Origin of the sequence: Waltera acetigignens, assembly GCF_025567015.1 — a bacterium.
GTDB classification, from domain to species: Bacteria; Bacillota; Clostridia; order Lachnospirales; family Lachnospiraceae; genus Acetatifactor; species Acetatifactor acetigignens.
Genome location: NZ_JAOQJO010000011.1, coordinates 67,844 through 124,529 on the forward strand (window position 1 = coordinate 67,844; position 56,686 = coordinate 124,529).

At 47.6% G+C, this 56,686-nt stretch carries 66 protein-coding genes and 3 pseudogenes (1 of these 69 only partly in view); 65 read left to right on the forward strand and 4 right to left on the reverse strand.

All coding sequences use genetic code 11. From position 1 onward, the window contains the following. Window positions 1-183 precede the first annotated feature (183 nt). The 7 genes from OCV96_RS11305 to OCV96_RS11335 are packed head-to-tail and all read left to right on the forward strand — an operon-like array spanning window position 184 to window position 5,629. Entirely contained in the window at window positions 184-861 is a 678-nt protein-coding gene (locus OCV96_RS11305) for a flavodoxin (protein WP_262594564.1), read from the forward strand. Window positions 862-887: 26 nt separating this feature from the next. After that, window positions 888-1,994, forward strand: coding sequence for an alpha/beta hydrolase (locus OCV96_RS11310; protein ID WP_262594566.1), 1,107 nt, complete (start codon window positions 888-890; stop codon window positions 1,992-1,994). Window positions 1,995-1,999: 5 nt separating this feature from the next. Next, the gene (locus tag OCV96_RS11315) at window positions 2,000-2,749 is read left to right on the forward strand and encodes a carboxymuconolactone decarboxylase family protein (protein ID WP_262594567.1); all 750 of its coding nucleotides are present in this window, start codon (window positions 2,000-2,002) and stop codon (window positions 2,747-2,749) included. 11 nt (window positions 2,750-2,760) lie between these two features. Beyond that, window positions 2,761-3,210, forward strand: coding sequence for a flavodoxin family protein (locus tag OCV96_RS11320; protein WP_262594568.1), 450 nt, complete (start codon window positions 2,761-2,763; stop codon window positions 3,208-3,210). Between the two features lie 13 nt (window positions 3,211-3,223). Further along, window positions 3,224-4,069 (forward strand): aldo/keto reductase, encoded by an 846-nt coding sequence (locus OCV96_RS11325; protein WP_262594570.1) that lies wholly within the window; start codon window positions 3,224-3,226, stop codon window positions 4,067-4,069. Beyond that, complete coding sequence (locus OCV96_RS11330; protein WP_262594572.1) at window positions 4,066-4,947, forward strand: prolyl oligopeptidase family serine peptidase; 882 nt, start codon at window positions 4,066-4,068, stop codon at window positions 4,945-4,947. The genes OCV96_RS11325 and OCV96_RS11330 overlap by 4 nt, the downstream gene beginning before the upstream one ends. Before the next feature lie 4 nt (window positions 4,948-4,951). After that, window positions 4,952-5,629: a DUF4405 domain-containing protein gene (locus OCV96_RS11335; protein ID WP_262594573.1), complete on the forward strand. Its 678-nt coding sequence runs from the start codon at window positions 4,952-4,954 to the stop codon at window positions 5,627-5,629. A 431-nt stretch (window positions 5,630-6,060) separates the two neighbouring features. Here OCV96_RS11335 and OCV96_RS11340 read toward each other — a convergent pair whose 3' ends face one another. Continuing rightward, on the reverse strand, window positions 6,061-6,903 hold the full coding sequence (locus OCV96_RS11340) for a helix-turn-helix domain-containing protein (RefSeq protein WP_262594574.1): 843 nt from the start codon (window positions 6,901-6,903) through the stop codon (window positions 6,061-6,063). 315 nt (window positions 6,904-7,218) lie between these two features. Between OCV96_RS11340 and OCV96_RS11345 the strand changes: the two genes are divergently transcribed. The 29 genes and pseudogenes from OCV96_RS11345 to mobQ all read left to right on the forward strand — a co-directional run bounded on the left by OCV96_RS11345 (window position 7,219) and on the right by mobQ (window position 31,335). Further along, entirely contained in the window at window positions 7,219-7,839 is a 621-nt protein-coding gene (locus OCV96_RS11345; protein ID WP_156058217.1) for a CHC2 zinc finger domain-containing protein, read from the forward strand. Further along, complete coding sequence (locus tag OCV96_RS11350) at window positions 7,817-9,184, forward strand: DNA primase family protein (RefSeq protein ID WP_345780266.1); 1,368 nt, start codon at window positions 7,817-7,819, stop codon at window positions 9,182-9,184. Before OCV96_RS11345 ends, OCV96_RS11350 begins: the two co-directional genes overlap by 23 nt. Before the next feature lie 395 nt (window positions 9,185-9,579). Further along, a complete protein-coding gene (locus tag OCV96_RS11355) occupies window positions 9,580-9,798 on the forward strand; it encodes an LLM class flavin-dependent oxidoreductase (protein ID WP_156058219.1) in 219 nt (72 codons plus the stop codon). Continuing rightward, entirely contained in the window at window positions 9,795-10,751 is a 957-nt protein-coding gene (mobV, locus tag OCV96_RS11360; RefSeq protein WP_156058220.1) for a MobV family relaxase, read from the forward strand. The genes OCV96_RS11355 and mobV overlap by 4 nt, the downstream gene beginning before the upstream one ends. A 9-nt stretch (window positions 10,752-10,760) precedes the next feature. Continuing rightward, window positions 10,761-10,970 carry a hypothetical protein gene (locus tag OCV96_RS11365; protein ID WP_156058221.1) on the forward strand — a complete coding sequence of 70 codons (210 nt, stop codon included), beginning with the start codon at window positions 10,761-10,763 and terminating at the stop codon, window positions 10,968-10,970. 27 nt (window positions 10,971-10,997) lie between these two features. Next, on the forward strand, window positions 10,998-12,692 hold the full coding sequence (locus OCV96_RS11370) for a recombinase family protein (RefSeq protein WP_262594576.1): 1,695 nt from the start codon (window positions 10,998-11,000) through the stop codon (window positions 12,690-12,692). 272 nt (window positions 12,693-12,964) lie between these two features. After that, window positions 12,965-13,438, forward strand: a complete 474-nt coding sequence (locus tag OCV96_RS11375) for a DUF6075 family protein (protein WP_262575272.1) — start codon at window positions 12,965-12,967, stop codon at window positions 13,436-13,438. Next, window positions 13,438-13,617: a hypothetical protein gene (locus OCV96_RS11380; RefSeq protein ID WP_015516251.1), complete on the forward strand. Its 180-nt coding sequence runs from the start codon at window positions 13,438-13,440 to the stop codon at window positions 13,615-13,617. Before OCV96_RS11375 ends, OCV96_RS11380 begins: the two co-directional genes overlap by 1 nt. Before the next feature lie 32 nt (window positions 13,618-13,649). Beyond that, a complete protein-coding gene (locus OCV96_RS11385) occupies window positions 13,650-14,432 on the forward strand; it encodes a ParA family protein (protein WP_138345477.1) in 783 nt (260 codons plus the stop codon). Continuing rightward, window positions 14,425-15,312, forward strand: a complete 888-nt coding sequence (locus OCV96_RS11390) for a ParB/RepB/Spo0J family partition protein (RefSeq protein ID WP_138345479.1) — start codon at window positions 14,425-14,427, stop codon at window positions 15,310-15,312. Before OCV96_RS11385 ends, OCV96_RS11390 begins: the two co-directional genes overlap by 8 nt. A 22-nt stretch (window positions 15,313-15,334) precedes the next feature. After that, window positions 15,335-16,399, forward strand: coding sequence for a DUF6017 domain-containing protein (locus OCV96_RS11395; RefSeq protein WP_117831502.1), 1,065 nt, complete (start codon window positions 15,335-15,337; stop codon window positions 16,397-16,399). Next, window positions 16,380-16,712, forward strand: a complete 333-nt coding sequence (locus tag OCV96_RS11400) for a DUF6050 family protein (protein ID WP_138345481.1) — start codon at window positions 16,380-16,382, stop codon at window positions 16,710-16,712. The genes OCV96_RS11395 and OCV96_RS11400 overlap by 20 nt, the downstream gene beginning before the upstream one ends. Continuing rightward, window positions 16,709-16,981 (forward strand): hypothetical protein, encoded by a 273-nt coding sequence (locus tag OCV96_RS11405; protein ID WP_138345483.1) that lies wholly within the window; start codon window positions 16,709-16,711, stop codon window positions 16,979-16,981. Before OCV96_RS11400 ends, OCV96_RS11405 begins: the two co-directional genes overlap by 4 nt. A 25-nt stretch (window positions 16,982-17,006) precedes the next feature. Continuing rightward, the gene (locus tag OCV96_RS11410; RefSeq protein ID WP_117831500.1) at window positions 17,007-17,657 is read left to right on the forward strand and encodes a hypothetical protein; all 651 of its coding nucleotides are present in this window, start codon (window positions 17,007-17,009) and stop codon (window positions 17,655-17,657) included. A gap of 24 nt (window positions 17,658-17,681) precedes the next feature. Continuing rightward, window positions 17,682-18,836 carry a hypothetical protein gene (locus OCV96_RS11415; protein WP_138345485.1) on the forward strand — a complete coding sequence of 385 codons (1,155 nt, stop codon included), beginning with the start codon at window positions 17,682-17,684 and terminating at the stop codon, window positions 18,834-18,836. 296 nt (window positions 18,837-19,132) lie between these two features. After that, complete coding sequence (locus tag OCV96_RS11420) at window positions 19,133-19,606, forward strand: PcfB family protein (RefSeq protein ID WP_138345487.1); 474 nt, start codon at window positions 19,133-19,135, stop codon at window positions 19,604-19,606. Window positions 19,607-19,644: 38 nt separating this feature from the next. After that, window positions 19,645-20,625: pseudogene (locus OCV96_RS11425) on the forward strand (type IV secretory system conjugative DNA transfer family protein); the annotation flags it as partial. 92 nt (window positions 20,626-20,717) lie between these two features. After that, window positions 20,718-22,598 (forward strand): recombinase family protein, encoded by a 1,881-nt coding sequence (locus OCV96_RS11430; RefSeq protein ID WP_262594578.1) that lies wholly within the window; start codon window positions 20,718-20,720, stop codon window positions 22,596-22,598. Between the two features lie 26 nt (window positions 22,599-22,624). Next, on the forward strand, window positions 22,625-22,978 hold the full coding sequence (locus OCV96_RS11435; protein ID WP_262594579.1) for a TnpV protein: 354 nt from the start codon (window positions 22,625-22,627) through the stop codon (window positions 22,976-22,978). A gap of 175 nt (window positions 22,979-23,153) precedes the next feature. After that, entirely contained in the window at window positions 23,154-23,828 is a 675-nt protein-coding gene (locus OCV96_RS11440; RefSeq protein ID WP_262594580.1) for a response regulator transcription factor, read from the forward strand. Continuing rightward, a complete protein-coding gene (locus tag OCV96_RS11445) occupies window positions 23,816-24,994 on the forward strand; it encodes a HAMP domain-containing sensor histidine kinase (RefSeq protein WP_262594581.1) in 1,179 nt (392 codons plus the stop codon). The genes OCV96_RS11440 and OCV96_RS11445 overlap by 13 nt, the downstream gene beginning before the upstream one ends. 87 nt (window positions 24,995-25,081) lie before the next feature. Further along, window positions 25,082-25,957: an ABC transporter ATP-binding protein gene (locus OCV96_RS11450; protein WP_262594582.1), complete on the forward strand. Its 876-nt coding sequence runs from the start codon at window positions 25,082-25,084 to the stop codon at window positions 25,955-25,957. After that, window positions 25,954-27,030, forward strand: coding sequence for an ABC transporter permease subunit (locus tag OCV96_RS11455; RefSeq protein WP_262594583.1), 1,077 nt, complete (start codon window positions 25,954-25,956; stop codon window positions 27,028-27,030). The genes OCV96_RS11450 and OCV96_RS11455 overlap by 4 nt, the downstream gene beginning before the upstream one ends. 458 nt (window positions 27,031-27,488) lie before the next feature. Then, a complete protein-coding gene (locus tag OCV96_RS11460) occupies window positions 27,489-27,902 on the forward strand; it encodes an RNA polymerase sigma factor (RefSeq protein ID WP_262594584.1) in 414 nt (137 codons plus the stop codon). A 103-nt stretch (window positions 27,903-28,005) separates the two neighbouring features. After that, window positions 28,006-28,458, forward strand: coding sequence for an RNA polymerase subunit sigma-24 (locus tag OCV96_RS11465; protein ID WP_262594585.1), 453 nt, complete (start codon window positions 28,006-28,008; stop codon window positions 28,456-28,458). A gap of 10 nt (window positions 28,459-28,468) precedes the next feature. Beyond that, the gene (locus tag OCV96_RS11470; protein ID WP_148320090.1) at window positions 28,469-28,930 is read left to right on the forward strand and encodes an RNA polymerase sigma factor; all 462 of its coding nucleotides are present in this window, start codon (window positions 28,469-28,471) and stop codon (window positions 28,928-28,930) included. Beyond that, entirely contained in the window at window positions 28,927-29,466 is a 540-nt protein-coding gene (locus tag OCV96_RS11475) for an RNA polymerase sigma factor (RefSeq protein ID WP_148320091.1), read from the forward strand. Before OCV96_RS11470 ends, OCV96_RS11475 begins: the two co-directional genes overlap by 4 nt. Then, a complete protein-coding gene (locus OCV96_RS11480) occupies window positions 29,406-29,702 on the forward strand; it encodes a DUF3847 domain-containing protein (RefSeq protein WP_087268200.1) in 297 nt (98 codons plus the stop codon). The genes OCV96_RS11475 and OCV96_RS11480 overlap by 61 nt, the downstream gene beginning before the upstream one ends. Before the next feature lie 187 nt (window positions 29,703-29,889). Further along, window positions 29,890-31,335 carry a MobQ family relaxase gene (gene mobQ, locus OCV96_RS11485; protein WP_262594588.1) on the forward strand — a complete coding sequence of 482 codons (1,446 nt, stop codon included), beginning with the start codon at window positions 29,890-29,892 and terminating at the stop codon, window positions 31,333-31,335. A gap of 107 nt (window positions 31,336-31,442) precedes the next feature. Here mobQ and OCV96_RS11490 read toward each other — a convergent pair whose 3' ends face one another. After that, complete coding sequence (locus OCV96_RS11490; protein ID WP_002596328.1) at window positions 31,443-31,733, reverse strand: type II toxin-antitoxin system YafQ family toxin; 291 nt, start codon at window positions 31,731-31,733, stop codon at window positions 31,443-31,445. Further along, on the reverse strand, window positions 31,730-32,008 hold the full coding sequence (locus tag OCV96_RS11495) for a type II toxin-antitoxin system RelB/DinJ family antitoxin (protein WP_262594593.1): 279 nt from the start codon (window positions 32,006-32,008) through the stop codon (window positions 31,730-31,732). The genes OCV96_RS11490 and OCV96_RS11495 overlap by 4 nt, the downstream gene beginning before the upstream one ends. A gap of 126 nt (window positions 32,009-32,134) precedes the next feature. Between OCV96_RS11495 and OCV96_RS11500 the strand changes: the two genes are divergently transcribed. The 8 genes and pseudogenes from OCV96_RS11500 to OCV96_RS11535 all read left to right on the forward strand — a co-directional run bounded on the left by OCV96_RS11500 (window position 32,135) and on the right by OCV96_RS11535 (window position 37,092). Then, the gene (locus OCV96_RS11500) at window positions 32,135-32,533 is read left to right on the forward strand and encodes a cysteine-rich VLP domain-containing protein (RefSeq protein WP_262594594.1); all 399 of its coding nucleotides are present in this window, start codon (window positions 32,135-32,137) and stop codon (window positions 32,531-32,533) included. A gap of 113 nt (window positions 32,534-32,646) precedes the next feature. Then, entirely contained in the window at window positions 32,647-33,396 is a 750-nt protein-coding gene (locus OCV96_RS11505; RefSeq protein WP_262594595.1) for a phage replisome organizer N-terminal domain-containing protein, read from the forward strand. Then, window positions 33,393-34,256 (forward strand): ATP-binding protein, encoded by an 864-nt coding sequence (locus tag OCV96_RS11510; RefSeq protein WP_055214747.1) that lies wholly within the window; start codon window positions 33,393-33,395, stop codon window positions 34,254-34,256. The genes OCV96_RS11505 and OCV96_RS11510 overlap by 4 nt, the downstream gene beginning before the upstream one ends. Before the next feature lie 64 nt (window positions 34,257-34,320). Beyond that, on the forward strand, window positions 34,321-34,494 hold the full coding sequence (locus OCV96_RS11515; RefSeq protein ID WP_005924807.1) for a transposon-encoded TnpW family protein: 174 nt from the start codon (window positions 34,321-34,323) through the stop codon (window positions 34,492-34,494). Between the two features lie 77 nt (window positions 34,495-34,571). Continuing rightward, on the forward strand, window positions 34,572-34,937 hold the full coding sequence (locus OCV96_RS11520) for a hypothetical protein (RefSeq protein ID WP_055214749.1): 366 nt from the start codon (window positions 34,572-34,574) through the stop codon (window positions 34,935-34,937). A gap of 85 nt (window positions 34,938-35,022) precedes the next feature. Next, window positions 35,023-35,856: pseudogene (locus OCV96_RS11525) on the forward strand (VirD4-like conjugal transfer protein, CD1115 family); the annotation flags it as partial. Between the two features lie 124 nt (window positions 35,857-35,980). Beyond that, window positions 35,981-36,121, forward strand: coding sequence for a Maff2 family mobile element protein (locus tag OCV96_RS11530; protein WP_002594237.1), 141 nt, complete (start codon window positions 35,981-35,983; stop codon window positions 36,119-36,121). A gap of 119 nt (window positions 36,122-36,240) precedes the next feature. Beyond that, a complete protein-coding gene (locus tag OCV96_RS11535; RefSeq protein WP_055307242.1) occupies window positions 36,241-37,092 on the forward strand; it encodes a CPBP family intramembrane glutamic endopeptidase in 852 nt (283 codons plus the stop codon). Between the two features lie 145 nt (window positions 37,093-37,237). Here OCV96_RS11535 and OCV96_RS11540 read toward each other — a convergent pair whose 3' ends face one another. Next, window positions 37,238-37,474, reverse strand: a complete 237-nt coding sequence (locus tag OCV96_RS11540) for a hypothetical protein (protein WP_055307241.1) — start codon at window positions 37,472-37,474, stop codon at window positions 37,238-37,240. A 57-nt stretch (window positions 37,475-37,531) separates the two neighbouring features. On the opposite strand from OCV96_RS11540, the gene OCV96_RS11545 reads away from it, so the two are divergent. The 21 genes and pseudogenes from OCV96_RS11545 to OCV96_RS19635 all read left to right on the forward strand — a co-directional run. After that, entirely contained in the window at window positions 37,532-37,909 is a 378-nt protein-coding gene (locus tag OCV96_RS11545; RefSeq protein ID WP_055307240.1) for a hypothetical protein, read from the forward strand. Continuing rightward, window positions 37,896-38,291: a plasmid mobilization protein gene (locus OCV96_RS11550; protein WP_009255338.1), complete on the forward strand. Its 396-nt coding sequence runs from the start codon at window positions 37,896-37,898 to the stop codon at window positions 38,289-38,291. The genes OCV96_RS11545 and OCV96_RS11550 overlap by 14 nt, the downstream gene beginning before the upstream one ends. Continuing rightward, window positions 38,263-39,885 (forward strand): relaxase/mobilization nuclease domain-containing protein, encoded by a 1,623-nt coding sequence (locus tag OCV96_RS11555; RefSeq protein ID WP_044983951.1) that lies wholly within the window; start codon window positions 38,263-38,265, stop codon window positions 39,883-39,885. Before OCV96_RS11550 ends, OCV96_RS11555 begins: the two co-directional genes overlap by 29 nt. Before the next feature lie 188 nt (window positions 39,886-40,073). Beyond that, the gene (locus OCV96_RS11560) at window positions 40,074-40,280 is read left to right on the forward strand and encodes a hypothetical protein (RefSeq protein ID WP_009255336.1); all 207 of its coding nucleotides are present in this window, start codon (window positions 40,074-40,076) and stop codon (window positions 40,278-40,280) included. Beyond that, window positions 40,270-41,016 carry a phage replisome organizer N-terminal domain-containing protein gene (locus OCV96_RS11565; RefSeq protein WP_009255335.1) on the forward strand — a complete coding sequence of 249 codons (747 nt, stop codon included), beginning with the start codon at window positions 40,270-40,272 and terminating at the stop codon, window positions 41,014-41,016. Before OCV96_RS11560 ends, OCV96_RS11565 begins: the two co-directional genes overlap by 11 nt. Further along, complete coding sequence (locus tag OCV96_RS11570) at window positions 41,013-41,855, forward strand: ATP-binding protein (protein ID WP_009255334.1); 843 nt, start codon at window positions 41,013-41,015, stop codon at window positions 41,853-41,855. Before OCV96_RS11565 ends, OCV96_RS11570 begins: the two co-directional genes overlap by 4 nt. A gap of 46 nt (window positions 41,856-41,901) precedes the next feature. Next, window positions 41,902-42,063, forward strand: a complete 162-nt coding sequence (locus OCV96_RS11575; RefSeq protein ID WP_286161366.1) for a transposon-encoded TnpW family protein — start codon at window positions 41,902-41,904, stop codon at window positions 42,061-42,063. A gap of 110 nt (window positions 42,064-42,173) precedes the next feature. Beyond that, complete coding sequence (locus OCV96_RS11580; RefSeq protein ID WP_009255332.1) at window positions 42,174-43,787, forward strand: recombinase family protein; 1,614 nt, start codon at window positions 42,174-42,176, stop codon at window positions 43,785-43,787. A gap of 98 nt (window positions 43,788-43,885) precedes the next feature. Further along, window positions 43,886-43,969 (forward strand): annotated as a pseudogene (locus OCV96_RS11585) (Maff2 family mobile element protein); the annotation flags it as partial. Window positions 43,970-43,972: 3 nt separating this feature from the next. Then, window positions 43,973-44,845 (forward strand): VirB6/TrbL-like conjugal transfer protein, CD1112 family, encoded by an 873-nt coding sequence (locus OCV96_RS11590; RefSeq protein WP_055264206.1) that lies wholly within the window; start codon window positions 43,973-43,975, stop codon window positions 44,843-44,845. 12 nt (window positions 44,846-44,857) lie between these two features. Next, window positions 44,858-45,265 carry a PrgI family protein gene (locus OCV96_RS11595; RefSeq protein ID WP_055307226.1) on the forward strand — a complete coding sequence of 136 codons (408 nt, stop codon included), beginning with the start codon at window positions 44,858-44,860 and terminating at the stop codon, window positions 45,263-45,265. After that, a complete protein-coding gene (locus tag OCV96_RS11600) occupies window positions 45,213-47,666 on the forward strand; it encodes a VirB4-like conjugal transfer ATPase, CD1110 family (protein ID WP_055264210.1) in 2,454 nt (817 codons plus the stop codon). Before OCV96_RS11595 ends, OCV96_RS11600 begins: the two co-directional genes overlap by 53 nt. A gap of 18 nt (window positions 47,667-47,684) precedes the next feature. After that, window positions 47,685-50,393 carry a CD1108 family mobile element protein gene (locus OCV96_RS11605; RefSeq protein ID WP_055264212.1) on the forward strand — a complete coding sequence of 903 codons (2,709 nt, stop codon included), beginning with the start codon at window positions 47,685-47,687 and terminating at the stop codon, window positions 50,391-50,393. Between the two features lie 18 nt (window positions 50,394-50,411). After that, window positions 50,412-50,675, forward strand: coding sequence for a DUF4315 family protein (locus OCV96_RS11610; protein WP_055264214.1), 264 nt, complete (start codon window positions 50,412-50,414; stop codon window positions 50,673-50,675). Then, window positions 50,650-52,407, forward strand: coding sequence for a CD1107 family mobile element protein (locus OCV96_RS11615; protein ID WP_055307225.1), 1,758 nt, complete (start codon window positions 50,650-50,652; stop codon window positions 52,405-52,407). The genes OCV96_RS11610 and OCV96_RS11615 overlap by 26 nt, the downstream gene beginning before the upstream one ends. Window positions 52,408-52,409: 2 nt before the next feature. After that, window positions 52,410-54,527, forward strand: a complete 2,118-nt coding sequence (locus OCV96_RS11620) for a type IA DNA topoisomerase (RefSeq protein ID WP_262594596.1) — start codon at window positions 52,410-52,412, stop codon at window positions 54,525-54,527. Between the two features lie 16 nt (window positions 54,528-54,543). Further along, window positions 54,544-54,810: a hypothetical protein gene (locus tag OCV96_RS11625; protein ID WP_006859511.1), complete on the forward strand. Its 267-nt coding sequence runs from the start codon at window positions 54,544-54,546 to the stop codon at window positions 54,808-54,810. A gap of 14 nt (window positions 54,811-54,824) precedes the next feature. Beyond that, entirely contained in the window at window positions 54,825-54,959 is a 135-nt protein-coding gene (locus tag OCV96_RS11630; protein ID WP_006859512.1) for a hypothetical protein, read from the forward strand. Continuing rightward, the gene (locus OCV96_RS11635) at window positions 54,959-56,062 is read left to right on the forward strand and encodes a DUF5688 family protein (protein WP_055264221.1); all 1,104 of its coding nucleotides are present in this window, start codon (window positions 54,959-54,961) and stop codon (window positions 56,060-56,062) included. The genes OCV96_RS11630 and OCV96_RS11635 overlap by 1 nt, the downstream gene beginning before the upstream one ends. 12 nt (window positions 56,063-56,074) lie before the next feature. Continuing rightward, complete coding sequence (locus OCV96_RS11640; RefSeq protein ID WP_006859514.1) at window positions 56,075-56,410, forward strand: helix-turn-helix domain-containing protein; 336 nt, start codon at window positions 56,075-56,077, stop codon at window positions 56,408-56,410. 72 nt (window positions 56,411-56,482) lie between these two features. Then, a protein-coding gene (locus OCV96_RS19635) for a DEAD/DEAH box helicase family protein (RefSeq protein ID WP_334307852.1) crosses the window boundary here: on the forward strand, window positions 56,483-56,686 show its start. 6,339 nt of this gene lie beyond the right edge of the window; only the first 204 of its 6,543 coding nucleotides appear in the window; its start codon is at window positions 56,483-56,485; its stop codon lies off the right edge, out of view.

Genomic DNA, 56,686 nt, shown 5'->3' on the forward strand with positions numbered 1-56,686 from the left:
GGAAATTGGACTGCCGACCAGCTTTGCAGAGCTGGGTATCCCCGATGACACCGATTTTCGCGCCATTGCGGATTCTACCGTTCTCACCCCCGGCTGCTGCAAAAAGTTGACCCACGATGAAATATATGACATTCTCTGCGAATGTAAATAAAACTAAAATTGAATTGAAAGGATGATTTTATCATGAAAAGACTGACTGCACTACTGCTGAGTGTCGTGCTCGTACTTAGCCTTGCCGCCTGCGGCTCTGCCAACAAGCCTGCATCTTCCACCACGCAGCCCGAAACCTCTGCGCCGACCGAACAGCCCGCCACGGAACCGTCTGAAAGCTCCTCGACCGCTCCCGCAGAATCCGAGCCGGAGACCCAGCCCGAAACCGGCAAGACGCTGGTGGTCTACTACTCCGCTTCCGGTAACACCGAGCGGGTGGCCAAGGATATTGCAGAGGCAGCCGGTGCCGACCTCTTTGAGATTGTTCCCACTGAAGTCTACACCAGCGATGATCTGGATTGGACGAACCCCGACAGCCGCGTCAGCCGTGAACATGATGACGAGTCCCTGCGGGATGTGCCCCTGACCACCACTGAAGTTCCCGATTGGGATTCCTATGACACCGTGTTCATCGGTTATCCCATCTGGTGGGGTATCGCAGCGTGGCCCGTGGACACCTTTGTAAAAAACAATGATTTCACCGGCAAGACCGTCATCCCCTTTGCCACTTCTTCCTCCTCCGGCATGGGTCAGAGCGGCAGTTTGCTGGCCGACATGGCCGGTACCGGCGAGTGGCAGGAAGGCCAGCGGTTCTCCTCCGGCGTTTCCAGTGATGATGTGCAGTCCTGGGTCAATGGACTGGGTCTGTAATGCGTAGGAACGGAGTTTTCGCCGCAATGCTTGCAATTCTCATGGCCGTGTCGCTGACCGCCTGTGGCCGGGAGTCCGTCGGGACTCCCGGCGGTGAGCTGGAAAACGGCGTTGCGGCTATTGAGGATGCTATGACAACGAAACCAAACGAAAGCAGTTCTGCTTTCACCACCCCCATCGATGATCTGCGCGACGGATCTTCTACGGACACTGTAGCCACGCCGGGCGATTTTCCTGATGCATACAACTTCGGCAGCGGCAAGATTTCCGATTATTCCCGCACAGCCATGCTGCAAAAGATGCCGGAACCGGCAGGTAATAACACCGTGCTGAACACGGCAGCAGACCCTGCAAACATTCAAGTGCTCTATCTTTGGGAGGAGGGCAATGTCCCCGCCAGGACGAAATTTACGCAGGACATGACCGGATATTTCGATGACTGGAACTTCCGCCCCTATGTCACCGCTATCCCCGTCCGGGATGGCGTGAAGCCAAAAGGCGCGGTGGTGCTGATGGCGGGCGGCGCTTATCAGTTTCGGGGCAACTACACCGATTCGCTGCCCACCGCCGCAGCACTGCGAGAGCTGGGCTTTCAGACCTTCATCGTAGACTACCGCCTGTCTCCCTATACGCAGGAGGAAGGTGCGCTGGATGTGGCGAGAGCCGTCCGCTTTGTCCGCAAAAATGCGGAGATCTATGGTATTGACCCAGATGATATTGCCGTCATGGGCTTTTCGGCGGGCGGCATTCAGGCCGGTGAATTTCTGATGCACTATGACGAATATGTAACCGGCACGGCGCTGGACAGCACCTATGTGCCGGACGAGCTGGACACCGTTCTCGCCTATGCCTCCGCCGCAGGCATGATCTATTCCTTCTATGGACGCCTCAGCGTGGGAAATATGGATGCAAGCTGGTTGGCTGAGGGCAATTTGCCGCCGACCTTCTATGTCTACGGCACCGAGGACCCCTTCTATCGTCAGTTCCAGCAGCAATATGATGTAATCTCTGGAATGGGCATTTCCACCGGGCGCATCGTGCTGAACGGCTGGCCTCACGGCTTCGGCTCTGATGGTGGTTGGGTTAAGGACTACGCCGCATGGCTGGAAACAGTTTTCAGTGAAATGGAGTGACCGACATGAAGAAAATAACAGCGGGCAGGGATATTTTAGGTGAATTTGCGCCGAAGTTCGCACAGCTCAATGATGATGTTCTTTTCGGTGAGGTTTGGAGCCGGGAAAGTGAGCTTTCCGCACGCGACCGTTCCCTCATCACCGTGACAGCGCTGATGGCGCAGGGGCTGACGGATACTTCCTTCGGTCATCATCTGGCAATGGCAAAGGAAAATGGGATCACCCGCAGCGAAATTGCGGAGATCCTGACACACGCCGCATTTTATGCGGGTTGGCCGAAGGCATGGGCAGCATTCCGCATGGCAAAGGACATCTGGGCAGACGAGGAAAGCACCGACGAAAAGCAGCGTCATCAAAACAGTATGATATTTCCCATCGGCGCACCCAATGACGGCTTTGCACAGTATTTCAGCGGGCAGAGCTATCTTGCGCCAGTCTCCACAGCGCAGGTCAAAATATTCAATGTGACCTTTGAACCAGGCTGCCGCAACAACTGGCACATCCACGAGGCGGACAAAGGCGGCGGGCAGATCCTCGTCTGCGTGGCAGGCCGGGGCTACTATCAGGAATGGGGCAAAGAACCGCAGGAGCTGCACCCCGGCGATGTGGTCAACATCGCCCCCGGCATCAAGCACTGGCACGGCGCTGCGCCGGACAGCTGGTTTTCCCATCTGGCGGTGGAAGTACCTGGAGAAAACTGCCGCAGTCAGTGGTGTGAACCAGTGAGTGAAGAAGAATATCAAAAGCTGAAATAAGGAGCATCACTATGAGCATTTTATTTATCAACGGCAGTCCCAACAAAAACGGGAACACCGCCGCACTGGCGGCAGAACTGCTGAAAGATCACGAATATGAGACTTTGAACCTTACGGACTACACCATCGGTGCATACGGCCAGAACCTCCCCGGCGACGGGCTGGATGCTGTCATTGGTGCCATGAAGCAGGCGGACATCGTCGTCATCGGCTCACCCCTGTACTGGCACAACATCTGCGGCAGCGTGCGCAACGTGCTGGATCGTTTCTACGGCAAGGTGGAGGACGGCGAACTGTCCGGACGCAAACTGTATTTTGTGTTTCAGGGCGCAGCTCCGGAAAAATGGATGCTGGATGCGGGCGAGTATACCATGAAGCGCTTCGCCGGTCTCTACGGTATGACCTACAGCGGCATGGCGACCAATAAAAACGAAGCCACGAAACTTGGAAAGAACATTTAAGGAGGAATCTTTTATGGAATATGCAAATCTCAATAACGGCGTGAAAATGCCTATGGCCGGTATAGGCACATTTCTTTTGACTCCGGACGAGGCCGAGGCCTCCTGCGTCAGTGCCTTGCAGGACGGCTATCGCCTGATCGACACAGCCAACGCCTATGTGAACGAAAAGGCAGTTGGCCGCGCCATGAAGAAGTCCGGCTTGCAGCGGGAGGAAATTTTTCTCGAAACCAAGCTGTGGCCCAGCTTCTATGAGCAGCCCGATGCGGTGGACAAAACCCTTGCCCGGCTGGATACCCCCTACATCGACCTGCTGCTGATCCACCAGCCCGCAGGCAACTATGTGGATGGCTATCGCCAGATGGAAAAGGCGTACAAGGAGGGCAAGGTGCGCGCCATCGGTCTGTCCAACTTCAACAAAGCGCAGATCAAGGAGATTCTCTCCATCTGCGAGGTGCGCCCCACGGTATTACAGACCGAGCTGCACCCCTATCATCAGGAGCCTGAACTGAAAGTCTTCCTGAAGGAGAACGGCATCGTGCCGCAGGCATGGTATCCGCTGGGCCATGGCGATAAGGCGCTGCTTCAGGAACCGCTGCTTGCCCAGCTTGGCAAGAAGTACGGCAAGTCCGCACCGCAGGTCATTCTTCGCTGGCACATTCAGAGCGGCAACATCGTCATCCCCGGCTCCAAGAATCCCGACCATATCAAGTCCAACTTTGACCTGTTCGATTTTGCCCTGACGGATGAGGAAATGGCGCAGATCACCGCCCTTAACAAGAATGTGCGCTACTACACCAGCACCCCGGAAATGCTCAAAAAGTATGCGGAAATGGTTCCGCCGGTGGACGAGCAGAAGTGAATCGATTTTTTTCGCTTTCGGTGACTCTTGTGTTGATACTGACTCTCGCGGGGTGCGGAGCCGGTACAGCAGTGCCGACCCAGCCAGAGACAACGCCTGCACCGAGTGCCGAACTGACGGAAGAACCGTTGGAAAGCACAGCATCGGCTGTCACATCGGAGCCGGTTCAGACTGGCCTGTTTGCAGAGCAAATCTTCTCCGGCGCGGACGGCGACATCCATTACAGCTATTATCTGCCAGACAGCTACGACGGCAGCCGCAAGTTTCCGATGATGGTCGTTATGCCGGGCTATAACATGATGTGGTTCGGTGAAGACTCTTCCGGCAGCAATCTGAATTGGAATGGCTTTACCGCATGGACAAGGCTGGACACCGAGATGGTCGTGGTTTCTGCACAGCTCACTGACTGGGGCGAAAAATCCGCCCGGCAGGCCATTGAACTAACGGAATACTTTATCAATCGTTTTGCCGTGGATACCAGCCGGATCTATGCCGCCGGGTATTCCGCAGGCGGCGAGACCATGTCCCGTGCAGTGTCCATGCGACCCGACCTGTACGCCGCCTATCTCCATGGCGCTTCTCAGTGGGACGGCAGCTATGCACCCATTGCGGAGAATAGTGTGGCGATCTATATCTACATGGCCGACGGCGACGAGTATTACGGCAGCGCCAAGGCCCGCTCGGCCTACGAAAATCTTCACGATGCCTATGAAAACGCCGGTTGGAGCGGTGCCGACATCGACAAAGTTCTGCGTATCGAAACACCCGACAACGCCTTCTTCAACGAAAAGGGCATTTATAACTACCACGGCGGAGCCAATGTGGTCTTTGACGACCCTGACAATTTGAACTGGGTGATCTCTCACAGCAAAGGATGAGGACATGAAACCAATTCTCAAAATAAAAATCGCCGTGGATGCGGCCATGTCGGTGTCCATGCTGCTTCTGATGGCCTATGGCCTTGTGGGTGAGGCAGCCCACGAGTGGATCGGCATGGGAATGTTTGCCTTGTCCGTGGCGCACCATATTTTGAACCACCGATGGATCCAAGCTGTTCCGCGGGGGCGCTACACTCCCCTGCGCGTCGTGCAGACAGCACTGGCAGGGCTGATTTTCCTGTGCATGGTCGGCTCCATGATCAGCGGCATTGTGCTGTCCCGCCATGTGTTTGCGTTTCTCCCCAGGCATGGCGGCTATGAGCTTGCACAGCAGGTGCATATTCTCTGTGCCTACTGGGGCTTCGTCTGTATGAGCCTGCATCTGGGGTTTCACTGGAGCATGATGCTGGCGATGGCGCGCAAACACTTGCAGCCTTCATCCATGCGAATATGGAGCCTGCGACTGATCGGCTGGCTCTGGGCAGTGTATGGCGCGTTCGCTTTCCGACGCAGAGGCGTTAGTTTGTATCTGCTGCTCAGAAGCCACTTCGTATTCTACGATTATTCCGAGCCTGTAATCCTCTTCCTGATCAACTATCTCTCCGTAATGGTGATGTTTGTGCTGATTGGATATCTTATATCAATGCTGTTGAAACGGCTGCCCACTTTTTATTTACATTGAGTGTGATAAAAACGCTGTAATTTTCGCCCAATTATATGGCGAAGATTACAGCGTTTTTCTATTTTCAAGCTGTTGCTTTTGCAGTTTGTATATGCATCTGCGAGGAAAATGAGGGATTGCAAAGAGAATATCTCTTTGCCGCTGGGTTTCCAATAGGGGCGCGCAGCATCCCTGTTGGCACACGATTTTGCTCTGCAAAGTCTAGTGTGTTATACCTTTGCTTCCGGCTGACGCGGGAAAGGGGCTGGCTTCGCCATCTGCTATGAGGGCAGATAGCGGTAGGCAGACACTTTTCTGCGGCAGTAGGACAGGCGGATTTTGTGACACCAAGGTGACACAAATGCAGGATTTTTGAAAAGAAAAATCCGACTGGCCGGAGAAGGAAGCAGAGGTATATACAGCCCTTGTCCCGCCGCAGCGATGCTCCTGTTTCAGCGCTTCTTTCGTTTCCCTTTGCCGTGGGTCATGGTCGTTTTCCCGCGTTGGCTGATGGGAGTTTTTAGGTGCTTGGACTTCTTGAGGATTCCAATCAGCGAAACAAACTCTTCTTTCGTGAGCGTGTCGTAATCAATACCCAGTGTTGCAAGGTACGCGCGGATTTTCTTTTCCTCGGAGCTTCCCTCAAAATGTACGGCCTCCATCAACTGCTTCTGCACAGCGGCGGCAGACAGGTCATCGTCTGCGGTCAGAGCATCTGTCCTGTGTTCCTCACGGATGTCACGCAGGATATTGCTTAGATCGTCCGCAACGAGATGCCCGAAATATTCTTCCTCTTGTATCTGCGCCGCTTTCAGAGTATGGAGGTACAGATCGTTAGCTTCCTCGCCATGCTCCATCAGAACCATCTGGCGGGTAGCTTCCAGAACCGTATTCATATCCTTGATCCGCATATCTGCGATCCGGTCAACGTAAATCTCAGCATCCAGCATAAGCCGCTGGAAATCCTTGTGGCAGATCAGCTCCGACAGCAGCCGGTGGTTGAACTTGCCTGTTCTTAATACATCAATCGAAGCATCACTCAAATGCAGCTCATGCAGAGCTGTGTTTGGGTGATTTTTTGTTTCCGTCCGCCCCATCAGATAGTCGCAGGAAACACCGTAATAGTCAGCCAGCAGCAGAATGCTGTACGGGCTGATGTCCTTGCCGTTATCTGATTCATATTTGCCAAGTGCGGATTTCGAGATGCCCACTTCGGCGGCAAGCTGCTCCAAGGTCAGCTTTCGTTCTACTCGTAAATCTTTCAATCTCTCTCCGATTGTCAGCTTGACTTGCATACAGCAGCCTCCTTTTTCATTTTTCTGTATTATATCATGTTTTTCCGTTTTGTGTCTCAAAGCGTGGAAAATTTCAACTTCTACCCCACTTTTCCTACCTCTTGGATATACGGGAAAGGGCCTGTTTTCTTACTAAAATTTAGACGTAAACCACACAGCACCTTGAAAATTTCATGATCGTCCGATGAGGATATGCTTCCGGAGAAGTATCGCATTCAGCGTACCAAGGAAGGGACAACGCCAGGGTAAGGACTCGGGCAGGAACGGCATCGGGTAGAACGGCGAAGTTCAATTATTTTACAGGAGGAAACAGGTATGGATTTATTTACACAAATCAAGATGGCAGTTTCCGTGAAAGAGGCTGCCGAATACTACGGATTGGAAGTAAATCGTGGCAACATGGTCTGCTGCCCCTTCCACGCCGACCGTACACCCAGTATGAAGCTGAATGAGGATTACTTCTATTGCTTCGGGTGCGGAGCCCACGGCGATGTGATCGACCTTGTGGTAAAGCTGTTCAACCTGAGCAGCTATGACGCAGCGAAAAAGCTGGCGTATGACTTTGGGATTGACCCGGACAAGCCCCCGGCTGCGGCAGCGCTGCGGAAACCGAAATATCCGCTGGCAAAGGCGTTCCAGAATGAGACGCTGCATTGTCAGCGGATATTGTGCGATTATCTGCATCTTTTGGCGCATTGGAAGGTGCAATACGCGCCCAAAACGCCGGATGATACTCTTGATGACCACTTTGTGGAAGCCTGCCAGATGCTCGATTATATCGAGGATCTGACAGATATTTTAACCTTTGCGGAGTTGGAGGTTCGCGTGAAAACCGTGGATATGCTTCAAAAGGACGGCATGATTGACCGGCTGGAAGAACGCCTGAAACGGACGGAAAAGGAGGTGGATGCCCGTGACGAAACGGAAATCGGCTAATTTAGACGCGCCCATATGGTTTGATGGCACAAATATCAATGAGGCGCTGTTCTGTGATGAATTTCTGAGCAGCAGGAAAATCATCTTTGCCAATGGCGCTTTCTTCACGCCGGATGGCAGGGTGACCGATGATCTGCCGCTTCGTGGCGAAATCTATGAGAAACTGAAATGCTGCGCCGTGAACAATATCCCCCGCAAAATCACCAACATTCTGGAAGTGATGAAGCTGGCGGCTCATGTGGAGGACTTTGCACCGGAAGCAGATAGAATCCATCTGGCAAACGGTACTTTGAAGCTGGACGGCAGCTTTACCGAGGGCAGACCGAACATTGTGCGGAGCAGACTGCCGGTGGCATACCGCCCTGACGCACCGGCTCCCGTCCGGTGGCTTTCTTTTCTGGATGAGCTTCTCTATACAGAGGACATTCCAACCTTACAGGAGTTTATTGGCTATTGCCTGATTCCCAGCAATAAGGGGCAACGCATGATGGTGATTAAGGGAAACGGTGGTGAAGGAAAATCACAGATCGGTGCTGTGCTGGTTGCGCTTCTCGGCAGCAACATGAAGGATGGCAGCATCGGCAAAATTTCTGAAAACCGCTTTGCCCGCGCCGACCTGGAACACATTCTGCTGTGCGTGGATGATGATATGCGGATGGAAGCACTGCGACAGACCAACTATGTCAAGTCCATCGTGACCGCCCAAGGTAAGATTGATCTGGAACGCAAGGGCAAGCAGAGCTATCAAGGCTGGATGTTTGCCCGCCTGCTGGCGTTCTCCAACGGCGATCTGCAAGCACTCTATGACCGAAGCGACGGATTTTACCGCCGACAGCTTGTGCTGACCACCAAAGAAAAGCCTGCGGGACGGGTAGATGATCCTGACCTTGCCGAAAAGATGAAAGCAGAGGTCGAGGGCATCTTCCTGTGGGCGTTTGAGGGCTTGCAGCGGCTTGCCGCTAACAACTTCAAATTCACGGAAAGCCAGCGCACACGGGATAACCGGGAGGCAGTGAAGCGAGATAATAACAATGTCTTTGATTTTCTGGAATCCGAGGGCTATATCCGGCTGAAGGCGGACTGCACCATCAGCTCTAAAGACTTGTACGAAATTTACCGGATGTGGTGTGAGGAAAATAATCTGACACCTCTAAAGCGCCGCAGTTTCAGTGAGAGTGTGATTGCGAACCAAAGCAAGTACAATCTTGAATACTGCAATAAGATCACCAATGCTGCCGGACGGCGTGTATGGGGCTTCTTCGGTATTGAAGCGATTGCCAGACCTAATATAAACGGGTTTTCTGATGTTTCAGAGCATACGTACGTACAGGAGGACTGGCGATGATTCTTCTGCAACTGCGCCGTGTACGTATGTACGTTTTGTTTTTCCTGAAATACCACCATATGAAAAACTCTGACCGATACAGCCTATATTTTTGGGCACGAAATCAAGCTAAGTGAAATCCGTAAATTATTTGCCTGTTGGCAGAAATGGTTTTACGGAATCGCGCTTCTCAGAACAGCAAAGCTGATGTGCGGAAACATGGGAAATCATACGGTTTAGAGTAAAGGCACATGGAACAGAAAAGTCGATAGGTGTCACCTGTGGACAGAACATCATAACGGCAATTTTGAGCGGATTTGAGAGTAAGGCTTTTTTTAACGATGCAGCGAAGCGGATGCGCCAAATGGCGTACTGGCTTCGCTTTTTTATTATCTAATTATGGAGGGAATTTGAATATGAGTGTACGCAATGAAATCAAGGCGCAGATCATTCGTGCCGGTTTTACGATGCAGGAGGTTGTTGATCTGTTGCATGATGAATATGGCTGGTCGGACAGTGTTTCCAATCTGTCCGCAAAATTGCAAAGGGAGAGCATCCGCTACAAGGAGGTCGTGGAACTGGCCGACGTGCTGGACTGCGACATCGTGTGGGTGAAGCGAGGGGAGCGCCGATGAAAGCACAGTACGCCATTCTCCGCTTTGCCAAGTACAAGGGGCCGGAAATCGGCCACATCGAGTCCCACAACGAGCGTACCAAGGAGAAGTACGCCAGCAACCCCGACGTGGACACGGCGCGCAGCCACCTCAATTTCCATCTGGTGACGCCGCAGCGCAAATACCGCGCCGAGGCGGAAAAGCAGATCGCGGAGGCAGGCTGCCGCACGCGGTCGGACAGCGTACGCGTGGTGGAGGCGCTGGTGACTGCCAGCCCGGAGTTCTTTAAGGGCAAGAAAAAGGGCGAAATCAAGGCCTATTTTCAGGAGGCGCTGGATTTTATCCGGGAACACCAGGATCCCAAAACCATTATATCCGCCGTGGTGCATATGGACGAGAAAACGCCCCATATGCACCTTTGCTTTGTCCCGCTGACAGCGGACAAGCGGCTCTCCGCCAAGGAAATCGTCGGCAACAAGAAGAAGCTGACGCAGTGGCAGGACAGGTTCTGGGAGCACATGGTCAAAAAATACCCCGATCTGGAGCGCGGCGAGAGTGCCAGCGAAACCGGGCGCGACCATATCCCGCCGCGGCTGTTCAAGGAGGCTGTCCATCTGAACCGGATGAAGGAGCAGATACTGAAACTGATGACAGATACCAATCTTCTTAATAAAAAATCGAAAATGGAAGAACTGGAGGCATTGTTGGACAAATATGTTCCGGCAACAGAAGCTCTGCGGACGAAGCTAAGAAAGTATGATAAGGCGTACAAAGCGCTTTCTGATGAGAACAGCGCACTGGAAGCGGAATTACAAACAGCAAAAGATGCCAGCAAGGAAAAGATTGCGGACAGACTGAAATACGGAAAAACGGAGCAGGAGCTTTGTGAGCTTCATGCTCTGATAGACAACATACCACCGGAAATTGTAGCTGCTTATAGGAGAAAAACAACAGGATTGCAAAACGAACGTTGAGGATAGCTTATGAACAATGAATTGATGAGAGACGAAAACTTCATTCGTTGTTCTACGATGATCGCCGAACTGCTGATGAAGTATAAATCTATGGAAACAGAAGAAGACCAAGAGGGCTGGATGCAAGAAGGGGCATCCAGCCCTCTTCTTTTTTTACTGCGGCTATTGAAAAGTTTTCTGTCATCGTTTATACTGTTTGAAGTAGATGTTTATTACTGACAAAACAGAATGAAGGAGGTACCGTCCATGGAAAATGCATACATATATACACGTGTTTCAACTTTGATACAGGTGGACGGTTTTTCTCTTGAGGCACAGGAAGCAGAAATTAGAGCTTTTGCGGAAGCACGCAAGATCAATATTGTCGGGAAATATACGGATGAAGGTAAATCCGGAAAGAATGCCGAGCATCGTCCTGCCTTTACGCAGATGATGGAGGATATTCGGAGCAAGAAGGACAACATTCGTTATGTTCTTGTTTTTAAGCTTTCCCGTTTTGCCAGAAATACCAGTGACACCGCAAAGTACCTTCAGGAGCTTTCAAGCTATGGAATTGGTCTTTTGGGGATCAAGGACGGGATCGACACTTCAACCGTTACCGGCAAGATGATTGCAAATATTATGGGAGCTGTCGCGGAAGTCGAGCTTGAGAACATTCATGAACAGACGCTTGCCGGTAGACAGCAAAAAGCCAGAAACGGTCTCTGGAACGGAGCGCAGGCCCCGTTTGGATATTCTTTGAAGGATAAAAAACTAATGATATATCAGAAAGAAGCGGAAACGGTCAAGGAAATTTTCCGGCTCTACACAGAGGAAGGGCAGAGCATCAGCTACATTGCAAAGAAACTTAATGATGAAAACATCCAACGTGAGCAGCGCGGAAATGTAAAAATCTCTGGCTTTACAGACAGAACCGTCCGTATCATTCTCAGTAATCCGGTTTATGCAGGCATGATTTCCTACGGTCGCCGCCATACGGTAAAGGTTGAGGGAAAGAACAATGAAACAAAGGTCGTGAAGCAAGACGATGAAAGCAAAATTATCCTTGTGGATGGCGTACATGAACCGATTGTAAGCAAGGAGACATTTGCAAAAGCGGAAGAGCGGCTGAAAAAGAACGTTGCCCATCGAAAGACCAGAAGTGACAGTACGACCGTTTATCCACTGACTGGTCTGATCAGATGTCCGGACTGCGGAAAAAACATCTTTGGTTATACTGCGCCGCCAAGGAAAAAGAAAAACGGAAAAGAAGGTTATTATCCGAGATATATTTCCTATCGGTGCATATCCGGAAGAGACAGAAACGGGATCAGCTGTTCTCTTGCCAACAAGTATTACAGCGGCACCAAACTGGAAACCGAGGTGAAAGAGGTTATATCCTCCATGGTGACAATCCCGGAGTTTGTAGAGCTTATTTCTCAAAAGATTGATATTCAGACAGATGTAAATTCTCTGCGGAAGAAGCGGGCAGCCATTCAAAATGAAATCACGAAATATAACGGCAATCTGCTCCAGACTGAAAAGAGACTGACGGAGCTTGACATTGCGGACAGGCACTATCAAAATAAGGTAGACAGTTTAAACCGCATTCTGGATGACCTGTATGAAAAGATCGAGGATGCACAGACAAGACTTGATGAAGTAGATCAGGAAATCACTATGGTTGAAAAATCTGCCATGACGAAGAAATCCATCTTTGAAATGCTGGAAGGCTTCAGCAAGTACTACGATGTCATGTCACCGGAGGATAAAAAGGCATTGTTGCAGGCTATGGTTTCGTTTATAGAGCTGTATCCGGAAAAGCGGGATGACAAGCATCTGATAAAGACGATACATTTCACCTTCCCTGTTACCTACGATGGTGAAAGCGGAGCGTTATTTGTCAGAACTAATGAACAGCAAGTTGAGACTGTGGTAGCACTACACAGAAAGGATATGTAGAAATCCTTGAATTTACGCACTTTGTAGAGTTTTTCAGCTTCAACAGGATTGCTGAAAATCACAAGGAAAAAGAGCTTGTGAGGAAGGTGACTGTTGTTGTGGCATTAGACCTCGGTTGTGGGAACACAAAGAATTCTGAATATGAAAGTAAATAGAGAACTATCAGATATGTTGATAGAACGTAGGGATACTTGAAAGAGTGTCCCTATTTTTTATATTAGGGCATTCCATTAGGAGTGCCTTTTTCAATTCAATTTAAAAGGAGGTTCACTATGAACAACACAGCGTTAGGAGCAGAAAACAAAAAGGAACAGACAATCAATTTTATCAGCGAAGCACATGAAAAATTCTACTATGAAAAATTAAAAGAGGTACGCTATCAGGATGTGTACCACAAGGCACTTTGCTATTGCCTTGGTATCAGCGATGATACGAGAAGAAATGTTGATAGCATCTATGATTTTAAGACGGGATGTGTAAAAACTGAGTGTTTGCATGAAGGCTGGCAGACCAGTGGCAGTATGAAGGTGGTGCGAATGGCATTTAACCTGTATTGCAATGGCACACCGAGTATAGATGATTACACAAAAACAGAGGAACAGGTAAACGAGTGCAGGCAGTATACAGTGGAGGACTTGTTCTGCTGTGCCTATGCACCTTTCTTTTGGCAGGCGATACAGATCCGCTATCCGGAGTATGCGACTTATAACCGGGAACTGTATGCCTTATTTGGAGGAGCAGACTAATGTTAAAAGTCAGATTGATGGGAACGAAGAATGACATTGTGTGGTTTCAGAAAATCTTACAGCGTCATCCAAAAGTAGAAGTTCTGGAGATATCAGAGCTTTATAGCAATAAAGGGACAAACAAATATTACAGAGCTTATGCGGAAGTGCAGAAAAGCAATGTAAAGAGCAGCAGATAAAAGCAAAATAGTAGAGAATAGGAGAATTTATCATGTGTAAAGTAATAGCAATCGCAAATCAGAAGGGTGGAGTTGGAAAGACCACCACAACAAGCAATTTAGGAATCGGACTGGCAAAACAGGGAAAGAAAGTTTTACTGATAGATGCAGATGCACAGGGCAGTCTTACGGCAAGTCTTGGTATTCGGGAGCCGGACAGACTGGAAATTACACTTGCAACCATTATGGCATCCATTATCAATGATGAGGAAATAAAACTGGAGTACGGCATTTTAAGACATGAGGAGGGGGTGGATTTCATGCCGGGAAATATCGAGCTTTCCGGTTTGGAAACCTCACTTGTGAATGTTATGAGCAGGGAGACGGTGCTTCGTACCTACATAGAACAGCAGAAAGACCGCTATGATTACATTCTGATTGACTGTATGCCATCACTCGGCATGATTACGATAAATGCTTTTACCAGTGCGGACAGTATCTTGATTCCAGTACAAGCAGCGTATCTGCCGGTAAAAGGTCTGGAACAGCTGATTAAAACTATTGGAAAAGTAAAGAGACAGATCAATCCGAAACTGGAGATTGAGGGAATTTTGCTTACAATGGTTGATAATCGTACTAATTATGCTAGGGACATCAGCAATCTGCTGATTGAAAATTATGGAAGCAGAGTGCGGATATTTGAAAACAGTATTCCAATGTCGGTAAGAGCTGCGGAGATTTCTGCGGAAGGTGTGAGCATTTATAAGCACGATCCGAATGGCAAGGTAGCAAGTGCCTACCAATCACTGACGGAGGAGGTGCTTGGCAATGAGTAAGACTGGAAGTGCCGCAAAGGTGAAGTTGAACAGCTTTGATGATTTATTTGGAACGGAGCAGCCACAGACAGGAACAGAGCAGGTACAGGAAATCGCATTGTCAGAACTGCATGAGTTCAAAGGACACCCGTTTAAGGTACTGGATGATGAAAAGATGCAGGAAACGATGGAAAGCATCAGGGAGCATGGAGTATTGATGCCAGGCATTGCCAGACCAATGAAAGATGGCGGCTATGAGATTATTGCCGGACATCGCAGGAGACACGCCTGTGAGCTTGTCGGACTTACTACAATGCCGATGTTCATCCGTGATTATACGGATGATGAAGCTACAATTATCATGGTGGACAGCAATATTCAGAGGGAAGATATTCTTCCGAGTGAAAAGGCAAAAGCTTATTTTATGAAATATGAAGCTGTAAAACATCAGGGTAAAAAAGGAAAAGGCAACAGTCTGGATGAGGTTGGGGAAACTGCAGGAGAGAGTGCAAAAACAGTACAAAGATATATTTACCTTGCCCACTTATCGGATGCACTTTTAGATATGGTCGATAAAAAGAAAATTGGAATCGTGCAGGGTGTAGAGCTGTCATTTCTGACAGAACAGCAACAGGAGTGGGTGCAAGTTGTTCTTGAAGAAACAGGGGTGATCATTTCAACAGTACAGGCATCAAGGCTGAAGGAGTATGGAAAAAGTGATGAACTGACATTACCGATGGTAAGGCTGATCCTGACAGAACCGAAACCGATAGAGCGAAAAGTAACCATCAAGGCAGACAAAATCAGCAGATATTTTCCAGAAGATTATTCCAATGAGCAGATTGAAAATGTTATCTATCAGCTATTGGATGAGTGGAATAGTTCAAACAGTGAGAAATAAGCAGCAAAGGAGGCATGAAAAAGTGGACGAGAATACAAAATTTGATTACTACTATGGAATTGAAGCAGACCAGTTCTCTTTTTATCGTGTCCCCCGGTTGCTGATTAAGGATGAGCGGTTCAAGGGGCTTAGCAGCGATGCCAAGCTCCTGTATGGCTTGATGCTCGATCGGATGTCACTGTCTATGAAAAATGGATGGCTAGACGAGGAAAACAGGGCGTATATCATCTATACGGTGGATGCGATTATGGAAGATTTGGGATGTGCGAAAGCAACCTGTGTCAAGATTATGAAAGAGCTGGATTCCGAAAAAGGGATTGGGTTGATTGAAAAAAAGCGCAGAGGTCTTGGCAAACCGGATATTATCTATGTGAAAAACTTTGCCACAATGTCAGCGGAACAGGAGGAAAAAGAGCCTGAGAATACTGGAAAATCCACAGAAGTTCAAAATTTGAACTTCAAGAAGTCTAATATTGATACTCCAAGAAGTTCAGAAATTGAACTTCAGGAGGTACAGAATCTGAACCACCAGAAGTATAAAAAGCAGACTTCAAGAGGTTCAGAAACTGAACTTGCAGAGGTTCAGGATTTAGCCCCTATTTATACTAACTATAATAAGACTGATATAAATTATACTGATATGAGTTATACCAATCCAATCTATCCATCCGGTGAAGGAAATCAGACCGATGATAGGATGGATGGAGCAGATGCATACATAGAGATTATCAAAGAAAATATTGAGTACGATCATCACATGAAATATGATGAAATAAATGACAGGGAACTGTATGATGAATTATTTGAATTGATCTGTGAGGTTGTATGTGTAAAGCGGACTACGATACGGATTGCGGGGGAGGAGTATCCATATGAGCTTGTAAAGTCAAAATTCTTAAAGCTGAGGAGCAGTCATCTGGAGTATGTGATGGGGTGTATGAAAGACACGACAACAAAAATTTCAAACATTAAGGCATATATGGTTACAGCACTGTATAATGCACCATCAACAATAAATCATTATTATCAGCAGGAAGTGCAGCATGATATGTATGGAGGAGGCTGGCATGAAAAAGGTATTGTTTAGAATTATTATTCCGATACTGATATTAGCTGCCTGGATGATCATGTGCTATCCGGTATGTGCAAGGGCAGATGGGTTTGATTATTTTCTATACTGGATTATGGTAGGATGTCCATATGGAATGCGGAAAATGAGCATGTTTCTTGTTCCGAAGAATTTTGGTATTGCAGGGAGCATTGGCATATTGGCACTAGATTGTATCATTGGTGGGTTGATCGGTGGTATGATTGTTATAATCAGAATTATCAATACAGTTATGGAAATAATAAAATTGATATCAGGAACTTTTGGAGATAATGTCCAGAAGTGTGAGTGAGAAAACAAAAAAGGCGTTGTCAATCGAGTTTAACATTTGAAAATTTGTGGCAGGAATGGTTAGATACGAAATTATTCATCACAGGCAAGAGCAGGAAAATGGAAGGCATGGGGGATGAGGAAATATTTAAGAGTCTGCCAGCAGATGAACGAAAAGCACTTTTAGTAAAGAAAGATGATTTTGCAGCAAAGGCAGGAATAGAAAACAGCGTCAGAGCAGTTATGAGTCGAGAGATTTGTAGCTGTTCTTTTTATTACTTTTTGACATAATGTCCAGGAGTGGAAAGGAAAATGTATGGAATCAATGAGAGATGTGAACAGGGTAATGGAACGGGAGATTAAAAAGGGAAGTAGTCCTTTGAAACTGGACCATATTGAATTTGGAGATTATTCGTATCAGGAGATAATGTCACAGGAGAAATTGTTTGAGGTATTAACATATTTGTTGCGGATAGGTGACTTCAAACAGTATGCCGGAAAGACTATTCTTAATAATGTTTATATGGATCTGCGATGGAAAAAGCCAGTATTTAAGAGAACCAAGACTATTATGGAAAGAAATAATATATTTGCGACCATTAGAAGGTATGTAAAAAAGCTGAAACCGCAGTATAATGGAGATGTATATTTGGAAACGGTCAGATGTTATTTTGATATATCACAGGAAAATCTGGAAAAGTGCCGATATACATATCAAGGGAATGAAACATACGCCTTCCTTATGTCGGACAAGTATATTAGGGCATTGTATACGCATTGTTTGGTGGCAAGAAAAGAATATGCTTTTGACAGTGTAAAATCGAATGGACTTTCGGATATGGAGCTTTCTATGGTAAAATTAGAGGGTGTTAGAGAAGTATTATTTCAGGCATTGTTACTTGATGATGTGAAGTTTGAAGATGACAAGATGTATACGGAGTTAAGCAGTATATATTTATTGTGTTAAAAGGAGAAAGGGGAACTGAGAGAAATGAAGTGTACCATTTTTTATTCTTGGCAATCAGACTTGCCCAACAAAGATAACAGATCATTTATTGAAAATTGTATAGAAAAGGCAATTAGGAAAGAAAAATTGGGATTTGAAGCTGGTTTGACGGTAGCTGTTGATAGAGATACAAAGAAAACGGTTGGTACACCAGATATAGCTGGAACAATTTTTGATAAAATTGCCAAAACCGATATTTTTATTTGTGATATATCTATTATTAATGGAAACGATAAAGGGCGCAAGTGTCCCAATCCTAACGTATTGTTGGAGTTGGGATATGCGGTAAGAACTCTTGGATGGGATAGGATTATTTGCTTCTATAATCTGAAATATGGAGAGTTAAAAAGTGTTCCATTTGATTTGAGTCACCGTCGTATATTTTTCTATAATTCCGATAATGAGAATGAAAAAGAAGAGGTATCTAAGGCATTATCGGTGGGGATAAAAGAGATGATAGCGAAAGGTTTAATTAGTAACCCTTTACGTGATCATATGAAAGGACGAATTGATTATTGTGTATTAGAAATTTTAAAACAAATAAGTTGTGTTTTGGTTAATACAATCACAATGTCTGATGCTTTAGCGAAAGTTCCTGAGGTCTTGAATTTTACAGAAGAGAAAATTATAGATATATTATCCGATAATCATAAGGTATTGGGATTCTTTGCAAATAATGATTTAGAAGAAGTGAAAAGAAAGGGCGAAGCCATTTTTTCTGCAATTACTACATCAAATGTATATCAAGTTGAATGGGCTGTTTTAGTATTGGAATTGATTGATTGGGTAAGAAGATATCAATATCTTATATCTGATAGGGCAAAAAATATATTGTATAGCACTGTTTTAGAACCTGTTCCATATTTGAATGTAGTGGCAGGAAGAGAGCTGCATCCAGATAATCCTAATAATTCCTGTTTGTTATTAAAAAAGATGGGAACTGATTCGGGAAAAGTACTATATGCGGGCACAATGGTGAAGATTGATAAAAGATCCTTAGTATCCCTTTGGTATATAAACGATGCGGCAATAGAAAAATTTGCAAAATGTTTAGTTGATGCTATTAATATGGCAAAAAAGTGGCTTGATAAAACAGAAGGAGAATTTATTTTAGATCCAGATTATTATGGAATTATTTGATAATAAGTTGTTATGAAAAAGTTTTTTGTATGGAAGCATAGAGGAAAGGATATGAACTTGGACAACGCAAAGTAGAGAAATTATAAACATCTTGATACTTGATAAATGATATGATAATTTACAACAGCGTAAGGGCAGTTATAGACCGTAAAGGTTTGTAGTTGCCCTTTTTTGTGTTTATAAAACTTTTGGACAAAATGTCCAGAAGTGGAAAGGAGAACTTATGAAATATTTATTACACAGGCTGTTGGTTCCACCCTGAATCAAATCGGTGCAGATAAGGAAGGAGGTACACCGTGCAGGAGGAAACAACACAGAAAACCATTGCTCTTGCAATCAAGACTTCCAAACTGACCGCAAGCGTGTTACAGAAGGCGATGAAGATGTATCTGGAACACCAGAAGCATAAGGAGCCTTCCCATGGGAAAATCCCGGTAAAAAAGCTGGTCGGTCAGGGAGAGGGTGCAAAGTCCATTGAGGTTACGGATAGCAATATTAAATCCTTTGAGCGTGTTGCAAGGAAATACAATGTCGATTTCGCAGTAAAGAAGGATAAGACCACGGAACCACCCAAGTATCTTGTATTTTTCAAGGGCAAGGATGCTGATGTGATAGCACAGGCATTCAAGGAATTTGTAAAAGTTAATGAGAAAAAGCAACAGCGTCCGTCACTCAGACAGAAATTGAAAGGACTTCAGAAGATTGTTGCACAGAATAAGAATAGGGAGCGAAGCAGAGAGAAAAATAAGGGCAGAGGACAGAGCTTATAAGCAAGGTCATTGACGGAATTAAAAAGGATTTACAGTCAATTCCGAAAACTCTCAAAGAAAAAACAAAAGGGGTAAATAAGAAACAGCTTGCCCTGAAGTGCGCTCCCTATGTGATTTTCGGATATGTTCTGAATAAGGTTTCATGGCTGTATGGACAGCAGGCAGGTGACAATACATTACAGAAGGTGTTGGACACAATCAATGGGATTGGAGGTGCGTTCCATAATCCGCTTCCAAGTTTTCTGCCGAGAGATTTACTGGTAGGAGTGGGATGCGGAATAGGATTTCGTATGGTAGTTTATTATAAAGCGAAAAATGCAAAGAAATTCCGGCAGGGAGTGGAGTACGGTTCGGCAAGGTGGGGAACAGCCAAAGATATTGAACCGTATGTTGATCCTGTATTTGAAAATAACGTGCTTTTAACAGCAACGGAACGGCTTATGATGTCGGGCAGACCAAAGCAGCCGAAGTATGCGAGAAACAAAAACATACTTGTAATCGGTGGTTCCGGTTCCGGCAAGACCAGATTTTTTGTAAAGCCGAACCTCATGCAGATGCACAGTTCCTACGTTGTGACTGATCCCAAAGGCACAGTCCTCGTGGAATGTGGCAAAATGCTGTCTAAGAATAATTACCGGATCAAGGTGCTGAATACCATTAACTTTGCAAAATCAATGCATTACAATCCTTTCGCTTATATCCGTAGCGAAAAGGATATTCTGAAACTCGTAAACACAATCATTGTAAATACCAAAGGGGAAGGACAGCAAGCCTCTGAGGATTTCTGGGTGAAAGCGGAAAAGCTCTATTATACAGCCCTGATCGCATATATCTGGTACGAAGCACCGGAGGAGGAACAGAATTTTTCCATGCTGATTGATCTGGTGGATGCCAGTGAAGCAAGGGAAGATGATGAGAATTTCAAAAATGCGGTTGACCTGCTGTTTGAGGAGCTGGAAAAGGAGAACCCGAACCACTTTGCGGTCAGACAGTATAAAAAATACAAGCTGGCGGCGGGAGATGTATGCTCTAAGTGACTTCTTAATCATGGTTTTTTGTCATGGTTAGTGAAGCAGTCACTTAGAGCATTTTCATTTCAGGAGGTACAGCCATGAGAAACGAGAAAATCACCCCTCTGTATGAGCGTTTGAGCCGTGATGATGAGTTACAGGGCGAGAGTAACTCTATATCGAACCAGAAAAAGATGTTGGAGGACTTTGCCCGCCGGAATGGTCTGCCGAACCCCACCCACTTCACCGATGACGGCGTATCGGGAACCCGTTTTGACCGCCCCGGCTTTCTGGCGATGATGGAGGAAGTCGAGGCCGGACGGGTGGAGGCCATCGTCATAAAGGACATGAGCCGCCTGGGGCGCGACTATCTGAAAGTCGGTCAAGTCATGGAGATTTTGCGGCAGCGCGGTGTGCGGCTGATCGCCATCAATGACGGTGTGGACAGTCTGAAAGGCGATGATGATTTTACCCCGTTCCGCAACATTATGAACGAGTTTTACGCCCGCGACACCAGCCGGAAAATCCGCTCCGTGTTCAAGTCCAAGGGCATGAGCGGCAAGCACCTGACCGGCACCGTTATCTACGGCTATCTGTGGGACGAGAAGCGGGAACACTGGCTTGTTGACGAAGAAGCCGCCGAAGTGGTACGCCGCATCTTTTCCCTGACGATGGAGGGCTACGGCCCCTATCAAATCTCGAAGCTGCTGTCCGAGGCAAAGATTGAAATCCCCGCTGTCCACCTGGCGCGCTTTCACGAGGGCGTAAACAGGTCAAAGCCGGTCAAAGACCCCTGCGGCTGGGGATCGTCCACCATCGTGAACATCCTGAAAAAGCGGGAATATCTGGGCCACACCATCAATTTTAAGACCCGCAAGCACTTCAAGGACAAGAAAAGCCACTATGTGGATGAAAGCGAGTGGACGATTTTTGAGAACACCCATGAGGCCATTATCGACCAGGAAACCTTTGACAATGTGCAGCGTATCCGGGGAAACGCCAGACGCTACCCAGACGGCTTTGGCGAGGCCCATCCCCTGACCGGCCTGATGTACTGTGCCGACTGCGGCGGCAAGATGTATGTCCATCGCGTCAATAATGGCAAGCGTGACCCACAGTTTACTTGCAGCCAGTACAGCAAAATACCATGCGGGACGCTTTGCGGCACACAGCACCGCATCCGGGCCGAGGCTATCCTGACCCTGATAACTGATATGCTCCGGGCCATCGCGGAATATTCCAGGAATGACCGGGCCGAGTTTATCCGCACCGTCCAGGAAACGCAGGCCGCCCAGCAGACCGCCGACATCTCCAAGAAGCGGAAACGGCTGGCCGCCGTCCAAAAGCGGGCCGGGGAACTGGAAAAGCTGATTTGCAAAATCTATGAGGACAACGCCCTGGGTAAGCTGCCGGACGCCCGGTATGAGGCCCTGGACGCACAGTATGCCAAAGAGCAGGACACTCTCCATGCGGAAATCACGGAACTGGAAAAGGCCGTTACCGGCTATGAGCAGAGCCGGAAATCTGCGGAGAAGTTTATTGCCCTGATTGATAAGTACGAGAACTTCGACACGCTGACAAACACCATGCTCAACGAGTTTGTAGAGAAAATCCTTGTCCATGAACGCGCCCGGAAAGGCAGCCAGGACACCACGCAGGAGGTTGAAATCTACTTCAACTTTGTGGGCCGGTATATCCCGCCCGCCTTGCAGCCGGTTCCCCTGACCCCGGAGGAACAGGAAGAACTGCGGAAGAAGGAGGAACGCAAGGACAGGCTTCACCAGAACTACTTGCGCCGCAAGGCCAATGGCAAACAGAAGGAATGGGAAGAACGCTACAACGCCAAGCGCAAGGCCCAGGTGGAGGCAGCAAAGGCCGCGATCCGGGCAGAGGATATGGAGAAGGGCATTTTTACCACCGTCAGCCAGTTACCCAGGCAGGAGCCGCGCAAGGCCACCATATCGGCCAGCGCCGCAGTTTAACCGTCACAGTGCAAAGGAGGACGAACATGAACAAATTGACTTACACCCGCTGCGGGGATTACTACATCCCCAACCTGAAACTTTCCGAGCAGCCGGAGGCCCCCATCGGCAAGTATGGCCGTATGCGGCAACGCTACCTGAAGGAACACCGGCCCGGCCTTTACAGCAGCCTGATTTTGAGCGAAAAGCTGTATCCGCACCTGTTGGAGATTGACCGGGCGGCGCGAGAGCGGATAGACGCCATGCTGCCCCGCATGATGGAGGCGGCGGGCGTCACCGAGGAATTGAAAGCCCGTGACCCTATGCGCTGGGTGGGGCTGATGAACATGCTGAAAGCGCAGGTGGAGGAAGTTGTGTTATCAGAACTGGTTTTTGATTGATTAGATATATGAGCAGAGGTCGGCTTGTCGGCCTCTGTTAACTTTTAATTACTTCGACATATCTTTAGCCTTGTTTTCTCCAAAGTGAAGAAATACAATAAAAGTATTGACGAATCAGAAATAGAGAAAAAGTTGAAAAAAGAGTGCTATACTCATTTGTTAGGAGGTGTGTAAAGTGGGGGTAAAAATACTAATCGCTGACGATGAAAGCGATATTGTTTCTATGCTCGACAGCTTTTTTGAAAGCAAGGGCTTTCGTGTCCTGACCGCTTTCAATGGTGCAGAAACACTAAAGCAAGTGGAAAAACAACCGGATATTATTTTGCTTGACATCAATATGCCCGGAACAGACGGGTTAGAAGTTTGCAAGCGTATCCGCGATCACGTATCCTGTCCGATCCTTTTTCTGACTGCCCGAATTGAAGATACAGATAAGGTGAAAGGCTTTGCTGTTGGCGGTGATGATTATATTGTGAAGCCCTTTTCCCTCGTAGAACTTGAAGCGCGGGTGCGCGCTCATCTGCGCCGGGAAGCGCGACATAATTTTGAAGCGCAGATCAAGTTCGCCGGCGATTTGACGATTGACTATTCAGAGCGTTGCCTGTTCTTCGACGGTAAGCGTGTGGGGCTTGCCAAAAAGGAATTTGATATTGTGGAGCTACTTTCTCAAAATCCGGGACAGGTCTTTGATAAAGAACGGATTTATGAGCGTATTTGGGGTTATGACAGCGAGGGCGACAGCAGCGTTGTGGCAGAGCATATCCGCAGGATACGGACTAAAATTGCTGCATATACCGACCACATATATGTTGAAACAGTTTGGGGGTGTGGATACAAATGGGTCAAATAAACTGCCGTAGGCATAATTTATCTCTCCGAAAAAGCCTTATTCTCTATGTAATTGCTTTTGTTGTACTCGCAGTTTTTCTTTCCGTAGCCACTTTTTTTATTTGCGGCAGTGCTGCTGAAGATATTAGATCATCTTATCCTCCGTCCGGCGAAAAATATTATTTGACAAATGAACAGGGGGAACAATTGGGCGAGGGAGCTTACATTGGGACTGAACTTGCCCCAATGTCCAACCAGGACGAGCACACAATCGCTATACTGGAGATGCTTCCCGTACTTGCTGCACCGATTTACTCCGCGTTCTGTATTATCGCTGCTGCGCTATTATTTTACAGGAACAAGCTGAAAAAACCGCTTGCTGAACTGCGGGTGGCTTCTGAAAAAATAGCGAGCAATGACTTGGATTTTTCAATCGACTATGAAAACAACGATGAATTGGGACAGCTTTGCGCGTCCTTTGAAATCATGCGGACAACCCTTGCGGACAATTTCTCTAAAATGTGGCGGCAAGTTGAAGAACGAAAAGCACTCAACGCCGCTTTTGCTCACGATTTGCGTACCCCTCTGACAGTACTAAAGGGCTATAATGAAATGCTGCAAGCCAGCGACAATTCCCAAACGAGGGAAACCGCCGCCACAATGGGAAAGCATATCTCCCGTATGGAAAACTATGTAAGCAGCATGAGCAACATTAGGCGTATGGAAGATACGCAGCCGGAGTACAAGCTGATTGACTTGCAACCGTTGGTATCTTCTTTGTATGATAGCGCAAAAATCGTTTGTACGAAAAACGGAAAAGAGTTGATTTTACAAAATGACATACCTGTTTTGCAGCTATCTCTTGACAGTGCATTTATCTCACAGGTATACAACAACTTGATTTCTAACGCTGTGCGGTATGCCCGGACTTTGGTAATAATATCTTTCGCCTTGCATGACAACGGTTTGCTGCTTTCCGTATCAGACGATGGGAATGGTTTTGATAAAGACAGCCTACAAAAAGCTGCAAATCCGTACTTCACAGGGGAAAGCAACCATTCCGAGCATTTCGGACTTGGGTTATATATTTGCAAGCTGCTTTGTGAACACCACAACGGCTATTTGAAGATCGAAAATACTACAACCGGGGCAAAAGTATCCGCCTACTTCAAATCTCCCGCTTTGTAGATAAAAAGTAGATATTTCCCCGCTATACTCTCCATGAAAACACATGGAGAGTATTTTATTGCTCCCTATGGAGAAAGGAGCTTTGTTATGGAATTAAAAATAGTTGGACTGACAAAAAAGTTTGGTTCCAAAACCGCCGTAGACAATTTGAATATTACCCTGACCAATGGTGTCTACGGCTTGCTGGGCGCAAATGGCGCAGGAAAAACAACGCTTATGCGTCTGCTCTGCAATATCCAAAATCCTACTTCCGGGAAAATTCTGCTGAACGGGAAAAACATTGTTGGGCTGGGTGAACGCTATCGCAATCTTTTGGGCTACTTACCCCAGCACTTCGGATATTACCCGGATTTTTCAGCGTTTGACTTTCTACTCTATGTTTCTGCCCTAAAAGGCTTGGACGAGAAGGCAGCGCGGAAGAAGTCAAAAGAACTGCTGGAAGCGGTAGACTTATCGAGGGAAAGTAAGCACAAAATCAAAACTTTTTCGGGAGGAATGAAACAGCGTTTAGGGATTGCACAAGCCATGCTCAATGATCCCCGCATTTTGATTTTAGACGAGCCGACGGCGGGGCTTGACCCGAAAGAGCGCGTCCGTTTCCGCAATTTGATTAGTGCCTTTTCCAAAGACCGCATTGTAATCCTGTCTACGCATATTGTTTCCGATGTGGAGTTTATCGCGGAGGAAATCATTATGATGAAGTCCGGGCAAATCATTCATTTTGGAAATCCGCAGGAGATCACTTCTGAAATCGACGGTCAAGTATGGGAATGTACAGTTCCGACTGCCTATGCGGAAAAATACGCGGCTGCCTACAATACAAGTAATCTGCGGAACATCAGCGAAAACCAGACGATCTTACGGATTATTGGAGATCGTCCGCCTATGGAAAATGCGGTAAGGGTGCAGCCTACTTTGGAAGATTTGTACCTGTTCTATTTCAAAGGGGGTTGTGAAGAATGAAAAAACTAATTCTTTTTGAACTGCGGAAAGTATTTTCAAAGCGTTTATCTTTGATTGCTCTGGTCGGAATACTTCTGTTTTCCGTCTTGATTTCCTTTTCTACCTATCAAAACAAATATGCTTTTGACGGTGTAAATGCGGAAGGTTCAGGTAAAACGGCAGTAGAAATCGACAAGGGAATTGCCGCGAAATATGAAGGAATCCTGACAGACGAAAAAGTGCAGCAAATGATGTCTGATTTTGCACCGACATCAGATTTACATGGATTGAGTGCAATCTATGTTTATCAAAACGCCATGCAATCGGCAGCCTTTTCACGGTTTTCTGATAAAGAGGGAAATTGGAACGGATTAAGTGTTTCTGATGTATTTGGCAATGAAGAAATCAAAATTGGCTATGTGGACGGTTGGCTTTCCACCAGCCGAAACATGGTGCGGGTTTTTGTCGCGCTTGCTCTTGCGGTTATCATCATGCTTGCTCCGATTTTCTCCGGCGAGTATGAAGGTGTTGATAATATCATATTGACAAGCAAGTACGGTAAAACCAAATGCGCTACTGCAAAGGTGATTGCAGGTATTATCACCGCCATTCTCACTACCACGCTGGTTGCAGCAATTAACCTGCTTCTTGCTTTTGTTTTTTATGGAACAGAAGGGTTGGATTGCAGTATTCTATTTGCCCCCAGTGATTATGTGGAAGCGTTTATCCCTTTTAATATCACCTGCGGTACGCTGCTCAAATATCAAATTCTGCTGGCATTTACCTGTACGCTTAGCGTTACGGGAATTACACTGTTCCTATCTGCAATCAGTAAAAATCAGATTGTAGCTTTGGTTGCGGCGATGGCAATTTTTCTTTTTCCCGTTTTGCTGCCGATCACCGAAGTAAATCCATTGTTCCGATTGGTTGGACTTCTTCCGATCTATCATGTACTGGCCATTTCGCTCCTGTCGGTGGAACAAATGAGTAACGGGATGCTGTATGCGATATGGGCAATCCCGGCAGCACTGCTCTTTTTGGGAGTTGGTGCAGGTATCTCTCGCCGTGTATTTGCAAAGCACCAAGTTTCATAAATCTGGAATAATCTGCCGGACGACGGCAAAAGAAAAAAAGCCGTCGTACAGCAGACAATCACCATGCCCTAAACACACTTACGGCGGCTTTGACAAAATCAAGGCCGCCGTTCCTTATGCCCTCAACAAAGGAGTGACGCCTATACGCCAACACGGCGGCTTTAGGAGGGAGCCGCCATGAAGCACACTGACCGCCGACAAATTCAGACGATATTTGAACTATCGTCAAAAAAAGCCCGGCCACCGAACAGGCTCCGTCTGGCGGCCAGTGCGAAAATTGTCACAATGTAACTGAATACCGTATTTTTTGCGCTCGAATGGCTTCATGCTGTCCGGGCGTTTTTTCATACCTATGGGGCCGGAACATCGGGCCAACATGGCCCGAACCTTGCCCCCGGTGTCGTTCCCCGCCGCCCCGTTCAGATTTTCCCGCAAAAATCTGAACGGAGGAAAGGCCGATGGAAGTCACCATCAATTACAACGGACAAGCTGTGGCCGTGGAGGTCACGCTGGAAGTCTATGAATTTCTTGACCGGGCCGACCACAAAGCCGAGAACCTGTCCCATGAGCAGCGGCGGCATTGGGATGGCCGGAAGTTTGACGAATACATAGTTGCCACCGAGGGCGTGGGTATCTACGGCGAAACGCCGGAGGAATACCTTTGCCGCATGGAAACGCTGGACGAGCTGATGGCCGTCCTGGACACCTGCACCGAGGCCCAGCGCCGCCGGTTCCTGCTCTATGCCCTGGACGGTTTGAGCTATGCGGAGATCGGAACGATTTGCGGCTGCTCAAAGTATTCTGTCCGGGACTCCATTATCGCGGTTAGAAAAATTTTCAAAGATTTTTTTGAAAACAGACCCCACGAATGACCCCTTTTCGGGCTACCAAGTGAAAGGGATTGTTTCCCTTATCCCAGCGGGAGGCGGACAGCGGACAAGCTGCCCGCCTCTCCCATTTTCAGGAGGTAAGCCTATGAAAACAATCAATCTGCGGTGGATTTATCCCCACTACCGGCATGACGAGTTTGTGGAGGTCAGCGATGAAGTTTGGGAGGTCATGCGGCAGGCCCAGCGCGAGATGAACAACTATGAGCGCCGGAAGGTCTACCACCGCGCCTGGTACTCTCTGGACGCATATAGCTGGGCGGAGAACTACGCGCTGGAACACGGCAGATCGCCGGAGGAAATCCTTTTGGAGCGCGAGGAACGGGCCGCCCGCCTGCGGCTGATTGCCACCTTGCCGGAGGCCCTGTCCCATGCCACTCCCACCCAGGCCCGCCGCATCCGGGACTACTACATCGCCGGTATCAACCAGCCGAAAATTGCCCGGATGGAGGGCGTACACAGCAGCAAGGTCAGCGTTGCCATCCGGCGGGGCCTGCGGAATATGCGCCGCTGCTATGACGGCCTTTTCCCATCAGAGTGAGGGCGGGCCTATGCAGACCATCAACCTCAAACAGTATTATCCGTTCTGCACCGAGGATACCTTTGTGGAGGTGTCGGATGAAATCGTTGAAGCGTTCCTGCTGGACAAGCGGGCCGAGGCTGCCAGGGAGCGCAAGATGTACCGCTACAAGGCCCACTACTCCCTTGACTGTGACGATGGGATTGAAAAAGCCGCCATCGGCTGGGCGCAGCCATCGCCGGAGGACTACATCGTACAGAAAGAGGAACAGGCCGAACACGCCGAACTGCTCCGGCGGCTCTATGAGGCCATTTCCTCTCTGCCCCCAACGCAGGCCCGCCGCGTCCATGCCCGATATATGCTGGGGATGAAAGTAAAGGACATTGCCGCGATGGAGGGCATTACCCCATCCCAGGCTGGGAAGTCCATCCATGCGGCGCTCCGGCGGATGCGCCGGTACTTCATACGCCGGAAATGGACAAGCGGCCTATGAAAACCATCAACCTGAAAAAATACTACTACCCGATTTGCAAGAAAGACACCTTTGTGGAAGTGCCGGACGAGGTTGCAGACACCATTGTGGAGGAAAGCCGCGCAGAGAACGCCAATGACGCAAAGCAGCACTATCACTGTTACTCTCTGGACGCTTCACCCGGCATAGAACACCATTTCCCGGAACAAGTCATCTCCCCGGAAGATATTCTGATGGAGAAAGAAACGGAACGGGAACAGGAGGCCGCCCGCGCCCTGATGATGGAACGGCTCCAGGAGGCTCTTGCCACCCTGACACCCCGGCAGGCAAGCTGCCTTCATGCCCGGTTTTGGGAGGGCAAGCCCTTTAAGGAGATTGCCGAGGCCGAAGGCTTCATGACATCAGCGGCCATTGTCACGGTTCGCAACGCCATTATCAAGTTACAGAAATATTATATCAAGCGCGGCTGGATGGAGCCGCCAAAGGAGAAAACGATATGCACAAAGACAACACCGCCCAAGCGAAATCGAAAAAGGACGAGCGCGAAGAAGTCCTGAAGGAAATCCGGCAGCTTGAGAACCGCCAGAAGATTTTGGAGAACAAGCAGCGCAATGAGGAACGCAAGGCCCGCACCCGCCGCCTGATTGAGCGCGGGGCCATTTTGGAGGGCATTTTTCCTCTGGCCCCCGGCCTTCCCGGCGTAGAGGTCAAGGCGTTCCTGATTGCCCTGTCCCATCTTCCGGGGGCGGCGGAACTGGCCGCAAAACTGCCGAAATCCGGGGACAAGCCGTAAATCCCTTGTTTACAAGGGCGCACTTATACACCGTTGCCGGTGCTGTGCGCCCTGCCGGGGGCGTTGCGTACTTCGTCCGCGATGGGAAGCTACGCTCCCCAAACCCCTTGTGCGCTCTGCGCAGCCAAACACCCGCTTTGCGTTTGTCCGGCTCCACAGAGCCTGTTATCCCCCTCACTGAAAGGAGGTGTTCCCCATAGATTTCTGTCATATCCCCGTCAGTATCATCAAGCGCAGCGCAGGCCGTTCTGCCGTTGCCGCAGCTGCTTACCGCAGCGGAACCAAGCTGACAAATGAATGGGACGGAATGACCCACGACTACACCCGGAAAGGCGGCATTGTTCATGCGGAGATCATGCTGCCTGCCCACGCCCCGCCGGAATTTGCAGACCGTTCTATCCTCTGGAACAGCGTGGAGCAAATCGAGAAAGCAAGGGACAGCCAGCTTGCCCGTGAGATCGAGGCAGCCCTGCCCCGTGAACTGTCCGGCGAACAACAGCTTGCCCTTGTGCGTGCCTATGTGAAGGACAACTTTGTAGACAAAGGAATGTGTGCCGACTTTGCTATCCATGACAAGGGAACCGGCAATCCTCATGTCCATATCATGCTGACACTCCGGCCTTTGAAAGAAAATGGACAGTGGGGCGCAAAGTGCCGCAAGGCATACGATCTGGACGAGAATGGACAGCGTATCCCGGATGGGAAAGGCGGCTGGAAAAATCATCGGGAGGATACGACTGACTGGAACGATAAAGGAAATGTGGAGATTTGGCGGGCAGCGTGGGCAGCCTACACCAACCGGGCGCTGGAATCTGCCGATAGACCGGAGCGCATTGACCACCGCAGCTACAAGCGGCAGGGCATTGATAAAATTCCCTCTGTCCATCTGGGGCCAGCTGCCAGCCAAATGGAAAAGCGCGGTATCCGCACCGACAAGGGAGAAGTAAACCGGCAGATTGCCGCTGACAACAAGCTGCTGAAAGAAATCAAAGCCCGCATTACCCGTCTTTATCTCTGGTCGAAAGACGAAGCGGAAAAACCACAAACACAGCAAAGCAGCTTGACCGCCTTGTGGGAGGCCCAGCAGCAGTTGAACGCTCCCCACACCCGCACCGGCAAAATCCGGGCCTTGCAGGAAAGTGCTGCACTATTCAGCTTTTTGCAGGCAAACGGCATCCAGTCTATGCAGCAGCTTCATGAAAAAATCGCTGATATGAACAGCCGTTACTATGACCTGCGGGGAAAGATCGTCAAGGCCGAGCGCCGGATCGCCACCCTTACCGAACGAGGGGAGATGTGGGAACAGTACAACCAGTACAAGTCCATCCACAAACAGCTTGCCAAAGTAAAGCCGGAAAAGCGGGAACAGATTGAGCAGCGCCACAGCCGGGAACTGATCCTGTATGACGCAGCAGTCCGGTATCTGAAAGACTTGAAAGACAGCGGCGAGGGAATCACCCCGAAGGCATGGCAGCGGGAAATCGACCAGCTGGCCGCCGGAAAGCAGACGGACACGCTTGCCATGAAATCCATGCGGGAGGATTTGAAAGCAGTGGAACGGCTCCGCAAAACCGCCGAGCAGCTGTCCCAGCAGGAACGGAACAAGTCTCACGACCGGGAGCCGGAGCGGTAAAGGATACTGCATTTTGGCGTACCCCTGTCAAGTGTGTCGCGTTTCACGACATACCTTTGCATACAGAAAAACCGCCGTACAGGTTTCCCCATACGGCGGCAGACTGTTTATTTGCCGAACAAATCGCTGTGTGTGCCGGTGCGGGCCAGCGTCAGCACCAGAACATCATCCTCTATGCGGTAGACAAGCAGCCAGTCTGGGAGAATATGACATTCCCGATGACCTGCCCAATCGCCGGACAGGTCATGGTCGCGGTTCTTATCCGGCAGCGGTTCGCCCATTGCCAGCAATGCTACGACCTGCTCCAGCAGCTCGATCTTCAAGCCACGCTTGATGGCTCGTTTGTAGTCTTTTTTGAAACTGGTCGTGTACTTGACGGTATATTTGGTTTCTTTCATCTTTTCAGGTCAGCAAACAACTCGTCAAGGTCATTATAGCCCTTTACAGACGGGTCTTTTGCAATCCTTTCCGCTTCCAGCATGGCAGCAACCGTTTCTTTGTTCGGCTGTTCCAGCCTTACCTCAAAGGGAATACCGCCTTCACGAAGCGACTGGCGCACAAAGATGTTAAACGCCGTAGTCAGGTTCATGCCAAGTTCCATAAACAGTGCGTCCGCCTGCGCTTTCAAATCTGCGTCCATGCGGATACTGATGTTTGTGGTATTTCCAGCCATACGATCAACCCCTTTCTGCTGGCAATTATAGTATATGCCATTTGCACGAAGAAAACAATACTTTGCACGAATATTTAACAATAAATTCATTCAAGGAGGTTAGCTGCACTATGAAAGAAATCATTTATGAAGAACAACAAGACTGAACCTATCCCCGTCATGGATTACCGCCAGTACCGCAGAGCGCGGAGGCTGGTGCATGAGTGCTGTAACTACATCGACGGAAACTGTATCTCCCTGGACGATGGGGAGGAATGTGTCTGTGTCCAGTCTATTTCCTACTCCCTGTTGTGCAGGTGGTTTCGGGCGGCGGTATTACCACAGGATAAGGAACTGGAAACGGCGCTGTTCCACCGGCTGAATGCTAAGAAATGCTCCGTATGTAGGGCGCTGTTTACCCCCGGTTCCAACCGGGCCAAATACTGCCCGGAATGTGCCGCACGCATGAAGCGGATCAACGCCGCAAAGCGCAAGCGGAAACAACGGGAGAAATGTCACGCTTTAGGGGCTGAAAAACCCTTGTAAATCAAGGCTTTTTTCGAGGGTGTCAAAGGCAGGCTGATAGATTTATCCTCCGACCCCTAAAACGGCCTTAAAATGCGTACAGAATCCCAAGAGAAACCCCAAGGAGGAACCCTATGTCAGACAACCGAAAATATTATTACCTGAAACTCAAAGAAAACTATTTTGATGATGATTCCATCGTGCTGCTGGAAAGTATGCAGGACGGTGTGCTGTATTCCAACATTCTGCTCAAGCTGTATCTGAAATCGCTGAAACATGGCGGGCGGCTCCAGCTTGACGAGGGCATCCCTTACACGGCGCAGATGATTGCCACCATTACCCGCCAGCAGATCGGCACTGTGGAGAGAGCCTTGCAGATCTTTTTGAAGCTGGGTCTTGTGGAAGTGCTGGACAGCGGCACATTCTACATGAGCAACATCGAACTTTTAATCGGCCAGTCCTCTACCGAAGCCGAGCGAAAGCGGGCTGCGAGGCTCCAAAACAAGGCTCTTTCTGCGCTTCGGACAAGTGGCGGACATTTGTCCGACATTCGTCCACCAGAGATAGAGATAGAGTTAGAGAAAGAGATAGAGATAAAGAGAGAGATAGAGAAGGTACGCCCTGAAACGGGGCACCTTTCCCACACTTATGGCCATTACCAGAATGTTTTCCTGACGGATGAAGAACTGGCAGACTTGCAGGCCAGCTTTCCTGCTGTATGGGAACAGTACATCGAAAAACTGTCCGAGTACATGGCTTCTACCGGCAAGCGTTATCAGAGCCATGCAGCGACCATCCGGCGCTGGGCCGGTGAGGACGCGAAGAAAGCAGCCCCGCCCTCTCGCAACCGGGATTACAGCGTAAAGGAGGATGAAACCGTATGATTGAGATTACCGCAGAAATCCGGGCGCTGATTGACAAGGCAGCCGCCGGTGTGGAACTGGCTGAGGACGAGTATATAGACCTGTCAGACGGTCTCATCCACTGTAAGAAATGCGGCGGCCAGAGGCAGACTGTTGTGCCATGCTTCGGGAAATCCGGCTACTTTATGCCGCGCTGCATCTGCCAGTGCCAGCGGGAGGCTGAGGAGCAGCGCAAGGCTGCTGAAGAACGGCAGCGCCGCATGGAGCGTATCAAACGCCGAAAGGCCCAGGGCCTGCAAGACCGCTATCTGTACGACTACACCTTTGCCAACGACAACGGCCAAAATCCCCTGATGGACAAGGCCCGCGCCTATGTGGAGAACTGGAAGGAGGCATACAGGAACAACACCGGCCTGCTGCTGTTCGGGGATGTGGGAACCGGCAAGTCCTTTTTCGCCGGATGTATTGCCAATGCTTTACTTGACCAGGATGTGCCTGTGCTGATGACGAACTTCCCCACCATTCTGAACCGCCTGACCGGGATGTTTTCCGAGGACAAGGCCGACTTTATCGCCAGCTTTGACGAGTACGACCTGCTTATCATTGACGATTTGGGTGTGGAGCGCAGTACCGAGTATGCGATGGAGCAGATGTTTTTTGTCATTGACAGCCGCTACCGCAGCTGCAGACCCATGATTATCACAACAAACTTGAAACTGTCCGAGTTGAAAAACCCGCCTGATCTGGCCCACGCCCGCATCTATGACCGTATTCTGGAACGGTGTGCGCCGATTCTTTTTGACGGGAAGAATTTCCGGGAAGAAAATGCCAGTGCTACCCGACAGACAGCAAAAGACATTGTAAACAGTAAGCAAGACTGATTTTTTACCGGGCGGCACAGACCCGTTCGGAGAAAGGAGCGCCATGAACAGAGAACCCCGTACTATGCAGGTGGCAGACGCCGCTACTGCGTCCAGAGCGCCGGAAAACACGCCAGCGATGGTAAAGAAAATCGGTAAGACAACCTACAAGGTTCATGTCCATTTCAGCAATACCAGCACAGAAACCATGAGCGATAAAATCAAGCGTATGCTCAAAAATGAAATTCAGCAGATGTGACAGACTGATAAACGAAGCCGCCTTGTGCTAAACTGATGATGGTACGCACCAGAATTTTTGTCAAGGAGGACACGAAAATGCTTTACACAGAAAAAGAGAAGCATGAAATTGAACGAGTAAAGGAGGTCTTTGCGGAACATCTGCGGCAAAGCCCTGATTTTGAACTGCTCTGGTCGGACAAGGTAGGCTATGTCTGGCTGGCGATTGGCGTAAATCCACTTTATGTGGATACTGGCATCAGGATAGAATCAGCCGCCGATCTCTGCTTCAAGTGTTTGGATGATGTTGCTATGGATGTTTTGTATATGACGGGCAACGATCATGCACCGGAAGCAGCCGACCCGCTGGAATTAGCCGAAATCAAGCGGCGCTGGGAGCCATATATCAACCAGCTGCCAGACTATGCGTATCTCTGCAAAGACCTGCTGAACGGAAAAATGTAATCTATCAAACGAGGTGTCAGGAGCCATACGGTGCTTCTGACACCTTTTTTGTGGATTTTTGTGAATTTGATTAAAAAGTCCTTGACAATTTGTCTCTGGAAAAACAGCAAAATCAATTCTGATTAGCTGTGGTGCGAGGTTGGCACCATTTGATATTAAGGAGCTGCGTGACCTGACTTCTTATGATGAACTGGAGCTTGATACGTTGGGAGAGAAAAAGACAGCATTGTTTGTCATTATCTCGGATACCGATGCAACATTCAATTTCATTGTAAGTATCATGTATTCGCAGTTATTCAATCTGCTTTGTGACAAGGCAGATGATGTATATAATGGGAGACTGCCGATTCACGTCCGGTGTTTACTGGACGAGTTTGCGAACATTGGGCAGATTCCGCAGTTTGAGAAGCTGATTGCTACCATTCGTAGCCGGGAAATATCAGCTTCTATTATTTTGCAGTCAAAGTCACAGCTAAAGGCTCTGTACCGGGACAACGCTTCCACGATTGAAGGAAACTGCGACACTACCCTGTTTCTGGGAGGAAAAGAGAAAGATACTCTGAAAGACTTGGCAGAAATCCTTGGAAAAGAAACAATTGACCTTTATAATACCTCGGATACGAGAGGTACGAGCCAGTCCTACGGTCTGAATTATCAAAAGACCGGAAAGGAGTTAATGAGTCAGGACGAGATTGCGGTTATGGATGGCAGCAAGTGTATCATGCAGCTTAGAGGTGTGAGACCATTTTTCTCAGATAAATTTGATATAACGAAGCATAAGCAGTACCCGCTGTTATCCGATTATGACAAAAAGAATGAATTTGACATTGAAAAATACGTCAAGAACCGCAACAGACTCCGCTTTAAGAGGAATGATGTGGTGGATGAGGTATGCGATGTCGGAGAAATCACAGCTTAACTTCTGGACATTGTGACCAGAAGTTGTTTTACAACTGAATATGGAACTTATGATATGGGAGCTTTTCTAAAAATTATAATTCAGAGAAGCTCCCTTTTTATTTTTTGAAAAAGGAGACAAACAAATGGGCTTTTTTACAACATCAGTAACAGGACTTAAAACAGTAGTAACCGCAATCGGTGCAGGTGTCGGCGTATGGGGAGTTATCAATCTTCTGGAAGGATATGGTAACGATAATCCCGGTGCAAATGCTCATGTGCGATAAAGTAACACACAAGAAATTGATAGACAGCAACTTGCTATTCCGTAAAATTAGTAGAAATTTATTGTCGAAAATGATACAATATAACAGCAAAAAGATATTTTTTTGAGGAGGAACCATCATTGAATCAAACACAATATAATTTTTCGACATCGAAAACACTTGTAAATATCCTTGTTTACTTTCTGTTATTTTTGGCAGGAGATTTATTTAGCAGTATTTCTTTTGATTTGCTTTTTTCGTTTGTGGAACTTCCGAGCAATGCACTATATGTAATTCTAAGAATGTTGGGGGCTTTATTACTAACCGCTTTCCTTTTTTGGCTTTATACAACAAAAGGACTCCACTTGAAAATGAAAGATTTTGGTATTACACCGAACATAAAAAAATGGGGTGTTCTAATATCTGTTTTTCTTCCAGTATTCGTTACAGCTATTTTTGCAATGATTGGTAAATTTGAAGTCAACTCTTTTTCGGCGGGTGAAATATGTTTAATTATAATAGCTTCCATGCTTATAGCACTAAAGTCGGGAATAACAGAGGAAATGTTGTTTCGTGGGTATATTATGAAATTATTGGAGAGTAGATGGAATAAATATATAGCAATTTTAATTCCATCGTTTCTTTTCAGTTTAGTACACATTCCCTCAATGGAAACCTTTACTGTTAGCGGTGTTCTGCTTTTAATCATTAGCGGTACAGTAGTAGGAATCATGTTTTCTCTTGTTTCCTACAAAGGAAAATCCATAAGTAATAGTGCCTTATTACACGCCGCATGGAACTTTATTATGATAACAGATATTCTCCATATTACGACAGCGCAAGGAACTTATGGAAGTCCGATTTTTTCGATAATAATATCTTCAGATAATGTTTTCCTTACAGGAGCAGGGTTTGGAATAGAAGCATCTATAATCGCAATTATTGGATATATTCTTGTTTGTGGGTTTGTGCTGATTCCGAAGAAAAAGTAAAGACTATTCAATTCAATAATTGATAGCAAATCCAGCCGAGCCAGTCAACGGCAAGTAAATGGGCTTCGCCCACCGTTGACAGCCCCGCCTGTCTTTGCAAATGTGCAGTCAAGAGGACGATAGCCCAAAGTGCTACCGCCCTCTTTTATTTACAACTGAATAACCGCCGCCCCGCAGCGGCACACGAAGCAGTAAATCCGAAAAAGATTTGCTGCTTTTTTTGAGCCCATTTTTGGCAAATTTCCAAAAGTTCCGTATTAGACAGTGAAGCCCCAAAAGGCTGCCATTTTTTCATACAGCGGGCAAAACGCAGCTTCCGAAACGCCTTATTGTCGGGAAAGACCGAGCCGCCGAAAAAGTCCTTGCCGGAAAGTCCGTCCATTCTGCTCTTTTATGGTTTGTAGGGAGTAAGGGGGAGAATGCCAGCCCGCCGCCTTTTATGAAAAAAGCTGGTTATAGATTTCCCGAAAAAGTGGCAGTAGCAAGTGAGGGCAATCCAACAGCTCTTTATGAAAAAAGCTGGTTGCGATTTCTCAAAAAAGTGGCAGTAGCAAGTGAACGGCAGTCCGGCAGTTTCTTAGAGCAAGATTCTACCGCAGTACCAAATTTCGCTTATCGCTCATTTTGTCCTTGCGGGAATCTTGTTGGGGAGTGCCTTCCCCAAACCCTGCTTATGCGGCTTACGCCGCTTGAAAAATTCCCGCAAATTCTTTTCGGATTATTTCAAAAACAGTTCCGCTACACACCCCGTTTTTCTCCTATTAGTGAGAGGACACCACGCACAGAAAGGAGGTCAACCACCTATGAAACGATATAACATGCCCCACCGCAGCAGGGTAGTCAAGACCCGGCTGACCGATGAAGAATACGCCGACTTTACCGCCCGGCTTGCCCCTTATGGTATGAGCCAGTCCGAATTTATCCGGCAAGCCATTACACGGGCAACCATACGCCCCATTGTTACCGTTTCCCCGGTCAATGATGAATTGCTTGCCGCTGTCGGGAAGCTGACCGCCGAATACGGCAGGATCGGCGGCAACCTCAATCAGATTGCCCGGTATCTGAACGAATACGGCGTACCGTATAACGCCCTGTCCGGCGAAGTCCGAGCCGCCATTTCCGACCTTGCAGCCTTGAAGTTTGAAGTCTTGCAGAAAGTGGGTGAAGCTGTTGGCAACATTCAAACATATCAGCTCTAAAAATGCCGACTACGGAGCAGCGGAAGCCTACCTCACTTTTGAGCATGACGAGTTTACCATGAAACCCACCCTTGATGAAAACGGGCGGCTTGTTCCCCGTGAGGGCTACCGCCTTGCCACGCTGAACTGCGGCGAAGAAGATTTTGCTGTTGCCTGTCTGCGCTCCAATCTCCGCTATGGCAAGAACCAAAAACGGGAAGATGTGAAATCCCACCACTATATCATCAGCTTTGACCCACGGGACGGAACGGACAACGGTCTGACCGTTGATAAGGCGCAGTCGCTGGGCGAGGAATTTTGCAACGAGCATTTCCCCGGACACCAAGCCATTGTCTGCACCCACCCGGACGGGCACAATCACTCTGGCAACATTCATGTGCATATCGTCATAAACAGCTTGCGGATTGAAGCCGTCCCGCTTCTGCCCTACATGGACAGACCAGCGGACACGAAGGACGGCTGCAAGCACCGCTGCACAGACGCAGCTATGGAATATTTCAAGTCCGAAGTCATGGAGATGTGCCACCGGGAAAATCTGTATCAGATTGACCTTTTGCATGGCAGCAAGAACCGAGTGACCGAGCGTGAATACTGGGCGCAGAAGAAAGGGCAGCTTGCCCTTGATAAAGAGAACGCCGCCAGAGAAGCCACCGGACAGCCGACCAAGCCCACCAAGTTTGAAACGGACAAGGCGAAGCTGCGCCGGACGATACGGCAGGCACTTTCCCAAGCTGGCAGCTTTGACGAGTTTGCTTCCCTGCTTTTGCGGGAGGGCGTAACTGTCAAGGAGAGCCGGGGGCGGCTTTCCTACCTCACGCCGGACAGGACAAAGCCTATCACAGCCCGGAAGCTGGGGGACGATTTTGACAAGGCTGCTGTCCTTGCCCTGCTCACGCAGAACGCCCACAGAGCCGCCGAACAGACCACAGCCATACCCGAATACCCCCACACCCAAAAGGAACGCTTGCGAGAGGAAAAAACCGCAAAAACCGCCCCGGCAGACAACACCTTGCAGCGCATGGTTGACCGGGAAGCCAAGCGAGCTGAGGGCAAGGGCGTGGGCTATGACCGTTGGGCTTCCCTGCACAACCTCAAACAGATGGCGGCTACCCACAACTTCCTCATGGAGAACGAACTGCTTGACCTTGACAAGCTGGACGCAGCCGTGGAGAGCAGCCGGAAAGCTCTTTCCGAAGCAAGGGAAAGTCTGCGGGGCATTGAGCAGAGCATTTCCGACAAGAAAAGTCTGCGAAAGGTTGTCAACGATTACCGCCGCACCCGCCCCACCATTGACGCTCATAAAAAGCTGTCCGGCAGAAAAGCGGAGAACTACCGCCAGTCCCACGAAGCGGAATTTATCATCTATGAAGCTGCCCTGCGCCAGCTAAAGGTGCTTGCACCGGGAAAGAAGCTGCCCGCCACTTCCAAGCTGAATACGGAGATTGAAGCCCTCATTTCCGAGAAAAACGCAGCTTACAACACCTACCGCACCGCAAAAGCCGAGTATGAGCAGCTTGCCACCGCCAAACGGAACGCAGAGCAGATACTACACGGCACACCGAGCCGACAGAAAAAGCATGAACAGGAGCGTTAAAAACCGCCCCGAAATGATACCGAAACCATACAAAAGGCAGGGGGGTATGCCATACCCTATCCGCAATACCCCTGACCTTTCCAACGGGGCTTACAGGGCAGATTTTTCCCGAAAATGGCACCGGGAACATACAGATTTTGCCCCTGTCCCCTCATACCCGACCAAACCGAAGAAAGGAGCGTTTTTTCATGCCGAGAATGAGCAAGAAGCGGCGGCTGGAATGGGCGTTCTTCCTCAATGAGCGAAACCGCATTACTTTCAATGCCCTTTGCCGGGGCTGTACCCATGACTGCAAGCAGAGTTTTAGGGCTATCGTGGTACTCTGCCCCCGGTATTATTCAAAGAGATGGAAAGCCCGCCCCACAGATAAGGAGAACCAAGATTATGTCAGATAACCGCAAATATTATTACCTCAAACTGAAAGAAAGCTATTTTGACGATGACGCTATCGTGCTGCTGGAAAGTATGCAGGACGGTATGCTGTATTCCAATATCCTCTTGAAGCTGTACTTAAAATCGCTGAAATACGGCGGCACTTTGCAGCTTGACGAAAATATCCCCTACACCGCCCAAATGATAGCCACCATTACCCGCCAGCAGGTCGGCACAGTCGAGAGGGCTTTGCAAATCTTTATGAAACTGGGGCTTGTTGAACCGCTGGACAACGGGGCTTTGTATATGAGCAATATCGAGCTTTTCATCGGTCAGTCCTCTACCGAGGGGGAGCGTAAGCGCAGGGCAAGAATGAAGATTTCAGAGCAAAAACGGCTTAGTGGACAAGTGTCCGAAGCAAAAGCGGACATTTGTCCACCAGAGATAGAGATAAAGAAAGAGATAGATATAGAGATAGAAAAAGAGAGAGAGTTAAAACCGGGACGAGCCGCCCCCGCAGCTTACGGCAGATATAAAAATGTGATTTTGACAGATACAGAGCTTTCTGAACTGAAAGCAGAACTGCCCGACAAATGGGAGTATTACATTGACCGGCTATCCGGCTATATCGCTTCTACCGGGAGGAAATACAAGAACCATGCCGCCACTATCCGCAGATGGGCGGCTGACGATACCGCTAAAGCTGCCCCGAAAAAGGGCATACCCGATTACAGCTACAAGGAGGGAGAAAGTCTATGAAACCAGCTTTTGAAGATATGAGTTTACAGATACCAGCAGCCACCGCCGAGCCGGAGGACTACACAGGTGAGGACGGTCTACTCTACTGCGGCAAGTGCCGGACACCGAAAGAAGCCTATTTTCCGGCTGATAAGGTTGCCCTGTTCGGGCGTGACCGACACCCGGCAGAGTGTGACTGCCAGCGGGCGCAGCGCATGGAGCGTGAAGCCGCCGAACAGCAGAGAAAGCACCGGGACAAGGTAGAAGAACTGAAACGCCTGGGCTTTACCGACCCGGCTATGCGGGAATGGACTTTTGCCAATGACAACGGCAGAAACCCGCAGATGAAAACCGCCCGTTTCTATGTGGAGCATTGGGAGGACATGAAAGCCGGGAACATCGGCTATCTGCTCTGGGGCAGCGTCGGCACAGGCAAAAGCTACCTTGCCGGGTGCATTGCAAACGCCCTCATGGAGCAGGAAATCTCCGTAAAAATGACGAACTTCGCCGCTGTCCTCAATGACCTTGCCGCCACCTTTGAGGGCAGGAACGAATATATTTCCAAGCTCTGCCGCTATCCGCTGCTTATTCTTGATGATTTTGGAATGGAGCGTGGAACAGAGTACGGCTTAGAGCAGGTCTACAATGTGATTGACAGTCGTTACCGAAGCGAAAAGCCGCTGATCGTCACGACCAATCTAAGCCTTGACGAGCTGAACAATCCCCCGGACACAGCCCACAAGCGGATTTATGACCGGGTAACAGAGATGTGTACCCCTGTCTGCTGCTCCGGCGTGAATTTCCGCAGGGAAAAGGCACAGGAGAAAATGGAACGGCTGAAAAAGCTGATGAACGATTGAAAGGAGTTTGCCTATGACCGATAAAAAAGAGCATATCAAACACAGCATGAAAAGCACCGCACCCGCCGACTGCGTGACGGAAATCCGCATAGGGAACTCTGTTCTTGTGGTGTCCGGCTTTTTCAAGCAGAGTGCCACGGAAACCGCAGCCGACAAAATGGCTAAGGTGCTGGAAGCGGAAGCTGCTACACAAAAATCGGCAATATGACGGGCGGTAAAGAAGCATTTTTCACATTTTGCCGCTATACACGCCGCCCCGCCATGTGGTACAATCGAAGTACGGAATAGTGGGGCTGGCTGTCAGAAACGGAGGAAACCATGTTAAGACAGACAACCCAAAACCTTATTACCGCCCTTTATCCGAGATTATCCCATGAAGATGAATTGCAGGGGGAGAGCAACTCTATATCCAACCAAAAGCGCATTTTAGAAACCTACGCCAAGCAGAACGGCTTTACCAATCTCTGCTGGTACACGGACGATGGTTATAGTGGTGCGAACTTCCAAAGACCCGGGTTTCAAGCCATGCTTGCAGACATTGAAGCCGGAAAAGTCGGCACAGTCATAGTCAAGGATATGTCACGTTTAGGGCGAAATTATCTCCAAGTGGGAATGTACACAGAAATGCTTTTCCCACAGAAAGGCGTCCGCTTTATCGCTATCAATGACGGAGTGGACAGCGCAATGGGCGACAACGATTTTACCCCGCTGCGTAATCTTTTCAACGAATGGATGGTGAGAGATACGAGCAAAAAAATCAAGGCAGTTAAGAAAGCAAAAGGTCTAAGCGGAAAGCCTGTTACCAGCAAGCCCGTGTACGGCTACCTCATGGACGATGACGAGAATTTCATCATTGACGAGGAAGCCGCCCCGGTAGTCAAGCAGATTTACCAGCTTTGCCTTGCCGGAAACGGGCCTACCAAGATAGCCCGTATGCTGACCGAGCAGCAAATCCCCACGCCGGGGACGCTGGAATACCAGCGCACAGGCAGCACACGCCGCTACCACCCCGGCTATGAATGTAAGTGGGCGACCAATACTGTTGTTCATCTTCTGGAAAACCGGGAGTACACAGGCTGTCTTGTGAACTTCAAGACGGAAAAACCGTCCTACAAGATGAAGCACAGCATAGACAATCCCATTGAGAAACAGGCGATTTTCGAGAACCACCATGAGCCAATCATCGACTTGCAGACATGGGAACGGGTGCAGGAGTTACGCAAGCAGCGCAAACGCCCCAACCGCTACGATGATGTGGGCTTGTTCTCCGGCTTGCTGTTCTGCGCCGACTGCGGTCATGTGATGTACCAGCAGCGGTATCAGACCGACAAGAGAAAGCAGGATTGCTACATCTGCGGCAGCTATAAGAAGCGCACCGCCGACTGTACGGCGCACTTCATTCGCACCGACCTTTTGACGGCGGGTGTGCTGGACAATCTGCGGAAAGTGACCGCCTATGCACAGAAGCACGAAGCCCGGTTCGTGAAGCTGCTTATCCAGCAGAATGAAATGGGCGGCAAGCGGAAGCTGGCGGCGGCAGCCAAGCAGCTTGAACAGGTGCAGAGCCGCATTGCAGAACTTTCCCGCTACATCAAGCGTCTGTATGAGGACAATGTAAACGGGAAAATCAGTGATGAGCGTTTCATGGAAATGTCCGCAGACTACGAAGCCGAGCAGCGGGAACTGAAAGACAGAGCCGCCGCTTTGCAGGGCGAGCTGGACAAGGCACAGGAAGCCACGGTAAACGCTGAAAAGTTTATGAGCGTTGTCCGCAAGTACCTTTCTATCGAAGAACTGACACACACTCTTTTGCGTGAAATGGTGGAGAAAATCGTTGTTTATGAATGTGAGTATGACGAGAACGAAGTACGCCGCCAGCGCATTGATATTTATTACAGCTTTGTAGGCAAGATTGACTTGCCCGAAGAATAAAGCCCGACCTATCCGACACCCTGCGCAAGTGCCGGATAGGAACGGCAAAATTTTTTACACTTCTATTACTTCTTTATCACACATAAGCAAAATCACAGGGCATCAAACAGCTTATGAGTGGCGGTGGTATCATCATTGTGGCACAGACGGTAATTCCACAGCTTACCACTCTGTTCTCATAATTCATGGGCGGGATCATTGATAAGATTACTGAATTCATAAAGGAACTGTTGCAGGGATGGGTGCTGACAAACTTTGAAACCATGTTTACCGATGTCAATGACAAGGTAGGCACGATTGCAGGGGAGGTCAGCAAAACTCCCAGCACTTGGAACTCCGGTATTTTTGACATGATAAAAACCCTGTCCGATAACGTGATGATTCCCATAGCGGGAATGATCATCAGTTTTGTACTCGTCTATGAGCTTATTTCCATGGTTATTGACAAGAATAATCTGCATGACTTCAATACAGCCATTTTTATCCGCTTTTTTATGAAAGCGTGTATTGCTGTCATGCTTCTTAGCAAGACTTTTGACATTGTAATGGCGGTATTTGATGTGGGAAGCCACATCGTCAATTCCGCAGCGGCAGCAATCAGCGGGGAAACCAGTATTGATGTTTCAAGTACGCTGCAGACGATGTTCAATGAGCAGTTTTCGGAGATGAGCATAGGCGAGCTGTTAGGACTGGGGATGGAGACCATGATCGTCAGTTTATGTATGAAAATCATGTCAGTCCTTATCACCGTCATTCTTTATGGGCGAATGATTGAAATATATCTTTATGTATCAGTAGCACCTGTTCCCTGTGCAACCGTAACCAACCGGGAATGGGGAACGATAGGAACTAATTATTTTAAGGGACTTTGTGCATTGGCATTTCAGGGCTTTTTTATGATGGTGTGCGTCGCAATCTATGCGGTGCTGGTGGCAGGTGTGGCAGTAGCCGACAACCTGCATACGGCACTCTGGTCGGTGGCAGCATATACTGTGATTTTATGTTTTTCCCTGTTTAAGACAGGTTCGCTGTCAAAATCTATCTGGAATGCGCACTAAGGGAGGAACGATATGGCAATATCCGTGCAGGTGCCAAAGGATTTGTCCGGTATCAAGACAAAAGTGGCACTGAACTTGACAAAGAGACAGATCATCTGTTTCAGCGGTGCGGCAGTAGCTGGAATCCCCTTGTATTTTTTAACCAAGGGACTGATCGGAACATCAGCCGCATCACTTCTTATGATGGGAGCAATGCTTCCGTTCTTCTTTTTTGCGATGTATGAGAAAAACGGGTTTCCGGCGGAGAAGATTTTATATTTTATGCTCCGGCAGAAGATACTCACACCGGGCATCAGACCATACAGGTCGGAAAACCTATACAAGCAGTTGGAAGAAAAAGAGAAATTACGAAGGGAGGTTCGTTATCTTGAAGAAAAAGCAAAAGGCAGAACCGGAAAGCCGCAGAAAAAGCAGTTATAAAGGCAATAGCAGGAACAACAGTAAAAGTGGCGGTCTTACCTTTTCAGAAAAGAAGCGTCTTATACAGTTAAAGCATATTTTATCGGGAAAGAGCATTGAGAAAGAAAAGCCGACTACCGCACAAAGGACGATCACTTTTGAAAAGATGTTCCGTGACGGTATCTGTCAGGTCAGCCACCGTTATTATACAAAGATGGTGGAATTTTTTGATATAAACTATGAGCTTCTGGAAGTGGATGACCAGGCGGACATACTGGCACAGTACAGTAAGCTCATCAATTATTTTGATCCGTCTGTGAAGTTTGAACTGGTGCTTTTCAACAGGCAGGTCAACGAGCAGATGCTTACGGAACAGTTTGACATTCCGTGGCAGGAGGATGATTTTAACGATATTCGTGAGGAATATACGGAAATGTTAAAGAAGCAGGCGGCAAAGGGCAACAACGGTATCATCAAATCAAAATATCTGATTTTTGGTGTAGAAAGCAACGGCTACAAGGAAGCCAAGAGCCGCCTTAACAACATTGAAAAAGATGTCATACGAAACTTAAACAATATAGGAACCCTTGCGAGGGGACTGGACGGAAAGGAAAGACTGCGCATCCTGCATGAGTATTTTAACCAGGATACCATGGAGCCTTTCCGTTTTTCGTTTAAGGATCTGGCTGAATCCGGTAAGTCGGTCAAGGACTATATTGCACCACCGGGATTTGATTTCCGCTATCCGAACCGCTTCAAGTCGGGAAATATGTATGGCTGCGTGTCCTATCTGGATATTATCGCACCGAAGTTTACGGACGAGCTGATCAAGCATCTTCTGGATATTGATGCTAATCTTACGATTTCCATGCACATGCAGACGGAAGATCCGGTAAAGGCAATCAAGAAGTTAAAAGCGGTTATTTCCAATATCCAGAAAATGAAGATTGAAGAGCAGAAAAAGGCAGTCCGAAGCGGCTATGATATGGATATTCTTCCAACAGACATCGTGACTTATGAAAAGGACACGCTGGAATTTCTCGATGATTTGAATACGAGCAACCAGAAGATGATCAACATGACATTCCTTATTACCTGTTATGGCAGAACCAAGCGGGAACTGGAGAGCTTAATGCAGAGGGTGTCCGGTATCATTCAGCAGGCAAACTGTGACCTCAGATGTTTACAGTATTTGCAGGAACAGGGACTTATGGCATCCGCACCGATTGGATGCAATGAGACAGGCATTGAGCGTACTCTTTCCACAAAAAGCACCGCAATCTTAGTACCATTCTGCACACAGGAGTTATTTATGCCTGCACCGGCAATCTATTACGGATTAAATGCACTTAGCAACAACATGATCATGGCAGACAGAAAAAGGCTCCGTACACCAAACGGAGTTATCTTAGGTACTCCCGGAAGTGGTAAGAGTTTTAGTGCAAAGCGTGAGATTTTAAGTTGTTTTCTTATCACAAAGGACGATATTATCATCTGCGATCCGGAGGGAGAGTATTTTGCTCTTGTGGCTGCACTTCATGGACAGGTGGTAAAACTTGCCACCAATTCCAAAGACTATCTGAACCCTATGGATATTCAATTGAGCCATAAGGGGGATAAGGAAGCATTAAAACTGAAATCTGATTTTATCATAACATTATGTGACCTGATCGCAGGTGGCAAGGACGGTCTGGAGAACGATGAGAAAGGTATCATCGACGAATGTATCCGTCATATTTATGACAAGTATTTTGAAAATCCGGTGCCGGAAAATATGCCGCTGCTGGAAGATTTATATGATGCCCTGTTAGCACACAAAAATCCAAAGGCGGAGCGTATCGCAAACAGCCTTGTGCTGTATGTGCATGGTTCCCAGAATTACTTCAACCACCATACCAACGTAGACAGCGGCAATCGTATCATGTGCTTTGACATCAGAGATTTGGGAAACCAGTTGAAAGAGCTGGGTATGTTAATCGTGCAGGATGCGGTTTGGAACAGGGTATCGCAGAACAGGGAGCGAAAGATTGCTACCCGTTATTACTGTGATGAGTTCCACCTTCTTCTGAAGGAGAAGCAGACAGCTATTTATTCCGTGGAAATCTGGAAGCGTTTCAGAAAATGGGGCGGTATTCCGACAGGTTTGACGCAGAACGTGGGCGATTTTCTTCGTTCTGAGGAGATTGAAGGTATTTTGGGTAACAGCGATTTTGTGTATCTGTTAAATCAGAATGCCAAAGATCAGGCAATTCTCGCTGATAAGCTGGGACTTTCTGATAAGCAGCTTTCCTATGTCACCAACTCCGAGCCGGGAAGTGGTCTGATACTGTTTGACAATGTGGTAATTCCATTTGTAGACAAATATCCGACAGACACCAAGACTTACAGAATTATGAATACCAAGCCGGAGGAATCGGTGTAGAAGGAGGACGCAGTGTAAATGGCAGAAAAAAGACAGAAGAAGCAGGCGGCAAAGGCATTTGAAAAAGAGACATTTTCCAAAGATAAGGAAGTGACTGGAGTAAAACATATAGAACACAGGCAGGACAACACCTTTTCTGTGGAAAACCAGTTTAGTGCCAGCGAGAAGCCTGTGAGCAATCTGCCAAGGGATGCGAACCATGGCAGTCGTACAGGAAAAGCAACTTCTGGTCACAGCGTCCAGAAGTCAGAGTTTAATACTGGGACAGAATACAGGAAAAATAATAAGAAAAAATATTACCGACAGCAACAACAGGACACTTCTGGTCACAATGTCCAGAAGTCGGAAGCCGAAGCGGAAAAGACATTCTTAAAGGAAAACAGCTTTATCAATGAGGAAAACGGTAATGCTACAAATTTCCATACAGAGGACGCAGACAGTTTTCAGGACAATTACCACGTTAGAAATACCTACCAACGGTCTGAGGAAAAAGGAAAATATCACAAAAGGCGTGTGCAGAGAGAACACGCACACAGAGAGCGTGCAAAGTCAGAAAATGCAAAGCAGTCCGATTATGGAGATCTTCAGACAAAGGACGCCACATTTTCGCAGGGGCAGGCGGACGAATTTACAGACCAAAAAGTACAGAAGGCTTTTGATAAGTCGGAAAAGAACCGCCGAAAGTTGCAGAAAGCAAAGGACAAGATGCCGACAAAGCGGCAGTATGAGATGAAGCGTGTCTTTGATGAACAGACCGGAAAAGCAAAGTATGTGGTGGTTCCGGTGGAAGTGGAGAAGCCATTCAAGCCGGACGGACTGGGAAAAACTGCGGTTCACAAGCTCCAGACCGAAAATATGTATTTTGTGCATCGCAAGATTGCAGAGACAGAAAAGGATAATTCTGCTGTGGAGGGCGCACACAAGACGGAACAGCGAGCCGAGGATATTTACCACTATATAAAGTATCACCGCAAGAGCAAGGCACAGAGAAAGCGTGACCGCTTAGAGCGATTGCACAAAAAACAGGTTACAGTGGATATGAAGCTGGAGTATGAGAAATTCATCAGTGAAAATCCACATCTAAAGGGCAACAGTCCAAAGAAGCAGTTGCAAAGGCAGCTACAGAAACAGCGCATCAAGCGTGAGTATGCCAAGGCAAGGCGGGCAGGAGCAGAAGCCAAGACTGCAAAGGAAACATTTACAAAGACAGCCAATGCTGCAACTGGGATTGCAAAGAAGTTACAGGAAATTGCCACGAAAAATAAAACACTGATTATCACAGTGGGTATTTTTGCACTTCTGCTCATTATGATCATGTCGGCACTATCAAGCTGCGGTTCCATGTTTACCGGAACTGTGACAACAACGATGGCAAGCACATATCTTAGCCTTCCGGCAGAGATTGATGCAGCAGATTTATCTTTTACAGAAAAGGAAATGGAACTGCAAAATAAGATTGACCGGATTGAAACTGATTATCCGGGATATGATGAATACGATTATAACCTTGGTGCAATCGGGCATGATCCGTACACACTGATCAGTTATCTTTCCGCAGTCCATACGGAATTTACTGCCGCAGGAATAGAGAGTGAGATTCAGGAATTATTTGATGCCATGTATTCACTCACTACCGAGGAAGTAGAGGAAACACGGACAAGGACAGTCACAAAGACCGGAACCAGAATAGTAACAAATCCGGACGGGACTACCCGTACCGAGGAATACGAGTATGAGGAGGAAGAAGAATATACCGTAACAATTCTTCGTGTCACACTTACGGTCACACCGCTTGAGAGCATTGTAGCCGGACGCATGGACAGCGAACAGACGGAAATTTTTGGAGCCTATACGGAGACAAAAGGCGGCTTACAGGTCTTTGCTTCTCCGGTTGATTATTACTGGTATTACTATATCAGCAGTTATTATGGCTACCGGAAAAATCCAAACACCGGAGCCGAGGAGCTTCACAGGGGTGTGGATATAGCGGTGCCGACAGGAACGTTTGTATATGCGGCACATGATGGAACGGTAACAGAAGCAACTTACGATTCCTATTATGGAAATTATGTGGTGATTACGGACAGTAAGGGATATACCACAAAATATGCCCACATGGACAGCTTAAATGTGTCCGCAGGGCAGAGTGTAAAAAAAGGTGACAATATAGGCAAAAGCGGAAATACAGGAAGCAGTACCGGAAGCCACCTTCATATCGAATGTCTGTATAACGGGGAATATTATAACCCGTTATTTTATTTTGAAGCAGGAGAACAGACCATTTATGGAGAAACAACGGGCGGCACCGGAGGAGGAACCAGCAATGTGATACCGCCGGAATCCTATGATGATGCAACCGTACAGACGCTTATGCGTGAAGCAAACAGGTATCTGGGAATGCCATATACTTTTGGCGGCACAGCTCCGGCTAGTTTTGACTGTTCCGGTTTTGTATGCTGGGTATTTTCAAACAGTGGCGTACATAACCTGCCAAGAACCACAGCACAGGGCATTTATGACCAGTGTACTCCGGTATCAGCGGCAGATGCAAAGGCAGGGGACATTATATTTTTTACAGGAACCTATAATGCAGGACGTCCGGTTACACACGTTGGTATCTACTGTGGAAACGGTACGATGGTGCATTGCGGTGATCCAATCCAGTACACATCAATCAATACTTCTTACTGGCAGAGCCATTTCTATGGTTTTGGAAGATTGAATTAGCGAAGGGAGGAATTATTTTTGTCAGTAGAACGAATCAATTCACAGCTTAAAAAGGTCAGAGAGCAGATAGCACAGCTACAGGCAAAGGAAAAAGACCTTGCAGAACAGAAACAGATGGCGGAGGATGCCGAAGCCATGAAGATCATACGAAAATATAAAATCTCATCGGAGCGTTTGCAGATGTTAAACAAGCTCAGTGAGGATGAAGTCAGAAATTTATTACAGAAACGGGAACAGGAAAAGGAGGTTTCAATCAATGAAAAACAGGAAATTATCGGCTAGGGCGGTAGTGTCCCTTATGCTGTCGGCAATACTTTTTTGTATGCCGATGGGGGCATTTTTTGCCAACAGGACAAACACGATAGAGGTTCATGCGGAGGATAGTGCAGAGCAGAAAACAGAGAGTGCGGCAGAGGAAGGCAGTGCAGAAAGTACAGCGTCCGGTAATGATAATAAGGACAGTTCCGGTAGTGGAGAAAATCATACAGAGCAGTCCACGGAGAATACAACAGAAAATTCCACAGAAGGCACAACTGAGGAGACACAGCCTGCCGCAAAATGCACCTGCAAAGAAAAGTGCAGCCAGTATGCGGTGGATGAAGATTGTGAGGTGTGTGCAAAGAACTATAAGGAATGTACCTATATCAATCCGAGCGTAAAAATCACAATCAATACATCTTCTGGGTGGCATAACGATACCACTAAGGTGATAGTCAAAGTAGAAGATACGATAGTTTCCGGTAATTTTACCGTTCAGACAGTAAAGGCGAAAGTCGGGCAGAATGGAAGCTGGACAGATATTACCGAGGATATGTACATAGAGATTTCCGAAAACAGCACTATTTATGTGCAGGTCACAGACCAGAAGGGCAAGACCTATGAGAAAAATCGCTATATCAAGTGCTTTGATTTTACGAAGCCTACCTTAAATGCGGCAGTCAGCGATGGTCTATTGAGTATTCAGGCACATGATACGGATTCCGGTATCAAGGCAATCTATGTCAATGGCTATGAGTTTACCGACCATACGAATGGTGCTTTGAATATCCGTCTGCAACAGTTTGATGCAGGATATCAGTATTTCACGATTTCAGCCATGGATAATGCAGGAAATACCTCAGAAATCTATAAAACAGCCAATCCGTATTACACCGATCCGGAAAACAAGGACAGCAATGAAAAAGATCCGGCACAGCAGCTCCCGGTGGATGCGTCAGCAACCAAGCCTAGCTCTGCAACCGCACAGGTTACAGACCATACCAAGACAGACAGCAATGGAAATACTGTTTCCCAAACAGGCAGTGGAACAACTTCAAGCAGTACAGGAACATCAGCCAAGCAGTCCCCGAGTACGGGAGATACTTCTAAGGATACCGACCAGAGCAGTGACAGCCAGACTTCTGAAAAAGGCAAGGAATTTTATACAATCCAGACTGCATCAGAAAAGGTATTTTATCTGGTGATTGATCGTGACGGGGAAGATGAAAAGGTATATTTCCTTACCGAAGTCAGTGAAAATGACCTGTTAAATACCACAACGGATAACAGCGAGACACTTCCGAAAAATTCAGCGGCATTGGAATCTGCAATCCCTACCAAAGACAGCGCATTATCAAACAATAATGCTGATACCACAGGAGATAAAACACAGGGAGCAGAAAGTGTTGAGGACAGCACCGAAGATAGCACGGAAGATACAAGTGAGCCGAAAGAGGATACCGCAAAAGCAGATGGTTCCGGCTTTACATATATTTTAATGGGCATTGCTGCGGTAGCTGTGATCGGAGTGGTATATGTTGTGAAATCCAAGAAGAAAAAGGAAAACTTCATTGATGAGGATGAAGATGAGGACGAGCTTGACGAGGACTACGATTATGATGACGAGGAAGAAACCGAGCAGGATTCCGACGAAGCATTCATAAATGGTGGTGATGATACAGAATCAGTAGACACAGACGAGAATGACAATGAAGATAACAACAATGAGAATGATGAAGAAAATGGGGAGGAATAGAGATGGAGCTTGTAATTGCAGAGAAGCCGAGTGTGGCACAGAGCATTGCGACAGTTCTTGGTGCCACACAGCGTAAGGACGGATATTTGGAAGGCAATGAGTATCTAGTATCATGGTGTGTGGGACATCTGGTAGAACTGGTACAGCCGGAAAGCTATGAGGAAGCATGGAAGAAATGGAGTTATGACAATCTTCCGATCATCCCACAGGAATGGCAGCATGAAGTGAAAAGTGATACGAAAGCACAGTATCAGATTTTGAAAAAACTTATGCATGATGACAGGGTGGATGCAGTCGTGTGTGCTACCGATGCCGGAAGGGAGGGAGAGTTGATCTTCCGCCTGACCTACAACATGGCAGGGTGCAGAAAACCGATGAAACGATTATGGATTTCTTCCATGGAGGAAAGTGCTATCCGTGACGGCTTCCATAATCTTCGCCCAGGCAGTGATTATGACAATCTGTACAAGTCAGCACTATGCAGGCAGGAAGCAGACTGGCTTGTGGGTATCAATGGGACAAGACTTTTTACGGTATTATATGGCGGTAAGGCATTGAAGGTTGGCAGAGTGCAGACACCGACACTTGCCATGCTGGTGGATCGTGAAAGCAAAATCATGAATTTCAAGAAAGAAGCCTATTATATGGCTCACATCATGGGAAATGGTCTGGATGCGGTATCAGAGCATATCAGTGATAAAACGGAAGCAGAGAGGATTGCAGGAGCCTGTGAAAACGGACAGGCTCTTGTCACTTCCGTGGTAAAGGAAGAAAAGTGGGTAGCACCGCCGAAGCTCTATGACCTTACAACACTTCAGAGGGATGCAAACCGTCTGTTTGGTTTTACTGCCAAGCAGACATTGGAATATACGCAGAGCCTTTATGAGAAAAAGTTAGTGACTTATCCAAGAACAGACAGCCAGTATCTTTCCGATGACATGGAAGGTACTGCAAAAAATGTGATCGAAGCGATTTTCAATTCTCTGTTATTTGAGCAGAATATCATGTTCAATCCAGATATTAAAAGAATTTTGAACAGCAAGAAAGTGACGGACCACCACGCAATCATTCCTACTATGGAGATCATCAAGCAGGACTTAAAGGCAATCCCGGAGAGCGAAATGAAGATACTTTCCCTTTGTGCAAACCGTCTGCTGTGTGCGACCGGGGAGAAGCACATTTATAATTCCACAAAGGCAGTGATTACCTGCAACAATACTGTATTTAAGGTATCTGGCAAGGAAGTGTGGAAAAATGGATGGAAGGAATTTGAGGATTTCTTCAAAAATTCCTATAAAACCGCAGAGGATAAATCGGATGCAGAGGAAGAAAAGAAACTGCCGGAGCTTCATGAGGGCATGATGATTGCAGTGGAGCAGACAAAGGTTTCCGAGCATTTCACACAGCCGCCAAAACATTACACTGAAGATTCCCTTTTGTCTGCAATGGAACGAGCCGGAAACGAGGACATGACTGACGATGTGGAGCGCAAAGGACTCGGTACACCTGCCACCAGAGCAGACATTATAGAGAAGTTAGTCAAGGACGGTTTCGTGAAGCGTGAGAAAAAGCAGATCATACCGACAGAGGATGGAATGAAGCTGATTACGGTGCTTCCCGATGTGGTAAAGTCACCGAAACTTACCGCTGATTGGGAAAATGCCCTTACCCTTGTTGCAAAGGGAGAGATGGAGCGTGAGGACTTTATGGCAGATATTGAAACAATGGTATCTGACTTAATCCACACCTACCACGAAGTCAGTGACGAGCAGAAAAAGATGTTCGCACAGGAGCAGAAGGTACTTGGTAAATGTCCGAACTGCGGCGGAGAGGTGGTAAAGGGAAAATACGGAGCTTTCTGCAAGAATAAGTGCGGCATGAATGTAAGCCGGATCATGGGCGTTTCCCTGTCAGATGAACAGGTGGAAAGCCTGCTTGACGGGAAAAAGACGTTGCTAAAGGGGCTTACAAGCAAGGCGGGCAAGAAATACGATGCCTATATCATTCCGAGCGGTACGGAAGAATACCACTACACAAAGGACGGAGAAGAAAAGTCCGGAGTGCAGTTTAAGTTTGTCATGGAGTTTCCCAATAAGAAATTCACAGGAAAGAAAAAATAAAAGGAGGATGTAACAAATGGGAGCAGAAGAAACAAAGAAAATACAGGACAATGAGAGCAAGGCGGACAAGTTTGTCCGTCTTGGGGAGTATCGTGTGAACAAGGTCATTGATGCAATCGGCAGGCTTGAGAACCTTTCCAACCGCACCAATTATGAGTATACACAGGAGCAGGTGGAAGCCATGTTTTCCATTATGGAAAAAAGGCTTTTGGAAGTCAAAGGCAGATTTGCCCCGAAAAAGGAAAAAGAAGATACGTTTTCATTTGGAAGAAAAGCAGAATAGGGAGGAAAGTCAGAATGAAGCAGTTAGAAAAAGAAATCAATGTAACAAGCCAGAGAAACATGATGAAGAGGTACCAGATGTATGGTGCCACAGTATCAAAGCTGACAGAGAAATCACAGAATGACACCAAGAAGGGAGAGAGAAAGTAATGGAATATAGAGATTTTGTAGAACAGGTAAAAGAACAGATACAGGATTTCCTTCCTGAAAAGTTTGCAGATGCTGCAGTTGAGGTCAATCAGATTGTAAAGAATAATGACTGTGTTCTGGACGGTCTGATGGTAAGAACAGAGGAAAGCAATATTGCACCTACCATTTATCTGAATCCATATTTTGAGCAGATACAGGATGGTGCTGAATTGGATGATGTGTTAGCTCAGATTGCAAGTGTGTATCAGTCACATTATATAGATCATGATATAGATGTATCGGCAGTTACCGATTTTGACAAGATTAAGGAAAAAATTGTATGTAAGCTGATCAACGAGGAAGCAAATAAGCAGTTCCTTCAGGATAAACCGTACTCCAAGTTGGAAGATTTAGCAGTTGTGTATCAGATTTTAATGGATAAAACAGGAGAAGGAACTGCGACCATTACCATTACAGATAATCTGATGGATGGATATGGAATCACACTTGAAGAACTGCATGACCAGGCGTTGCAGAATATGGATACTTTGCAGCCACATAGTTTCAAAGGAATGAATGAGACGGTTGCGGAGATGATTGCAGTTGATATTGCAAGAGAACAAAATGTGGGTATGGATGAAGCAAAAGAAATGGCAATGCAGATGATGTCGGATATTCCCGATACCATGTATGTGCTGACAAATGATACAAAAGTAAATGGGGCGGCTGCAATTTTAAACGATGATATCAGACAGGAGATCGCTGAGAAGGTAGGAGATTTTTACATGCTGCCTTCTTCAATCCATGAAACGCTGATTATACCGAAAGATGCGGGAATGGAGTTTAAAGAACTTGAGCAGATGGTACAGGAAGTAAATCAGACACAGGTGGCGCCTGGAGAACGTCTTTCGGATCATGTATATGAGTATGATGCCAAAGAACATGAACTGTTCCGCAGTGACCGGGCAGAGGAACGTGCTAAGCAGAAAGAGGAAAAAGGAGATAACCGTCATGAGCGTGTTTCAGTAAAGGAGAAGCTTGCGGAGAAGAAGGATGCTGTTATTAAAATGAATGCCGGGAAAGAGCATTCTGCACCGGAAAAGAAAAAGGAAGCCGTAATATAGGAGGAGTGGGATATGTATACAACAGGAGATAAGCTATTAAACGTGATGAAAGAGGAAGAAATCGGGATTGCGGAGCTTTCCAAAATTTCCGGTGTGCCGGAGAGAATAATCCTTGACATTATGGCAGGAGTTAAGGAGCCGGAGCTTGGTGCTATGTGCAAGATTGCAGAGGGACTGGGTATCTGTGTCCATGAACTTCGTGCGGATGAGGAGAGTTATGCGGTATCCGTTCCGAAGGATACCCTTGCCAAGCTGATTGTTGTCAGCGAGATTAACGGAGTGGAACTTGAGGAACTGATTAACTGTATTCTGGAAAAAGGTATTGAGGAGCATGGTTTTTATGCCTGATGCCGATAAGTAACTGATCACAGGCTGTAGGGTGCTTAAAGTGCCTTACAGCCTTTTTTACGGAGGTTTACCATGAGAAAATATAAATTGATTTCCGCACTGGCAGAGGAAACAGCAAAAGAAGTCGTGCGGAATGAAGAAAACTGGAGGAGATACCTAAATACTGCTTCCAGATTGTATAAATATCCATTTAAGGAACAGCTTTTAATCTATGCCCAAAGACCGGAGGCAACCGCCTGTGCTTCCATAGAGATATGGAATGAAAAGATGCACTGC

Coding starts and splice junctions, on each gene's coding strand:
- OCV96_RS11490 (WP_002596328.1), bottom strand. CDS start 31,733: ATGAAAGAAACCAAATATACCGTCAAGTACACGACCAGTTTCAAAAAA.
- OCV96_RS11545 (WP_055307240.1), top strand. CDS start 37,532: ATGAAAAAAGCTGGTTATAGATTTCCCGAAAAAGTGGCAGTAGCAAGT.
- OCV96_RS11400 (WP_138345481.1), top strand. CDS start 16,380: ATGAAAAAGGTATTGTTTAGAATTATTATTCCGATACTGATATTAGCT.
- OCV96_RS11355 (WP_156058219.1), top strand. CDS start 9,580: ATGAGTGTACGCAATGAAATCAAGGCGCAGATCATTCGTGCCGGTTTT.
- OCV96_RS11340 (WP_262594574.1), bottom strand. CDS start 6,903: ATGCAAGTCAAGCTGACAATCGGAGAGAGATTGAAAGATTTACGAGTA.
- OCV96_RS11480 (WP_087268200.1), top strand. CDS start 29,406: ATGCACAAAGACAACACCGCCCAAGCGAAATCGAAAAAGGACGAGCGC.
- OCV96_RS11470 (WP_148320090.1), top strand. CDS start 28,469: ATGCAGACCATCAACCTCAAACAGTATTATCCGTTCTGCACCGAGGAT.
- OCV96_RS11620 (WP_262594596.1), top strand. CDS start 52,410: ATGGAGCTTGTAATTGCAGAGAAGCCGAGTGTGGCACAGAGCATTGCG.
- OCV96_RS11560 (WP_009255336.1), top strand. CDS start 40,074: ATGCCGAGAATGAGCAAGAAGCGGCGGCTGGAATGGGCGTTCTTCCTC.
- OCV96_RS11315 (WP_262594567.1), top strand. CDS start 2,000: ATGAAGAAAATAACAGCGGGCAGGGATATTTTAGGTGAATTTGCGCCG.
- OCV96_RS11460 (WP_262594584.1), top strand. CDS start 27,489: ATGGAAGTCACCATCAATTACAACGGACAAGCTGTGGCCGTGGAGGTC.
- OCV96_RS11520 (WP_055214749.1), top strand. CDS start 34,572: ATGCTTTACACAGAAAAAGAGAAGCATGAAATTGAACGAGTAAAGGAG.
- OCV96_RS11385 (WP_138345477.1), top strand. CDS start 13,650: ATGTGTAAAGTAATAGCAATCGCAAATCAGAAGGGTGGAGTTGGAAAG.
- OCV96_RS11625 (WP_006859511.1), top strand. CDS start 54,544: ATGGGAGCAGAAGAAACAAAGAAAATACAGGACAATGAGAGCAAGGCG.
- OCV96_RS11305 (WP_262594564.1), top strand. CDS start 184: ATGAAAAGACTGACTGCACTACTGCTGAGTGTCGTGCTCGTACTTAGC.
- OCV96_RS11380 (WP_015516251.1), top strand. CDS start 13,438: ATGTTAAAAGTCAGATTGATGGGAACGAAGAATGACATTGTGTGGTTT.
- OCV96_RS11450 (WP_262594582.1), top strand. CDS start 25,082: ATGGAATTAAAAATAGTTGGACTGACAAAAAAGTTTGGTTCCAAAACC.
- OCV96_RS11415 (WP_138345485.1), top strand. CDS start 17,682: ATGAAGTGTACCATTTTTTATTCTTGGCAATCAGACTTGCCCAACAAA.
- OCV96_RS11455 (WP_262594583.1), top strand. CDS start 25,954: ATGAAAAAACTAATTCTTTTTGAACTGCGGAAAGTATTTTCAAAGCGT.
- OCV96_RS11595 (WP_055307226.1), top strand. CDS start 44,858: ATGGCAATATCCGTGCAGGTGCCAAAGGATTTGTCCGGTATCAAGACA.
- mobV (WP_156058220.1), top strand. CDS start 9,795: ATGAAAGCACAGTACGCCATTCTCCGCTTTGCCAAGTACAAGGGGCCG.
- OCV96_RS11435 (WP_262594579.1), top strand. CDS start 22,625: ATGAACAAATTGACTTACACCCGCTGCGGGGATTACTACATCCCCAAC.
- OCV96_RS11365 (WP_156058221.1), top strand. CDS start 10,761: ATGAACAATGAATTGATGAGAGACGAAAACTTCATTCGTTGTTCTACG.
- OCV96_RS11325 (WP_262594570.1), top strand. CDS start 3,224: ATGGAATATGCAAATCTCAATAACGGCGTGAAAATGCCTATGGCCGGT.
- OCV96_RS11345 (WP_156058217.1), top strand. CDS start 7,219: ATGGATTTATTTACACAAATCAAGATGGCAGTTTCCGTGAAAGAGGCT.
- OCV96_RS11430 (WP_262594578.1), top strand. CDS start 20,718: ATGAGAAACGAGAAAATCACCCCTCTGTATGAGCGTTTGAGCCGTGAT.
- OCV96_RS11530 (WP_002594237.1), top strand. CDS start 35,981: ATGGGCTTTTTTACAACATCAGTAACAGGACTTAAAACAGTAGTAACC.
- OCV96_RS11615 (WP_055307225.1), top strand. CDS start 50,650: ATGAAAAACAGGAAATTATCGGCTAGGGCGGTAGTGTCCCTTATGCTG.
- OCV96_RS11310 (WP_262594566.1), top strand. CDS start 888: ATGCTTGCAATTCTCATGGCCGTGTCGCTGACCGCCTGTGGCCGGGAG.
- OCV96_RS11605 (WP_055264212.1), top strand. CDS start 47,685: ATGGCAGAAAAAAGACAGAAGAAGCAGGCGGCAAAGGCATTTGAAAAA.
- OCV96_RS11540 (WP_055307241.1), bottom strand. CDS start 37,474: ATGGACGGACTTTCCGGCAAGGACTTTTTCGGCGGCTCGGTCTTTCCC.
- OCV96_RS11465 (WP_262594585.1), top strand. CDS start 28,006: ATGAAAACAATCAATCTGCGGTGGATTTATCCCCACTACCGGCATGAC.
- OCV96_RS11515 (WP_005924807.1), top strand. CDS start 34,321: ATGCAGGTGGCAGACGCCGCTACTGCGTCCAGAGCGCCGGAAAACACG.
- OCV96_RS11565 (WP_009255335.1), top strand. CDS start 40,270: ATGTCAGATAACCGCAAATATTATTACCTCAAACTGAAAGAAAGCTAT.
- OCV96_RS11410 (WP_117831500.1), top strand. CDS start 17,007: ATGGAATCAATGAGAGATGTGAACAGGGTAATGGAACGGGAGATTAAA.
- OCV96_RS11510 (WP_055214747.1), top strand. CDS start 33,393: ATGATTGAGATTACCGCAGAAATCCGGGCGCTGATTGACAAGGCAGCC.
- OCV96_RS11445 (WP_262594581.1), top strand. CDS start 23,816: ATGGGTCAAATAAACTGCCGTAGGCATAATTTATCTCTCCGAAAAAGC.
- OCV96_RS11370 (WP_262594576.1), top strand. CDS start 10,998: ATGGAAAATGCATACATATATACACGTGTTTCAACTTTGATACAGGTG.
- OCV96_RS11570 (WP_009255334.1), top strand. CDS start 41,013: ATGAAACCAGCTTTTGAAGATATGAGTTTACAGATACCAGCAGCCACC.
- OCV96_RS11590 (WP_055264206.1), top strand. CDS start 43,973: ATGGGCGGGATCATTGATAAGATTACTGAATTCATAAAGGAACTGTTG.
- OCV96_RS11335 (WP_262594573.1), top strand. CDS start 4,952: ATGAAACCAATTCTCAAAATAAAAATCGCCGTGGATGCGGCCATGTCG.
- OCV96_RS11500 (WP_262594594.1), top strand. CDS start 32,135: ATGAAGAACAACAAGACTGAACCTATCCCCGTCATGGATTACCGCCAG.
- OCV96_RS11575 (WP_286161366.1), top strand. CDS start 41,902: ATGAAAAGCACCGCACCCGCCGACTGCGTGACGGAAATCCGCATAGGG.
- OCV96_RS11505 (WP_262594595.1), top strand. CDS start 32,647: ATGTCAGACAACCGAAAATATTATTACCTGAAACTCAAAGAAAACTAT.
- OCV96_RS11630 (WP_006859512.1), top strand. CDS start 54,825: ATGAAGCAGTTAGAAAAAGAAATCAATGTAACAAGCCAGAGAAACATG.
- OCV96_RS11550 (WP_009255338.1), top strand. CDS start 37,896: ATGAAACGATATAACATGCCCCACCGCAGCAGGGTAGTCAAGACCCGG.
- OCV96_RS11320 (WP_262594568.1), top strand. CDS start 2,761: ATGAGCATTTTATTTATCAACGGCAGTCCCAACAAAAACGGGAACACC.
- OCV96_RS11475 (WP_148320091.1), top strand. CDS start 28,927: ATGAAAACCATCAACCTGAAAAAATACTACTACCCGATTTGCAAGAAA.
- OCV96_RS11640 (WP_006859514.1), top strand. CDS start 56,075: ATGTATACAACAGGAGATAAGCTATTAAACGTGATGAAAGAGGAAGAA.
- OCV96_RS11375 (WP_262575272.1), top strand. CDS start 12,965: ATGAACAACACAGCGTTAGGAGCAGAAAACAAAAAGGAACAGACAATC.
- OCV96_RS11390 (WP_138345479.1), top strand. CDS start 14,425: ATGAGTAAGACTGGAAGTGCCGCAAAGGTGAAGTTGAACAGCTTTGAT.
- OCV96_RS11580 (WP_009255332.1), top strand. CDS start 42,174: ATGTTAAGACAGACAACCCAAAACCTTATTACCGCCCTTTATCCGAGA.
- OCV96_RS11635 (WP_055264221.1), top strand. CDS start 54,959: ATGGAATATAGAGATTTTGTAGAACAGGTAAAAGAACAGATACAGGAT.
- OCV96_RS11495 (WP_262594593.1), bottom strand. CDS start 32,008: ATGGCTGGAAATACCACAAACATCAGTATCCGCATGGACGCAGATTTG.